The organism is Nocardioides sp. (assembly GCF_030150155.1).
Lineage (GTDB): Bacteria > Actinomycetota > Actinomycetes > Propionibacteriales > Nocardioidaceae > Nocardioides.
The window spans coordinates 57,672-104,016 of record NZ_JASLGR010000021.1 but is presented as its reverse complement, the minus strand read 5'-3'; the positions used below and the strand labels follow the sequence as shown (position 1 = coordinate 104,016).

Annotated in this window: 49 protein-coding genes, 3 tRNA genes and 1 other RNA gene (1 of these 53 running past the window's edge); 36 read left to right on the top strand and 17 right to left on the bottom strand. The window is 69.3% G+C overall.

Annotation, left to right across the window (positions count from 1 at the left end; genetic code table 11):
* The 12 genes from Q1V88_RS05920 to Q1V88_RS05865 form a co-directional block, all read left to right on the top strand.
* The coding region (locus tag Q1V88_RS05920; RefSeq protein ID WP_300679212.1) for an FHA domain-containing protein at positions 1–505 on the top strand (505 nt) is incomplete at its 5' end.
* Positions 506–507: 2 nt separating this feature from the next.
* Positions 508–1,677, top strand: coding sequence for an RDD family protein (locus Q1V88_RS05915; protein ID WP_300679209.1), 1,170 nt, complete (start codon positions 508–510; stop codon positions 1,675–1,677).
* Positions 1,674–6,164, top strand: coding sequence for an FtsK/SpoIIIE domain-containing protein (locus tag Q1V88_RS05910; protein ID WP_300679207.1), 4,491 nt, complete (start codon positions 1,674–1,676; stop codon positions 6,162–6,164). The genes Q1V88_RS05915 and Q1V88_RS05910 overlap by 4 nt, the downstream gene beginning before the upstream one ends.
* 137 nt (positions 6,165–6,301) lie before the next feature.
* Positions 6,302–6,589, top strand: coding sequence for a WXG100 family type VII secretion target (locus Q1V88_RS05905; RefSeq protein ID WP_300679204.1), 288 nt, complete (start codon positions 6,302–6,304; stop codon positions 6,587–6,589).
* 69 nt (positions 6,590–6,658) lie between these two features.
* Entirely contained in the window at positions 6,659–7,378 is a 720-nt protein-coding gene (locus tag Q1V88_RS05900; RefSeq protein ID WP_300679202.1) for a hypothetical protein, read from the top strand.
* A 3-nt stretch (positions 7,379–7,381) separates the two neighbouring features.
* On the top strand, positions 7,382–8,035 hold the full coding sequence (locus Q1V88_RS05895) for a hypothetical protein (RefSeq protein WP_300679200.1): 654 nt from the start codon (positions 7,382–7,384) through the stop codon (positions 8,033–8,035).
* 2 nt (positions 8,036–8,037) lie between these two features.
* Entirely contained in the window at positions 8,038–8,295 is a 258-nt protein-coding gene (locus tag Q1V88_RS05890; RefSeq protein WP_300679198.1) for a hypothetical protein, read from the top strand.
* An 8-nt stretch (positions 8,296–8,303) separates the two neighbouring features.
* Positions 8,304–8,606 carry a hypothetical protein gene (locus tag Q1V88_RS05885; protein WP_300679195.1) on the top strand — a complete coding sequence of 101 codons (303 nt, stop codon included), beginning with the start codon at positions 8,304–8,306 and terminating at the stop codon, positions 8,604–8,606.
* A 214-nt stretch (positions 8,607–8,820) separates the two neighbouring features.
* Entirely contained in the window at positions 8,821–9,075 is a 255-nt protein-coding gene (locus tag Q1V88_RS05880; RefSeq protein WP_300679192.1) for a hypothetical protein, read from the top strand.
* A gap of 41 nt (positions 9,076–9,116) precedes the next feature.
* Positions 9,117–10,802, top strand: coding sequence for an ABC transporter substrate-binding protein (locus tag Q1V88_RS05875; RefSeq protein ID WP_300679189.1), 1,686 nt, complete (start codon positions 9,117–9,119; stop codon positions 10,800–10,802).
* A gap of 55 nt (positions 10,803–10,857) precedes the next feature.
* On the top strand, positions 10,858–12,249 hold the full coding sequence (locus Q1V88_RS05870) for an NAD(P)H-quinone dehydrogenase (RefSeq protein WP_300679186.1): 1,392 nt from the start codon (positions 10,858–10,860) through the stop codon (positions 12,247–12,249).
* A gap of 229 nt (positions 12,250–12,478) precedes the next feature.
* Positions 12,479–13,729, top strand: coding sequence for a SpoIID/LytB domain-containing protein (locus Q1V88_RS05865; RefSeq protein WP_300679183.1), 1,251 nt, complete (start codon positions 12,479–12,481; stop codon positions 13,727–13,729).
* On the opposite strand, the gene Q1V88_RS05860 is transcribed toward Q1V88_RS05865, so the two are convergent.
* The 5 genes from Q1V88_RS05860 to Q1V88_RS05840 all read right to left on the bottom strand — a co-directional run bounded on the left by Q1V88_RS05860 (position 13,716) and on the right by Q1V88_RS05840 (position 17,493).
* Entirely contained in the window at positions 13,716–14,579 is an 864-nt protein-coding gene (locus Q1V88_RS05860) for an SDR family oxidoreductase (RefSeq protein WP_300679181.1), read from the bottom strand. The two genes, Q1V88_RS05865 and Q1V88_RS05860, sit on opposite strands and share 14 nt — an antisense overlap.
* A gap of 97 nt (positions 14,580–14,676) precedes the next feature.
* Complete coding sequence (locus Q1V88_RS05855; protein ID WP_300679178.1) at positions 14,677–16,461, bottom strand: biotin carboxylase N-terminal domain-containing protein; 1,785 nt, start codon at positions 16,459–16,461, stop codon at positions 14,677–14,679.
* 69 nt (positions 16,462–16,530) lie between these two features.
* A complete protein-coding gene (locus Q1V88_RS05850; RefSeq protein ID WP_300679175.1) occupies positions 16,531–17,142 on the bottom strand; it encodes a nucleoside triphosphate pyrophosphatase in 612 nt (203 codons plus the stop codon).
* A 1-nt stretch (position 17,143) separates the two neighbouring features.
* Positions 17,144–17,217 (bottom strand) — tRNA-Leu (locus Q1V88_RS05845).
* A 21-nt stretch (positions 17,218–17,238) separates the two neighbouring features.
* Positions 17,239–17,493, bottom strand: a complete 255-nt coding sequence (locus Q1V88_RS05840) for a DUF3618 domain-containing protein (protein WP_300679173.1) — start codon at positions 17,491–17,493, stop codon at positions 17,239–17,241.
* A 36-nt stretch (positions 17,494–17,529) separates the two neighbouring features.
* Here Q1V88_RS05840 and bcp point away from each other — a divergent pair, with 36 nt between their 5' ends.
* Entirely contained in the window at positions 17,530–18,015 is a 486-nt protein-coding gene (gene bcp, locus Q1V88_RS05835; protein ID WP_300679171.1) for a thioredoxin-dependent thiol peroxidase, read from the top strand.
* Positions 18,016–18,042: 27 nt separating this feature from the next.
* Here bcp and Q1V88_RS05830 read toward each other — a convergent pair whose 3' ends face one another.
* Together Q1V88_RS05830 and Q1V88_RS05825 are read right to left on the bottom strand one after the other, a co-directional pair.
* Positions 18,043–18,678 (bottom strand): class F sortase, encoded by a 636-nt coding sequence (locus tag Q1V88_RS05830; protein ID WP_300679169.1) that lies wholly within the window; start codon positions 18,676–18,678, stop codon positions 18,043–18,045.
* 19 nt (positions 18,679–18,697) lie between these two features.
* Positions 18,698–19,957 carry a hypothetical protein gene (locus tag Q1V88_RS05825; protein WP_300679166.1) on the bottom strand — a complete coding sequence of 420 codons (1,260 nt, stop codon included), beginning with the start codon at positions 19,955–19,957 and terminating at the stop codon, positions 18,698–18,700.
* A 282-nt stretch (positions 19,958–20,239) separates the two neighbouring features.
* Here Q1V88_RS05825 and Q1V88_RS05820 point away from each other — a divergent pair.
* Both Q1V88_RS05820 and Q1V88_RS05815 read left to right on the top strand, forming a co-directional pair.
* Positions 20,240–20,312 (top strand) — tRNA-Lys (locus Q1V88_RS05820).
* A 93-nt stretch (positions 20,313–20,405) separates the two neighbouring features.
* On the top strand, positions 20,406–21,185 hold the full coding sequence (locus tag Q1V88_RS05815) for a hypothetical protein (protein WP_300679163.1): 780 nt from the start codon (positions 20,406–20,408) through the stop codon (positions 21,183–21,185).
* 18 nt (positions 21,186–21,203) lie between these two features.
* On the opposite strand, the gene Q1V88_RS05810 is transcribed toward Q1V88_RS05815, so the two are convergent.
* Both Q1V88_RS05810 and orn read right to left on the bottom strand, forming a co-directional pair.
* A tRNA-His gene (locus tag Q1V88_RS05810) sits at positions 21,204–21,279 on the bottom strand.
* A 79-nt stretch (positions 21,280–21,358) separates the two neighbouring features.
* A complete protein-coding gene (gene orn, locus Q1V88_RS05805; protein WP_300679161.1) occupies positions 21,359–21,985 on the bottom strand; it encodes an oligoribonuclease in 627 nt (208 codons plus the stop codon).
* A gap of 64 nt (positions 21,986–22,049) precedes the next feature.
* Here orn and Q1V88_RS05800 point away from each other — a divergent pair, with 64 nt between their 5' ends.
* Genes Q1V88_RS05800 through Q1V88_RS05790 form a run of 3 tightly spaced genes read left to right on the top strand, consistent with a single transcriptional unit; the run spans position 22,050 to position 23,571 of the window.
* Entirely contained in the window at positions 22,050–22,562 is a 513-nt protein-coding gene (locus Q1V88_RS05800; RefSeq protein WP_300679158.1) for a MauE/DoxX family redox-associated membrane protein, read from the top strand.
* Positions 22,562–23,275, top strand: a complete 714-nt coding sequence (locus Q1V88_RS05795; RefSeq protein ID WP_300679155.1) for a thioredoxin domain-containing protein — start codon at positions 22,562–22,564, stop codon at positions 23,273–23,275. Before Q1V88_RS05800 ends, Q1V88_RS05795 begins: the two co-directional genes overlap by 1 nt.
* Before the next feature lie 20 nt (positions 23,276–23,295).
* Complete coding sequence (locus Q1V88_RS05790; RefSeq protein ID WP_300679153.1) at positions 23,296–23,571, top strand: transcriptional regulator; 276 nt, start codon at positions 23,296–23,298, stop codon at positions 23,569–23,571.
* Positions 23,572–23,601: 30 nt separating this feature from the next.
* On the opposite strand, the gene Q1V88_RS05785 is transcribed toward Q1V88_RS05790, so the two are convergent.
* The gene (locus Q1V88_RS05785) at positions 23,602–25,023 is read right to left on the bottom strand and encodes a DUF1906 domain-containing protein (RefSeq protein WP_300679151.1); all 1,422 of its coding nucleotides are present in this window, start codon (positions 25,021–25,023) and stop codon (positions 23,602–23,604) included.
* A 104-nt stretch (positions 25,024–25,127) separates the two neighbouring features.
* On the bottom strand, positions 25,128–25,706 hold the full coding sequence (locus Q1V88_RS05780; RefSeq protein ID WP_300679148.1) for a TetR family transcriptional regulator: 579 nt from the start codon (positions 25,704–25,706) through the stop codon (positions 25,128–25,130).
* Between the two features lie 151 nt (positions 25,707–25,857).
* On the opposite strand from Q1V88_RS05780, the gene Q1V88_RS05775 reads away from it, so the two are divergent.
* Entirely contained in the window at positions 25,858–26,652 is a 795-nt protein-coding gene (locus Q1V88_RS05775) for an SGNH/GDSL hydrolase family protein (protein WP_300679146.1), read from the top strand.
* A gap of 43 nt (positions 26,653–26,695) precedes the next feature.
* The gene (locus Q1V88_RS05770) at positions 26,696–26,914 is read left to right on the top strand and encodes a hypothetical protein (protein WP_300679143.1); all 219 of its coding nucleotides are present in this window, start codon (positions 26,696–26,698) and stop codon (positions 26,912–26,914) included.
* Between the two features lie 227 nt (positions 26,915–27,141).
* Here Q1V88_RS05770 and Q1V88_RS05765 read toward each other — a convergent pair whose 3' ends face one another.
* Entirely contained in the window at positions 27,142–28,083 is a 942-nt protein-coding gene (locus tag Q1V88_RS05765) for a hypothetical protein (protein WP_300679142.1), read from the bottom strand.
* A gap of 209 nt (positions 28,084–28,292) precedes the next feature.
* Positions 28,293–29,276: a C39 family peptidase gene (locus Q1V88_RS05760; RefSeq protein ID WP_300679139.1), complete on the bottom strand. Its 984-nt coding sequence runs from the start codon at positions 29,274–29,276 to the stop codon at positions 28,293–28,295.
* A gap of 282 nt (positions 29,277–29,558) precedes the next feature.
* Between Q1V88_RS05760 and Q1V88_RS05755 the strand changes: the two genes are divergently transcribed.
* Positions 29,559–30,167 carry a hypothetical protein gene (locus tag Q1V88_RS05755; protein ID WP_300679136.1) on the top strand — a complete coding sequence of 203 codons (609 nt, stop codon included), beginning with the start codon at positions 29,559–29,561 and terminating at the stop codon, positions 30,165–30,167.
* A gap of 13 nt (positions 30,168–30,180) precedes the next feature.
* Complete coding sequence (locus Q1V88_RS05750) at positions 30,181–31,194, top strand: hypothetical protein (RefSeq protein ID WP_300679134.1); 1,014 nt, start codon at positions 30,181–30,183, stop codon at positions 31,192–31,194.
* Positions 31,195–31,350: 156 nt separating this feature from the next.
* Here the strand turns inward: Q1V88_RS05750 and ssrA are convergent.
* Positions 31,351–31,723: a transfer-messenger RNA gene (gene ssrA, locus Q1V88_RS05745) on the bottom strand.
* A gap of 99 nt (positions 31,724–31,822) precedes the next feature.
* Here ssrA and Q1V88_RS05740 point away from each other — a divergent pair.
* The 3 genes from Q1V88_RS05740 (at position 31,823) to Q1V88_RS05730 (ending at position 36,602) form a co-directional block, all read left to right on the top strand.
* Positions 31,823–33,286 carry a M15 family metallopeptidase gene (locus Q1V88_RS05740; RefSeq protein WP_300679131.1) on the top strand — a complete coding sequence of 488 codons (1,464 nt, stop codon included), beginning with the start codon at positions 31,823–31,825 and terminating at the stop codon, positions 33,284–33,286.
* A 71-nt stretch (positions 33,287–33,357) separates the two neighbouring features.
* Positions 33,358–35,472 (top strand): NAD(P)/FAD-dependent oxidoreductase, encoded by a 2,115-nt coding sequence (locus Q1V88_RS05735; protein WP_300679130.1) that lies wholly within the window; start codon positions 33,358–33,360, stop codon positions 35,470–35,472.
* Positions 35,473–35,570: 98 nt separating this feature from the next.
* On the top strand, positions 35,571–36,602 hold the full coding sequence (locus Q1V88_RS05730; protein WP_300679128.1) for a DUF3048 domain-containing protein: 1,032 nt from the start codon (positions 35,571–35,573) through the stop codon (positions 36,600–36,602).
* A gap of 18 nt (positions 36,603–36,620) precedes the next feature.
* On the opposite strand, the gene Q1V88_RS05725 is transcribed toward Q1V88_RS05730, so the two are convergent.
* On the bottom strand, positions 36,621–37,265 hold the full coding sequence (locus Q1V88_RS05725; RefSeq protein ID WP_300679126.1) for a TetR/AcrR family transcriptional regulator: 645 nt from the start codon (positions 37,263–37,265) through the stop codon (positions 36,621–36,623).
* Between the two features lie 60 nt (positions 37,266–37,325).
* Between Q1V88_RS05725 and Q1V88_RS05720 the strand changes: the two genes are divergently transcribed.
* Together Q1V88_RS05720 and Q1V88_RS05715 are read left to right on the top strand one after the other, a co-directional pair.
* On the top strand, positions 37,326–37,604 hold the full coding sequence (locus Q1V88_RS05720) for a DUF3039 domain-containing protein (protein WP_300679125.1): 279 nt from the start codon (positions 37,326–37,328) through the stop codon (positions 37,602–37,604).
* Complete coding sequence (locus Q1V88_RS05715; RefSeq protein WP_300679122.1) at positions 37,601–39,406, top strand: DEAD/DEAH box helicase; 1,806 nt, start codon at positions 37,601–37,603, stop codon at positions 39,404–39,406. The genes Q1V88_RS05720 and Q1V88_RS05715 overlap by 4 nt, the downstream gene beginning before the upstream one ends.
* 66 nt (positions 39,407–39,472) lie before the next feature.
* Here the strand turns inward: Q1V88_RS05715 and Q1V88_RS05710 are convergent, their stop codons facing one another.
* A complete protein-coding gene (locus Q1V88_RS05710; RefSeq protein ID WP_300679119.1) occupies positions 39,473–40,678 on the bottom strand; it encodes an MFS transporter in 1,206 nt (401 codons plus the stop codon).
* Positions 40,679–41,101, bottom strand: a complete 423-nt coding sequence (locus Q1V88_RS05705) for a MarR family transcriptional regulator (RefSeq protein WP_300679116.1) — start codon at positions 41,099–41,101, stop codon at positions 40,679–40,681.
* Positions 41,102–41,162: 61 nt separating this feature from the next.
* On the opposite strand from Q1V88_RS05705, the gene Q1V88_RS05700 reads away from it, so the two are divergent.
* The 9 genes from Q1V88_RS05700 to Q1V88_RS05660 all read left to right on the top strand — a co-directional run.
* Positions 41,163–41,588 (top strand): MarR family winged helix-turn-helix transcriptional regulator, encoded by a 426-nt coding sequence (locus Q1V88_RS05700; protein ID WP_300679114.1) that lies wholly within the window; start codon positions 41,163–41,165, stop codon positions 41,586–41,588.
* Positions 41,585–41,878, top strand: a complete 294-nt coding sequence (clpS, locus tag Q1V88_RS05695) for an ATP-dependent Clp protease adapter ClpS (RefSeq protein ID WP_300679111.1) — start codon at positions 41,585–41,587, stop codon at positions 41,876–41,878. Before Q1V88_RS05700 ends, clpS begins: the two co-directional genes overlap by 4 nt.
* Positions 41,875–42,471 carry a DUF2017 domain-containing protein gene (locus Q1V88_RS05690; RefSeq protein ID WP_300679108.1) on the top strand — a complete coding sequence of 199 codons (597 nt, stop codon included), beginning with the start codon at positions 41,875–41,877 and terminating at the stop codon, positions 42,469–42,471. The genes clpS and Q1V88_RS05690 overlap by 4 nt, the downstream gene beginning before the upstream one ends.
* A gap of 44 nt (positions 42,472–42,515) precedes the next feature.
* The gene (locus tag Q1V88_RS05685; RefSeq protein WP_300679107.1) at positions 42,516–42,947 is read left to right on the top strand and encodes a M67 family metallopeptidase; all 432 of its coding nucleotides are present in this window, start codon (positions 42,516–42,518) and stop codon (positions 42,945–42,947) included.
* Positions 42,948–42,975: 28 nt separating this feature from the next.
* Positions 42,976–43,254 (top strand): MoaD/ThiS family protein, encoded by a 279-nt coding sequence (locus tag Q1V88_RS05680; RefSeq protein WP_300679105.1) that lies wholly within the window; start codon positions 42,976–42,978, stop codon positions 43,252–43,254.
* Between the two features lie 26 nt (positions 43,255–43,280).
* Positions 43,281–44,249 carry a pyridoxal-phosphate dependent enzyme gene (locus Q1V88_RS05675; protein ID WP_300679103.1) on the top strand — a complete coding sequence of 323 codons (969 nt, stop codon included), beginning with the start codon at positions 43,281–43,283 and terminating at the stop codon, positions 44,247–44,249.
* Positions 44,250–44,296: 47 nt separating this feature from the next.
* Positions 44,297–45,064: an MBL fold metallo-hydrolase gene (locus tag Q1V88_RS05670; protein WP_300679101.1), complete on the top strand. Its 768-nt coding sequence runs from the start codon at positions 44,297–44,299 to the stop codon at positions 45,062–45,064.
* 66 nt (positions 45,065–45,130) lie between these two features.
* Positions 45,131–46,033, top strand: coding sequence for an ATP-binding cassette domain-containing protein (locus Q1V88_RS05665; protein ID WP_300679099.1), 903 nt, complete (start codon positions 45,131–45,133; stop codon positions 46,031–46,033).
* Positions 46,030–46,345, top strand: the beginning of a protein-coding gene (locus Q1V88_RS05660; protein ID WP_300679098.1) for an ABC transporter permease subunit. The gene runs 500 nt beyond the window's last position; 316 of the gene's 816 nt are visible here — the first part of the coding sequence; its start codon is at positions 46,030–46,032; its stop codon lies off the right edge, out of view. The genes Q1V88_RS05665 and Q1V88_RS05660 overlap by 4 nt, the downstream gene beginning before the upstream one ends.

Below are 46,345 nucleotides of genomic sequence, written 5' to 3'. Positions count from 1 at the left end.
GCCCGCGCCGCCCGCGCCGCCTGCGCCGCCCGTGTCACCCCCGTCACCCGTCGCACCCCCGTCACCCGGGGTGCCGACCGCCGCCGCCCGCCCGGCGCCGACGATCCCTGCCCCCGCGGTCCCGGTCGACGAGCTCACTCGACGCTCCGACGTGGTGCCCACCCCTCCGCCCGCTCTCACCGGTGGCTGGGCGCTGCGCAGCACCACCGGGGTGCTGGTCGAGGTCGCGGGGGAGACCCTGCTCGGCCGCGACCCCGACCCGACACTGCGCCCCGGCGCGGCGATCGCGCCCCTGAGCGACCCGGAGTTCACCGTCTCCAAGACCCACGCCGCGGTGGGCCTGCACGGCTCCACGCTGTGGCTGGAGGACCTCGATTCGACGCACGGTGTCGTCGTACGCCGGCAGGGGGACGAGATGCGGATCGAACCGCGTTCCCAGACGCGGCTCCTGGTCGGCGACACGGTGGTGCTCGGGGCCTTCGCGCTGTCGGTGGAGGCACGCTGAGGATGGAGATCTGGGAGGTCGGCCAGGACGAGGCGGAGATCGAGGGACTGCTCCCCGACGGCACGCCCGACCCGGCGTACGCGAAGGCGATCGGGCTCGTCCAGGCGCCGTTGGAGCGCCGGGTGGCGGCGTCGCTGATCGACGTCGCGGGCTGGCTGGTGCTCCAGATCCCCTGCCTGATCCTGACCCTGCCGCTGGTGCTCAAGCTGGTGCGCGGGAAGATCAGCTGGTTCGGCTTCACCCACCATCCGCACTTCGTGCTGGCGATGGTGGTGCTCGGGGCGACGGCGGTGCTCTCGCTCGCGTACTGCGTCGCCAACGTGCTGCTCAATGGTGCCCGCGGCGTCACCCTGGGCAAGGGGATCGTCGGGCTGCGCAACGTCAACGTCCGCACCCTGGAGCGCCCCGGGATCGGCAGAGCGCTGCTGCGCGTGCTGGTGATCTGGGCGCCGGCCGTGGTCGTGGTCGGGCCGATCCTGGTGCTGATCACGCCGCTGTGGGACTCCACCGGCCGCAACCGGGGCTGGGCCGATCTCGCCGCCGGCACCTGGATGGTCGACATCCGCGCCGGCCTGCACCCGTACGACGTCAAGCGGATGCGCATCGCCCGCAAGACCCACACCGCCGAGCCCGTCGACCCCCGGGCGCCGCTGCCCTCGCTGACCTCGGCCGACGCCGGCCCGGTCTACCGTCCGGCCGGTCGGGTCAGCGCCGGTGTGCTCGGCTCGACGCCGGCCGGCGACCTGCGCGGCACCCCGGCACCGGCACGGGCGCGGACGCCGCTGATCCCGCCGAACTACGAGCCGCCGCGCCGGGTGGCGCCGCTGCCGCTGTGGCTGGTGCTCGACACCGGGGAGCGGATCGAGGTCGGCACGGCGCTGCTGCTCGGCCGGGGCCCGGTCTCCTCAGAGGCCACCGCCGGTGCCACCCCGGTCGCGGTCGCCGACACGACGTACTCGGTCTCCAAGACCCACCTGCTGGTGCGCCGCGGCACTGGCGCAGGTGAGGGCGTCGAGGTGGTCGACCAGGGTTCGACCAACGGCACCGCGATCATCCGCGACGGCGTCGAGCGCCTGCTGACGGCGGGCCAGCCCGCCCGTGCGGTGCTGGGCGACACGATCAGGTTCGGCGAGCGCACGCTGCAGGTGCTGCGTGCGGAGGAGAGCGCATGAAGGTCAAGTTGACCCTGCACCGTCACACCGGGGAGGCCACCGACGTGGTGGTCACCGCTGATTCGACCGCCACGGTGCACGACGTGGCTCGCCGGATCGCCGAGTCCGACCCGGTCGGCTCGCTCGCAGCCGGGCCGCGCGACGTGCTCACCCTGGCGGTGGCGCCGCCGACGGCCGAGCGGCTGGAGCCGCTGGTCTCGACGCTGCCGATCGGCGAGGCCCCGATCGGCTCGGGCTTCATGGCGGCGGTGATCAACCTCGGCCCGCAGGCGGCCGAATCCGGCGCCGGTGGCGAGGTGGTCGGCGCCCTGGTCGCGGTCGAGGGTCCGTTGCAGGGCCAGGAGTTCCCACTGCGACGCGGTCACTCGGTGATCGGGCGGACCAACGTCAACGACATCGTCCTGGCCGACCCGGTGGTCTCCAAGACCCACGCCCGGCTCGAGGTCGGCGCCACCGTGGAGCTGGTCGACCTCAACTCGGCCAACGGGATCAGCGTCGACGGCGTCCAGGTGCAGCGCTGGACCGTGGTGCCCGGCACCCCGTTCGTGCTCGGCAGCACCACGCTGGTGCTCCGCCTCACCGAGGATCTCCAGGCCAGCATCGAGGACCGGATCCTCGAGCGCGGCGGCGGCCTGCTGTTCAACCGCAGCCCGCGAGTCGACGCGCGCTACCCAGGCACCCTGTTCAAGGCGCCGAACCTGCCCAAGGAACGGCAGAAGAAGCTGTTCCCCTGGATCATGCTGGTCGCCCCGATCATGATGGCCGGCGCGATGTACCTGCTCAACGGCAACCCGCGCTCGCTGCTGATGATGGTGATGACGCCGATGATGGCGTTCGGCAACTTCATGAACCAGCGGATGGCCACCGGCGGCCAGGAGCAGCACCAGTTCACGCTCTTCGAGCGGCAGTTCGAGGAGCTGGAGGAGAAGTTCTACTACGCCAAGCCGGTCGAGGAGGAGGCCCGCAACCGCGAGGTCCCTCCGGTCGCCGACGTCTTCGACGAGGCGATGCGGCTGGGCCCGCTGCTGTGGACCCGACGTCCCGAGCACTGGAACTTCCTGGCGGTGCGGCTGGGGGCGTGTCGTGCGCCCTCGCGCAACGCCATCGAGGAGGGCTCCGAGGCACCCGACGGTCTGCCGGAGTACGTCGACCGGCTGGACAAGCTCCGTGAGCGGGTCCGGTACGTCGACGACGTACCGGTGCTGGAGACGTTCGCCAGTGCCGGCTCCCTCGGGGTCGCCGGACCGCGGGCGGCGGCGGCCGATGCGATGCGCGGTCTGGCGGTGCAGATCTTCGGGCTGCACGCCCCCAACGACGTGGTCACGGTGGCGTTCACCGGTGCGGACTGGATGCCCGAGCTGGAGTGGCTCAAGTGGCTGCCGCACACCACCAGCGAGACCAGCCCGTTCAAGGAGTTCGCCCTGGCCGACTCCGCCCCGGCGGCCTCGACGCTGCTCAACGCCCTGGAGGCGCACGTCTCGCGCTTCGCCACCGAGGCCGAGCCGCGCGGGCCGTACTCGGAGGCGTGGAGCCCGATGCTGTTCGGCACCGACGTGAAGCGGGCGGCGGAGGAGGACGAGGTCAGGCCGCCGGTCTCGGTGATCGTCTTCGTCACCGACGACGCTCCGGTGGACCGGGCCCGGCTGCGGGCGATGCTGGAGCGCGGCCCCGACGCGGGCATCCACGCGGTCTTCATCGGTCCCTCGGTCGAGGCGCTGCCGGCGTCGTGCCGCAGCTTCGTCGACGTCACCGACGGGCTGGAGAACGCCACCGTCGGCCTGGTCCGGGCCGGCGAGGAGTACCGCCCGGTGGTGCTCGAGGGCGTCTCGAACGACTACATGTTCATGCTGGCACGACACATGGCGCCGGTGGTCGACGCCAGCGTCGTGGTGCACGACGACTCCGACCTGCCCGCCTCGGTGCCGTTCCTGGCACTGGTCGGCTCCGAGATCGCCAGTGAGGCCTCGGCCGTGGTCGAGCGCTGGCGGCAGAACAACACCATCCTGGACCGCACCAGCGCGCCGCGGAAGCGGCTGAAGAAGGCCGGCAGCCTGCGCGCCATCATCGGTCAGGGCGCCAGCCACGCGATGACGCTGGACCTGCGCGCGGAGGGACCGCACGCCCTGGTCGGCGGCACCACCGGCGCGGGCAAGTCGGAGTTCCTGCAGGCCTGGGTGCTCGGGATGGCCACGGCGCACAGCCCCGACCGGGTGACCTTCCTCTTCGTCGACTACAAGGGCGGCTCGGCCTTCGCCGACTGTGTCGACCTGCCGCACTGCGTCGGTCTGGTGACCGACCTCAGCCCGCACCTGGTCCGGCGGGCGCTGACCAGCCTGCGCGCCGAGTTGCACCACCGTGAGCACCTCTTCAACCGCAAGAAGGTCAAGGACCTGCTGGAGCTGGAGAAGCGCCAGGACCCCGAGACCCCACCGGCCCTGGTGCTGGTGATCGACGAGTTCGCGGCCCTGGCTGGCGAGGTGCCCGAGTTCGTCGACGGCGTGGTCGACATCGCCCAGCGTGGGCGCTCCCTGGGGATCCATCTGATCATGGCCACCCAGCGTCCCGCGGGCGTGATCAAGGACAACCTGCGCGCCAACACCAACATGCGGGTCGCGCTGCGGATGGCCGACGAGAACGACTCCGTCGACGTGGTCGACGATCCGGTCGCGGCGAGCTTCCCGGCGTCCCTGCCCGGTCGCGCGATCGCGAAGACCGGACCTGGTCGGCTGGTCCCGTTCCAGTCGGCGTACGCCGGCGGCTGGACGACCGACGAGGAGGACGACCACACCGAGATCGCGGTCGCCGAGCTGCGCTTCGGTGCCACCGCGCCGTGGGAGCCCGACGGTGACGAGGAGTCCGACTTCCACGACGCCGACCTGGGACCGAACGATCAGAAGCGGATCGTGCAGAACCTGATCCAGGCCGCCGACGTGGCCGGGCTGCCGGCCCCGCGACGGCCGTGGCTCGACGACCTGCCCGAGCTGATCGACCTGGCCGCCCTGGCGCACGAGGGCGATGCCCGGATCCCGTACGCGATGGTCGACATGCCCGAGGGGCAGAGTCAGGACGTGGTCACCTTCGACGGCGACCGGGACGGCTCGATGGTCGTCTACGGCACCTCCGGGTCGGGCAAGACCACGCTGCTGCGCACTCTCGCGACGGCGGCCGGGATGCGCCCGGACCTCGGGCCGGTGAGCGTCTACTGCCTCGACTTCGCCTCCGGTGGCCTGGCGGTCCTGGAGCGGCTGCCGCACGTCGGGTCGATGGTCGACGGCGACGACACCGAGCGAATCCGCCGGCTGCTGCTCACCCTCGACGCCGAGATGGACCGCCGTTCGGCGACCTTCACCGCGGTCAACGCCGCCGACCTGTCGCAGTACCGCCAGCTCGCCGACCCCACGCTGCCGCGGATCCTGCTGCTGATCGACAACTTCGGTGAGTTCCGCAAGGACTGGGAGTACGCCGCCGCGCGTCAGCCCGCGTACCGCGCGTTCCTGCGGGTGCTGACCGAAGGCCGCCAGCTCGGCGTCCACACGGTGCTCACCGCCGACCGGTCCAACGCCATCCCGACCGGGGTGGCGGCCAACGTCGGGCGCCGGATCGTGCTGCGGCTGTCCGATGAGAACCAGTACATGATGATCGGGGCGCCCAAGGACATCCTCGACGACACCTCGGCTCCGGGCCGGGCGATCATCGACAAGCACGAGGCCCAGGTCGCTGTCCTGGGCGGCACCTCGAACACGGCCGACCTGGCGCGTGAGATCGACGCGCTGGCGACCCGGCTGCGCGAGGGCGGGGTGCGCGAGGTCCCCGAGATCGGGGCGCTGCCGACCAAGGCTCCGATCGCCGACCTGCCCGCCACCGTCGACGGGGAGCCGGTCCTCGGCCTGTCCGACGAGACCCTGGCCCCGTTCGGCTTCGACCCGATCGGCACGTTCGTGGTGACCGGTCCACCGGCGTCGGGCAAGACCACGATGATGAAGTCCCTGATCATCGCGATGGAGCGCTTCGACCCTGACGTCCGGATGTACCACTTCGGCGGGCGCCGGGCCGAGCTGCGCGACTACCGGCCGTGGGCGGGCAGCGCCAGCCGCGAGGACGACGCCAAGCAGCTGGCCACCGAGCTGACCGAGATGCTGCTCGACGACGCCCCGTCCGGTCGGATCCTGATCGTGATCGAGGACGTCCCGCACCTGGGCGACGGTGCGGCCGAGCGGGCCGTGCGGGCGATGTTCAAGGCGGTGCGCGACTCCGACCACATGCTGATCGGCGACGCTGACGTCAGCCGCGCCACCGCCGGTGTCGGCGTGATGGGGGACTGGAAGTCGATGCGGCAGGGGATCGCGCTCAAGCCCGACACGTACGACGGCGACGCCATCTTCAAGACCGCGTTCGGCAAGGTCAAGCGGGCCGACTTCCCGGTCGGGCGGGGCATCTTCGTCCAGGCCGGGCGGGCGACGACCGTGCAGACGCCCTGGGTGGAGTGAGCCCCGCCGGGGGCGGCACTGGGGAGGGGAGTTCTCCCCATTGCTGGACGGCGGGGCGGATGTGAGGGTCATAGAGGGGCCGGATCTCGGGATCGGCCCCACACACTCTTTCAATCGCTCACGTGAGGAGACAGCTGATGGCTGACCAGGAACTTACTTATGACGACATCGACGCGGCGGCCGACAAGCTCGACAGCGGCAAGGAGGACATCGCCTCGCTGCTCAGCGAGCTGCGCAGCCTGGTCTCGGAGCTGACCGAGTCGAGCTTCAGCACGAACTCCGCCTCGGTGGCGTTCCTGGACTCCTACGAGGAGGTCAGTGACGGCCTGGAGTCGGCGCTGGAGGCGATCCCGTCGATGGCGACGTCGCTGCGTCAGATGAAGACGGCGTTCGAGGACCTCGACTCCAGCCTCGCCTCGTCCTGATTCGTTGTGGTTCGGGGCCGGCGACGTGGACAGTCGCCGGCCCGCACCCATGAGTGAGGGAGTTGTCCCGTGGGAATGATGCTTCCCGACGAGCTGATCTGGATCATGGACAAGCTCGGCTTCGAGTGGCCCGACATGGACGAGGACGAGATCCATCGCGGCGCCACCCTGCTGCGCCAGTTCGCCTCCGACCTGTCGGACACGATCAACACCGTCGACCAGCGGATGAACATCGACGTGGCCCAGGCCTCGTCGTCGAAGGCCGCGCTGGCCTTCATCGACGGCTGGAACCAGACCCGTTCGCAGAACCTGCAGCAGATCGTCGACGTCGGAGAGCCGGCGGCCACCGGCGTGGACATCTTCGGTGACGCCGTACTGGCGCTGAAGATCAAGGTGATCGCCGACGTCACCATCACCGTCGCCCAGGTGGCCTCCGCGCTGGCGAGTGCGTTCGTCACCTTCGGGGCCGGTGCTGCGGTGGCGGCCGGACTGATCCTGGCCCGCAAGGCCGCTCTCAACGCGCTGGTCGACATCGCGGTGGAGGAGCTGATGGGGCAGGTGCTGCCCCTGGTGATCGAGCCGCTGAGCGAGCACATCCCCGGCGTGGTCAACGCACTGCTGGACTCGCCGATCGTGGCCGGTGCGGCCAGCGAGCTTGGCGAGTTCACCGCCGACCTCAACGCCCTGGAGGGCGTCTCCTCCGACCTCGCGCTGGCCTCGGCCGACCTGGACTCCCTGACCTCGAACTTCATCGCCAGCATCACCTCGCTCAACATCAGCGGGTCCTGATCGATGTCAGCACTGAAGAAGCACCTCGACGACGTCGTCGAGGCGATCGTCAGCGGGTTCCGCCATGCGGGTGACGGGATCTCGACGAAGGTCGGGCACATGCGCACCCACGCCTCCGACGTGGTCAGCCAGCTGAAGAAGCTCGACATCGAGCTGAGCAGCAAGGTGCACGGTCCGGGCGGGGTGCCGAAGTCGAAGGTCGACGGGATCGTCGAGATCCACAAGCCGCACCGACCCGACCCGCACACGTACATGACGGACGCCGAGATCGAGAAGCATCTCGCCCCGTTCCGTGACACCGGTGCGGTCCGCTTCACCACCCAGTCGTCCCTGGACAAGTACGGCTCGATCGGCCCCGAGGGCGGCACCTACGTGATGCCCAAGGGTGAGCTCGAGTCGCTGATGAACTCCGCAGGTGACGACCTGGGTAAGGTGGAGAACGCGCTCGGCCTCAACCCCGGCACGCTGAAGGACTCCGACACCGTGCTGGTCTACATTGCTCCTGAGGATCTCGACGGGCTCCGTGTGCCCGACGGGAACGAGCTGGGTGCCAACGAGCACTGGATCCCGCGGGGGAAGACCTCCGGCGGGATGCCGGAGGCCACGATCAACGCCCCGGGCTCGCTCCCGTACAGCCTGATTTCGATCGGAGATTGACGATGAAGTTCACCATCGGGCCCAAGATCACGCCGGCTGCCGACACCCGGGTCAACGACGAGAACCACCTCTACGGCACCGGCTGGGTCGCGGTGCGCACTCCCGAGGGCTGCACGCTGTCCTGGGACGGCGGCGAGCTGATGTCCCAGGACGTCACCGTGGCGATCTCCGAGGAGGAGTTCGAGCGGCTGCGGGCCGAGCCGGCGGCGTTCTACGACATCGCGGTGGAGCACGACCCGAACGCCGGTCCGCGGGACTGACGGCTGCCGTGATCCTCGACGAGGAGGCGAGTCGGGCCGTCGTGGCCTATCTGGGCAAGGGCACCTCCTCGTGGCCGCGCGCTGACGTCGGCGCGGCGATGGAGGCTGCGACCGTGACGGACCCCGGACGGCTCGCCAGTGCGACGGCGGCGCTGGTCGAGGAGTGTCTGGGCATCACGGTGGACTGGCTGTCGGTCTCGCTGAGTGAGGGCGGCGACCAGGTTCGGGAGGAGATGGCTCGGCGACATCCACAGCTGGGTCCGTCTGCTCTGGAGGCGCTGCGGTGGGCCTTCACCTACCACTGGCGCTGATCCTCACGCGGTCGTCGTGACCGAGGCCGGCCCCGTCGGGGAGAGCGGGAGGGGAGTTCTCCCCATTGCTCGGGGGTGGCGCGGTGTGTGAGGGTCATCGGGGGCCGGATCTCGGGAGCGGCTCCCACAAGCCTCTGCGGGGTCGGTACTCGGGTGACCGGCCCCGCAGATGCTGGCGCAGCACAAGGCAGGACTCAGCAGCGGGGTGAGTGGGATGGCGACGAGTTACTGGTACGACGTGGCCTCAGGTCAGGTGGTCTCCTCCGGCACCCGGGAGAGCGACGTCTGGCTCGGCCCGTTCTCCACGGTCGAGGAGGCCCAGGAGGCGCCCCAGACCTTCATCGCCCACGCCACCGCCTGGCTCACCAGCGAGGACGGGCAGCGCTACCTCGCGCTGGCCCAGGAGGAGCACGGCGAGGTCGAGGGGCTGGACCTCGACGCGCTGCGTGACCTCGGCGGCCGGTCCTGACCGGCCGGAGCTGAACGGTGGCGGTGCGCGGGCGCACGCGGATGCGGACGACCGGCCCGGTGGCCGTCGCCGCTGCGGTGGTGCTCGGTCTGGTGACGGCCTGCGGTCCGGCGATGCCGACCTCGGTCGCCGGCGGCAGCGAGGTCACCGTGGGGTGGGCCGGCGGTGTCACGACCACCAACGCCGCCACCGCCAAGGCCGGCAGCAGTGACCTCGAGCTCGCCTCGCTGACCCGCGCCCAGTTCGGCCAGATCGTCGGCGGCACCGTCGAGGCCGACCGCACCTTCGGCACCGCCTCGATCGTGCGCAGCGCGCCGTTCACGGTGCGCTACGACCTGGCCTCGCCGGAGTGGTCCGACGGCATCCCGATCGACGCCTCCGACCTGCTGCTGGCCTGGGCCGCCGGGTCGGGCGGCGAGCACGGCTTCACCCCACGCGAGGACGACCTCGCCCACAGCGACCGGCTGGTCCGGTTCGACGAGTCCCATCGGGCGATCGAGGTCTCCTTCGCCACCCCGGAGCCGGAGTGGGCCACCGCCCTCCAGGTCGCCGTCCCGGCCCATGTGGTGGGCCGGCTCGCCTTCGGCATCGGCGACCCGATGGAGGCCAAGAAGAAGGTCGCCGACGCGATCCGTGACGGCGACACCGCCGCGCTGGCGAAGATCGCCGCGGCCTGGAACACCGGGTTCGCGCTCACCGCAACCGACACCCCCAGCCGGCTGCTGCTCTCCAGCGGCCCCTACCGGATCAGCAGCGTCAGCGGCACCGGCGCGGACCAGCAGGTGACGCTGGTGCCGAACCGGCACTACCGGGGCCCGCAGGCGCCGACGTACGCGCGCATCGTGCTCCGTGGCCAGCCCGAGGCCGACCGGCTCGCTGCGCTCGGTCACGGCGACGACGTCGTGGCGCTGACCCCGACGCGCGCCCTCAGCGGGCCCGTGACAGCACTGGAGCGCCGCGACTACCACGTCACCACGGCCGGCGACGGCACGCTCTGGACCGTCGTGCTGCGCGGTGACGGCGGGCTGTTCGACGGACCGAAGGCCAGCACCGCATTCCTCAGCTCCCTGCCGCGCGGCGCGATGATCGACGCCGGGGGAGCGGGCTGGGCCAAGGCGTACGCCGCCTCGGACTCGTTCCTCTTCGCCCCCGGCTCCAAGGCCTACGAGCTGGCCGTCCAGGACAATGGGTACACAGCCCGGCTCGGCAAGGCCGGCAGTGGCACCGAGGCGATCACGGCGGCCGGGCTCCAGCCGGGAACCCGGGTCTGCGTGGGCTACGACACCGGCAGCGAGTTCGCCCGGGCCGCGGTCGCCGCGATGCGCACCGGGATGGCCGAGGCGGGCTGGACGATCACCGACTGCGGCAAGGCCGGCCTGACCCGCCTGAGCGACAACCCGCGCGCCGACGCCGTGCTGATCCGGGTCCCGATCCCCGACGACCCGACCCAGGTCGCGGCGCTGTGGGGCGGGGACCACGCCCTGCCCGGGCTGAGCAGCAACAAGCGGGACGCACTGCTGGCCAAGCTCGCCGTCGAGACCGATCCGTACGACGCCCGCGACCTGCGCATCGCGATCGAGCGGACCCTGGTCGAGGAGGCCCTGGCGGCCCCGATCGCGACGAACCCGCGCCTGGCCGTCACCCTGCCCACCGTGGACGGGGTGAAGCTCCGCCCCGGCGCGGGGGCCCTGCTCGGAGGCGCTGCGGAGTGGAGCCCGCAGAAGTGAGCATCCCCGGGCGCCCCGACTGGGTGCTGAGCCCACTGACTGAGACAATGGGGTCATGACTTCCGTAGTGATCATTGGTGGCGGGCCGGGCGGTTACGAAGCGGCGCTGGTCGGTCGCCAGCTCGGCGCCGAGGTCACTCTGGTCGACTCCGACGGGATCGGCGGCAGCGCCGTCATCACCGACTGCGTGCCGAGCAAGACCCTGATCGCCGCCGCCGACCTGATGTCGGAGGTGGCTCGGGCCAACGATCTCGGGGTGGTGCTGCGCAACGGCGAGCACCCGGTCGGCAAGATCACCAGCGACCTGACCGCGATCAACCACCGGGTCAAGGCGCTCGCCCTGGAGCAGTCGGCCGACATCGAGGAGCGCCTGGTCGCCCACGGTGTGCGGGTGATCAAGGGCCGCGGTCGCCTCGACGGCCCCGGCGCGGTGATCGCGACCGCCCCCGACGGCACCGAGGAGCGGATCGAGGCCGACTCCGTCCTGGTCGCCACCGGCGCCCACCCGCGCACCCTCCCGACCGCCGTCCCCGACGGCGAGCGGATCCTGACCTGGGAGCAGGTCTACGACCTGACCGAGACCCCCGAGCACGTGATCGTGGTCGGCTCCGGCGTCACCGGTCTGGAGTTCGCCAACGCCTACCTCTCCCTGGGCATCCCGGTCACCCTGGTCTCCAGCCGCGACCGGGTGCTGCCCGGCGAGGACGCCGACGCTGCCGCGGTCCTGCAGGACGTCGTCACCCGCCAGGGCATGACGGTGCTGGGGGAGTCCCGGATGGAGTCCGTCGTCCGCGACGGCGACACCGTCACCGTGACCCTCCAGGGCGGCCGTCAGGTCACCGGCAGCCACGTCATTCTGGCGCTGGGCTCGATCCCGAACACGGCCGGGATCGGTCTGGAGGAGGCCGGCGTCGAGCTCGACAAGGGCGGCTTCATCTGCGTCGACCGGGTCTCGCGCACCAACGTCCGCGGGGTCTACTCCGCCGGCGACTGCACCGGTGTCTTCATGCTCGCCTCGGTCGCCGCGATGCAGGGCCGGATCGCGATGTGGCACCTGCTCGGTGACGCGGTCAGCCCGCTGGACGTGTGGAAGGTCTCCTCGAACGTCTTCACCTCGCCCGAGATCGCCACGGTCGGCACCACCCAGAAGCAGGTCGACGAGGGCAAGTACGCCGCCGACTCGGTGCTGCTGCCGCTCTCGACGAACCCGCGCGCCAAGATGAAGGGCCTCGAGGACGGCTTCGTGAAGCTCTTCGTCAGCCGCGGCGACGGTCGTGTCGTCGGCGGCGTCGTGGTCGGCCCGAACGCCTCGGAGCTGATCCACCCGATCTCGGTCGCGATCAAGGGCCGGATGTCGGCCGACGACCTCGCCGGTGCGTTCACCGTCTACCCGTCGCTGAGCGGGTCGGTGGCCGAGGCGGCGCGCCGCCTGCACCACGTCGACTGAGACCGGTCCCAGACACCCGGCGCAGACACCCGGCGCGGCCACCCTGGCGCTGCGTTCCCGACGCCCCTGCGCCGCCCTCCGAGGGCGGCGTGGGGGCGTTCTGCGTGTCCGGGGGAGCGGGGCAGAACTACATCTGTGTAATTCGCTGGCTTATACCTCTGCGGCTGGACAGCCCTCGGTAGACACGCCGTAGAATCCCAGGAGTTTTCAACTTTCTCAGGAGTCACAGATGTCCCGCCTGTTCCGAGTCACCCCGGTCAGCCACGTGATCGCGGTGCTCCTGCTGCTGCTCGCCACCGTGCTCGTCCTCGGCCCCGCCGGTGCCGGCACGAAGTCCTCGGCCGGCGCCAAGCTGGCGGTCCCCCACGACGCCGTGCTCAGCCTGTCGGGGCGTGGCTACGGCCACGGCCGCGGCCTGTCCCAGTACGGCGCCGAGGGCGCGGCCCGCCAGGGCCTCAGCGCCGCCCAGATCCTGTCGTTCTACTACCCGGGCACCACGCTCGGCACCCAGACCGGCTCGATCTCGGTGCTGATCGGCGCCGACACCAGCCCCGACACCCGGGTGAAGGCACGCTCGGGTCTGATCGTGCGCACCAGCAACGGCAAGACCACCTGGAACCTCGCCGCGCTGCGCCCGACCGCCACCCAGTGGCGGCTCAACCCGCTGAGCGCGACCCGCACTGCGATCGCCTCCAAGACCGCCACGTCGGGCTGGAAGCGGCTCACCGTGTCCACCTCGACCCTGGAGTTCTGGGCCGGCAACGCGCCCATCACGCTGGTGATGCCGTCCAAGAGCACCGCCTACCGCGGAGCGCTGCGCAACGCGCCGTACTCCGGCCGTGACCACGACACCGTCAACGTGGTGTCCCTGGAGGACTACCTCAAGGGTGTGGTCGCCAGCGAGATGCCGGCCAGCTGGAAGCCCGCCGCCGTCCAGGCCCAAGCCGTCGCGGCCCGCACGTACGCCGTCTACAGCCGCGCGCACACCTCCAAGAGCCGCCAGTTCCAGATCTGCGACTCGACCGCCTGCCAGGTCTACAAGGGCGTTGCGGGCGAGGTCGCGGCGGCGACGGCCGCGATCAAGGCGACCGCCGGCAAGACCCTGATGTACGGCGGCAAGCCGGCGTTCACCCAGTTCAGCTCCTCCAGCGGCGGCTGGACGGTGGCCGGCACGGTCGCCTACCAGAAGGCGATGGCCGACCCGTATGACAACTGGACCGGCAACAGCCAGCACTCCTGGACCGTGACGATCAACCCCGCCACCGTCGCCCGCGCCTGGCCCAAGATCGGCAGGCTCACCGCTGTGCAGGTGCTCTCCCGCGACGGCAACGGTGACTGGGGCGGCCGCGTGCTCAGCCTCCGGCTCACCGGCTCGACCGGCACCACCACCGTCGACGGCAGCACCTTCCGCAGCGTGCTCGGCCTGAAGTCGACCTACTTCACCGTCGGCGTCACCGAGCCGACCGTCAGGAAGAAGTAGCGCCCAGCAGCCGGGCCAGCGACGTCGCGGGGCGGCCGGTGAGATCGGGGATCGTCGAGCTGACGGTCGCCAGCTCACCGGCCGCGATCGCGGTGTACGTCGACACCCACGCCTCCACCTGCCACGCCGGTGCCCCAGAGGCCGCCCGCGAGGCGAACGCCTCCTCGACGGTCTCGTCGTGGAACGTGATCGGGCGCCCGGTGACCTCGCTCAGCACCGCCGCCACCTCGGCCAGGGTGAGCGCCTCGGGGCCGGTCAGGTCGTAGCTGCGATCGCGGTGCGCCTCGGGGGAGACCAGCACCGTCGCGGCCACCCGGGCGATGTCGTCCTGGGCCACGGCCGCCACCCGACCGGTGCCGGCCGGGCCGCGCAGCACGTCGTCGGCGCCCACCATCCCCGGCAGGAAGTCGGCGTAGAGGCTGTCGCGCAGGAACGTGAACCCCAGCCCCGAGTCCCGGATCGCCTGCTCGGTGGTCCAGTGGTCCCGCGCCAGGGTGAAGGTCGCCTCCGGAGAGGCACCCAGGAACGAGATGTAGACCAGATGCCGTACGCCGGCCTCGGCCGCCGCCGCGATGAACGTGCGGTGATCGGCGACCCGGTCCGGGGCCTCGGCCGCCGAGACCATCAGCACCGTGTCCAGGCCGCTCAGCGCCGCCCCGACGGCCCCGTGGTCGCCGTACGAGGCCTGCACGACGCTCGCCAGCGGGAGCGTCGGCGCACGCTCGGGGGAGCGGGCCAGCAGACGCTGGGGCACGCCCTGGTCGGCCAGCAGGCGGGCGATCCGGCCGCCGAGGTGGCCGGTGGCTCCGGTGACGCCGATCGGTGTCGGTGCGGGAACGGTGGACTCCATCGCTCCACCCTAGATCGCCGCCGTGAACGCACGGGTTCGAAAACGACGGGGCCGGGACGGGGAGGCCCCGTCCCGGCCCACGCCGGATGACTGTGGATCAGTCCTTGATCTCCGCAATGACCTGCCCGTTGGTGACCGTCGCACCGACCTCGGCCGCCAGGCCGGTGATCGTGCCGGCCTTGTGCGCCTTGAGCGGCTGCTCCATCTTCATCGCCTCGACGACGACCACGACGTCGCCCTCGGCGACGACCTGACCCTCCTCGACGGCGATCTTGACGATGGTGCCCTGCATCGGGGCGGCGACGGCGTCACCGGAGACGGCGGCGCCGTGCTTCTTGCCACCGGCACGCTTCGGCTTCTTCGCGGCGCCCGCAGCGGCACCGGTCCCGATCCCGCCCAGTCCGGCCGGGAGGACGACCTCGATGCGCTTGCCACCGACCTCGACGACGACCTTCTGCTTCTCGCCGGCCTCGTCAGCCTCGCCCGCCTCGCCGGCGTACGGCTCGATGGTGTTGTTGAAGTCGGTCTCGATCCACGTCGTGTAGACGTCGAAGGAGCCCTCGCCGGTCGGGTTGGACGAGGCCACCCAGGCCGGGTCGTTGACGATGACCTCGTCGAACGTCAGCGCGGTGGGCATGCCGTCGACCTGGAACTCGGCGATCGCGCGACGCGAGCGCTCGATGGCCTGGGTGCGGTCGCGACCGGTGACGATCAGCTTGGCGATCAGGGAGTCGAACGAGCCGGGGATGGTCTCGCCGACCTCGTAGCCGCCGTCGACACGGATGCCGGGGCCCTGCGGCGGGTTCCAGACGGTCAGGGTGCCGGGCGCCGGCATGAAGTTGTTGCCGCCGTCCTCGGCGTTGATCCGGAACTCGATCGAGTGCCCACGGATCTCGGGGTCGTCGTAGCCGAGCTCCTCGCCCGCCGCGATGCGGAACATCTCGCGGACCAGGTCGATCCCGGTGACCTCCTCGGAGACGCAGTGCTCCACCTGGAGACGGGTGTTGACCTCGAGGAAGGAGATCGTGCCGTCGGCGGCGACCAGGAACTCACACGTCCCGGCGCCGACGTAGCCGGCCTCCTTGAGGATCGCCTTGGAGGAGGAGTACAGGCGCTCGACCTGCTCGTCGGTCAGGAACGGCGCGGGCGCCTCCTCGACCAGCTTCTGGTGGCGACGCTGCAGCGAGCAGTCGCGGGTGGAGACGACGACGACGTTGCCGTGCGCGTCGGCCAGGCACTGGGTCTCGACGTGACGCGGCTTGTCCAGGAACTTCTCCACCAGGCACTCGCCACGACCGAAGGCGCTGATCGCCTCACGGGTCGCGGACTCGAACAGCTCGGGGATCTCCTCGATCGTGCGGGCGACCTTGAGGCCACGACCGCCACCACCGAAGACGGCCTTGATCGCGACCGGCAGACCGTGCTCGGTGGCGAAGGCGACGATCTCGTCGGCACCCTTGACGGCGTCCTTGAGGCCCGGGGCCAGCGGGGCGCCGGCAGCCAGCGCGATCTGCTTGGCCTTGGCCTTGTCGCCCAGCGCGTCGATCGCGGCGGGGGACGGGCCGATCCAGATCAGGCCGGCGTCGAGGACGGCCTGGGCGAAGAGGGCGTTCTCGGCCAGGAAGCCGTAGCCCGGGTGCACCGAGTCGGCGCCGGAGCGCTTCGCGACGTCGATGATCTTCTCGATCGACAGGTAGGAGTCGGCCGGGGTGGCGCCTCCCAGGGAGTAGGCCTCGTCGGCCAGTCGCACGAAGAGTGCGTTCGCGTCGGGTTCGGCGTAGACCGCCACGGACGCGATTCCGGCGTCCTTCGCAGCGCGGATGACCCGGACTGCGATCTCGCCTCGGTTGGCGATCAGGACCTTCGACAGCGGCTTGCTCAACGTGACTCCTCTAGTTCTCGGAACCCGCCGAGTCTAGAGGGAATAGGGCCCGGGCGGGTGTGGCCGCTATCACATTTCCGACGAGCGGGACCACAGAGACGGCCAGCGGTACCCCAACGCTACGGTCAGCTCGCGGACCAGTGGCAGGCTGACCCCGACGACATTGTGGAAGTCGCCCTCGATGCCGGTGATGAAGGCCCCGCCCAGACCGTCGACGGTGAAGGCGCCGGCCACCTCCAGGGGCTCGCCGGTGGCGACGTACGCCGCGATCTCGGCGTCACTGATGTCGGCGAAGTGCACCGTGGTGCGCGCGAACGCCCGCTCGGTGCGCCCGTCGGTGGCGTCGATCAGGGTGTGCCCGCTGACCAGGTCGGCACTGCGACCGCGCATCGCCCGCCAGCGTTCGACGGCGATCTCAGGGGTGTGCGGCTTGCCCAGCGCCTCGCCGTCGAGCTCCAGGACGGAGTCGCAGCCGAGCACCAAAGATTCCTTCGGCAGCTCCCGGTGAGCGAGAACCGCGCGGGCCTTGAGGGTCGACAGCTCCAGGGCCAGCGCCGCCGGCTCGAGGCCGGAGAGCTGGTCCTCGTCGACCCCGCTGACGATCACGGTGGGCTCGATCCCCGCCCGCCGCAGTGTCGCGAGACGGGCAGGGGACTGCGAGGCGAGGACCAGCGATGTCATGTGCGCTCGGAGAGACTCGAACTCTCACTGGCCAGGACCTAAACCTGGTGCCTCTGCCAATTGGGCTACGAGCGCGGCACAGCGGAGTCTAGGGCGTCAGCGCCGAGCGATCTTGCGCAGGAGGGTGAACCCGACCAGGACACCGACCACGATGCCGGCGGTCTTCACGATCACGTCGGTCTTCGGCTCGCCGGTGACGGGGTCGACGAACTTCGCCTTCACCGTGGCGACCTGGCGCGAGGTGATCGTCTTCGGGTTCGACCGATAGAGCAGCTCGTCGATGGTGCCTGCCAGCCGCTCGCGGATCTCTTCGATCTCACGTTCCAGGCTGGCGTTGCTGTCCTTGGTCATAGGTCTCAACCTATCAATCCCCGCTAGGTTGGGGCCATGACTTCGGAGACGACGCGCCTTGCCGTGGGCGATGTGGCCCCTGCCTTCACCCTGACGTCCGACACCGGTGAGCAGGTCAGCCTCGCCGACCTGCTCGGCGGCGGCGCCTCGAAGGTGATCGTCTACTTCTACCCGGCCGCGATGACGCCCGGCTGCACCAAGCAGGCCTGCGACTTCACCGACTCCCTCGACGCGCTCCAGGCGCAGGGGTACGCCGTCGTCGGGATCTCCCCGGACAAGCCGGAGAAGCTCGCCAGGTTCCGTGAGCGCGACGGGCTGACCATCACGCTGCTCTCCGACCCGTCCAAGGAGACCCTGGTCGCGTGGGGTGCCTTCGGGGAGAAGAAGCTCTACGGCAAGGTCGTCGAGGGCGTGATCCGTTCGACCTTCGTGGTCGACGCCGACGGCACCATCGCGTATGCGGCCTACAACGTGAAGGCGACCGGGCACGTCGCGAAGCTGCGCCGCGACCTCAAGCTCTGAGGCCTTCGCCGGCCCGAAGGTGCGGGATCACGCCTTCGGGCGGGCGAAGACGACCGTGTTCGTCTCGTAGTACGAGCCGTTCCAGTCGCTGCACGTGATCAGGACGAGCCGGCCGTGGCCGTGGTCCTGGCCGAAGAGCTCCGCGGACCGGCGGGAGAGCTGCTCCTTGCTCAGCACGGTCGTCGCGGTGACGACGTACGGCAGGGTGCCGCGTTTGGTGACGACGTCGACGCGGTCCCGCTTGGCGAGCCGGCCGAGGTTGTTCATGCTCGCCCCGCCGGTGTGCAGGGTGTGCCCGGTGATGACGATCTGACCTTGCTCGGCGCCCGGCTTGGCACTGGCGTTCCACCAGCCCACCTCGAGGTAGTCCCGCGGCGGATCCAGGGCGTTGTCCACCATCGCGATCGGGACCACCGGAGCACTGACCTTGAGGGAGGGCATCTCCAGACGCATCGGCGCGCCTGCGCTGACCGCCTCCTGGATCGCCGTCGGTGACGCGGCGGCGGGCTCGCTGCCGCCGGGGACCAGGAACGCGCCGATCACCGACCCGCCCGCCAGGACGGCGATCAGGAGCTGGAGTCCGGTGACGCCCGCGGCCAGATAGCGCCCGAGCCGGGCGAACCGCGAAGGGTTCGCCCGGCTCGGGGTGGGTGCTGCGTTCATGCGGTGTGGTTCGCCTCGATCAGCGGCGCAGGCTGCGGCGGAAGCCGACCACGCCGGCACTGGCGCCGGCCAGGGTGAGCCCGGCGAGGGCGGCCAGGGCGAGGGCCGAGGGCCCGTCCTCCAGGGAGCCGATGCCCGACTTCACGTCGCTGGGGGTGGTGACAGCGGTCGTCACCGTGGTGGGCGTCGTGGTCTTCGTCGTCGTGGTGGTGGTCAGGCGGCTGTTCGGGCCACAGCTGACCTGGCCGATCTTGAGGCCGACCAGAGGGCTGCCGATGAAGGACGAGGCGGCGTCGAGGACCTTGAGGTTGAGGGCGGTGACGCTGACCTGGTTGCTCGCCGTGTGGGTCTGCTGGTTCAGCCCGATCGAGAGGATCTGGTTGAGTGGAGCGAGCTGCTCACCGAGCTGGTTGAGGTACGGCTTCAGGATGCCGAGCTGGTCGACCAGGGTGGCCGCCGGGCCGAGCGCGCCGCCCAAGGCGGTCTGGAGCTCGGTCTTGAGGGCGTCCAGGATGGTCTGCACGACGTTGCCGAGCTGGGTGACGACATCGGTGTTGACGCCCGGGTTGGCCGGCAGGTTGAGCAGCGTCACCTTCCCGATCGGCGCAGGCAGGGTGAGGTAGGCCTGGGCGTTGGCGATGTTGGCCGTGCCGCTGGCCGAGGTCGGCGTGGAGTGGCAGCTCGCCTGGACCGCGCCGAGCCCGATGTGGAGGCCCGGGTTGCCCAGCCCCTTGACCACAGTGGTCAGGGTCTGGGAGAGCGCCGTCAGCACCGGGGTGAGGACGGGCTGGAGCAGGTTCTGCAGCGGGGTGGTCAGCTGGGCCAGTACGCCGGTGTTGGACAGCTTCAGACCGGTCAGGTCCAGGGTGCCGGCGTCGAGGTCGATCACGTTGCCGCCCGACAGGCAGGTGCCGGAGTTGCCCACCTCGACCAGGCCGGCGCCGGGGCCCGCCAGGCCGGCGCAGGAGTCGGTGACCCCGTCCTTGCCGATCATCCGGGTGTTGACGTCCTGGGCGGCGACGGCGGTGTTGGGGATCAGGGTCGTGCCGGACAGCGCCGAGACGAGCTGGTTCTTGGTGCCGCTCGTGGTCTCGGTGGTGCCGTCGTTGGACGCGGCGTAGGTGCCGGTGCCGGTGTTGTTGCCGGCGAGGGCGATCTCGAGGGCGGTGGCGCTGCCCTGCGCCACGGGAGTCGCGGCGAAGGCAGGCCCGGTCGCCAACGTAGCGAGGGCAGCAGCTGCCAGTGTGGCGCTGGCTCGGACGAAGAGACGGTGGGTCAACGGAGCACTCCTGTGACAAGCAATGGGACGCCACACACCCCCCGAGGCGTGGCAGTGGACATCTCTCCAACGGGCGAACGCCCTCGGGGTTATGCCCGATCCACTCGTTCTCCACAGAACGGCAACAGCGGATCCTCGTCGCCGGGGGCCGGATGGCCCCGCTGAGCGTGAAGGAGGGTCCTGGGGCCCCGAGGTGTCGCCCCGATTTGAGTGCCCGGTGGGGCGCATGTAATGTTCTCTATGTCGAAAGGCGCGGCCGAGAGGCCAAAGCCGAGAGACAGAGCGCCATTAGCTCAATTGGCAGAGCAGCTGACTCTTAATCAGCGGGTTCGCGGTTCGAGTCCGTGATGGCGTACAGGCAAGGGCCTGACCAGCAGAGATGCGGGTCAGGCCCTTTCTGTCTCCCTGGCTACGCTGCAGTGTGCTTCCGTTCTGGCCCTCCGATGCCGTGCTGATCTCCGTGCAGGCCGCGCTGGTCGTCGGCCTGCGTCCGATCCTCCCGGCGGCGCTGCGAGGGCTGCGCAGCAGTGCCTGGGCCTGGGCGCTCCTCCCGGTCTCCCTCGGCGGCACGATCGCGATCCTGGCCGCCGTACCGTCGCTGGCGCAGGTCTATGCCTGGGTGGCGGCGATCGGGGTGCCGATCCTGGCCGCGGTGGCCCTGGGGGCGGCGTTGCGGCCGCGTGGCAGGGCCGTGTCGCTCGTCGTCGGGCTGGCGGCTGCGGCAGGCCTGCTCGCGGTGGCCTGGGCGGGGGAGGGGCTCGCCGCGCAGGGGGCGGCTGTGGCGCTGACCGCGCTGAGTGCCTCGACGCTGGCGTCGTACCTGGCTCAGCTCGCCCCGTCGGTGGTGCTGCGGGTGGCGCTGGTCGCGATGGCCGTGCTGGACGCCATCCTCGTCTTCGGCCACCTGCTGGAGGGGCCCAACCAGACCCTCAACGCCGCCGGAGCCGGTGCCAGCCTGCCGCACTTCCAGGTGGCCGTCTTTGGCCATGCGCTGATCGGGTACGGCGATCTCTTCGTCGCCGCGGTGCTCGGCTGCGTGCTGGCCGAGGCGACCCGCCCGGCCTGGCCCGCCCGCTGGGTCGGCGCCGTGGTCGTGCTGGCTCTGTCGGCCCTGTTCGACCTGCTCTTCCTGGTGGTCGACTCGCTGCCGGCCACCGTCCCGGTCGCGGTGGCGCTGCTGATCTTCGAGGCCGACCGGGTCAGGAAACGCAGAAGGCGCAGATCCTGAGGATCTGCGCCTTCGCAGTGGGGTGGATGACGGGACTTGAACCCGCGACAACCGGCACCACAAGCCGGGGCTCTACCAACTGAGCTACACCCACCATGAGTCCCGAACGTGTCGTTCAGGACCGAGAAGGAGCATAGGGGAAACCCGTGCTCGAGCTCTAATCGGTGTCGATCTCAGGCGATTCCGGTGATCGATCCGCCGTGCTGCTTGGCGATCTTCTTGGCCGCGTCCGAGCTCGGGCCGGGCTGCGGGACGAAGACGGCGTCGCGGTAGTAGCGCAGCTCCTCGATCGACTCCTGGATGTCGGCCAGGGCGCGGTGGTTGCCCTTCTTGGTCGGCGAGGCGAAGTACGCCCGCGGGTACCAGCGGCGGGAGAGCTCCTTGATCGAGGAGACGTCGATGATCCGGTAGTGCAGGAACGACTCCAGGTCGGGCAGGTCCCGGGCGATGAAGTTGCGGTCGGTGCCGACCGTGTTGCCGGCCAGCGGGGGACGGCTGTCGGTGTCGCAGTGCTCGCGCAGGTAGGCCAGCACGGTCTCCTGGGCCTCGGCGAGGGTGACCCCGGCGTCGAGCTCGGTGAGCAGGCCCGACTTGGTGTGCATGTCGCGGACGAAGTCGTCCATCTGCTCCAGCGCCTCGGCCGGGGGCTTGATGATGACGTCCACCCCCTCACCCAAGACGTTGAGTTCGGAATCGGTCACGAGAGCGGCGATCTCGACCAGCGCATCGGCGGTCAGAGAGAGTCCGGTCATCTCGCAGTCGATCCACACAAGCCTGTCGGTGCGGTCGTTCGAGGTCACACGTGGCACCATACCGTTGGTCGGTTCTCAGGCGTTCCCCAGAAGCACACCCTAGGCTGACGCTGTGAACGAGGCAGCCGTTGTCGCGCAGGAGCGCACGATCCTGGGCTGGCTCGCCGTCGTGGCCCGTCTGATCACCGGTGGGGTGTGGATCTGGGCGGGGATGGACAAGATCTCCAACCCGTACGCCGCTGTGCTGGCCGTGCGTGCCTACGAGATCCTTCCGTCGGGCGCGGCCACCGTGGTCGGCCACACCCTGCCGATCCTGGAGATCGTCGTCGGCGTCGCTCTGGTGCTCGGCCTCCTCACCCGCCTGACCGGCGCGATCAGCCTGCTGCTCTTCATCGCCTTCATCATCGGGATCTCCTCGGTGTGGGCGCGCGGGATCCTGATCGACTGCGGCTGCTTCGGCGGCGGTGGGGTGGACCCGAACGCGGCGAGCAAGTACCCCTGGGAGATCGCCCGTGACGTGGCGCTGGGGCTGCTTTCGATCTTCATCATCTTCTTCGGGAACCGGAGGTGGTCACTGGACCGACTCCTCTTCCGAAGCAGCATCAACATCGACGAGGAGTTGTGATGGCCAAAGAGAGCCCCCAGGAGCGTTCAGCCCGGCTGAAGGCGGAGCGCGCGCAACAGCAGCGCGCCGAACGCAAGCGGAACACCCTGATGGTGGCCGCGGTGGTCCTGGTGATGCTGGCCATCGTCGGCGGCGGGTTCGCGATCAGCAAGATGACCAGCTCCTCGCCGAAGGACTCCGCTGCAGCGGCCTCGGTGGGCAGTGTCACGATCGGCCCTGACTCCGCCGCGCACAAGGTGATCATCTACGAGGACTTCCTCTGCCCGTACTGCGGTGAGCTGGAGAAGGTCAGCCGGGACAAGCTCACAGCACTGGCCGACGCCGGCAAGGTCCAGGTGACCTACCGGCCGTTCAAGCTGCTCCCGTATGACTACTCCCAGCAGTCGCTCGAGGTCTTCCAGGCGCTCGCCCACGACAGCACCGCGGCGGTCGCCAAGAAGTTCCACGACCTCGCCTACGAGAACCAGCCCGCGGAGAGTGGCCCGTACCTGAGCCAGTCCGAGCTGGTCGACCTGGCCGTCCAGGCCGGCGGCAGCAAGGCCGACATCGAGGCCGCGCTCAGCAGCAGCGCGACCAAGTGGGCCAACGAGGCCACCGCGGCTGCCGACAAGGCCGGAGTGCAGTCGACCCCGACGGTGCTGCTGGACGGCTCCGAGCTCACCGGCCGGACCGTCGACGACCTGGTGAACAGCCTGATCAAGGCCATCGGCTGAGCCAGCCCTAGGCTGCTCGCGTGCATATCGAGCAGGTTCGCAAGTACGTTCTCGCGTCGCTGGTCTGCTCGGTGGTGATGGGCCATTCGCTGGCCGTGGCCGTGCTGGGGGTCGCCTCGAAGAATCAGGGCGGCTCCCGGCAGGGCCTGTTCGTGCTCTCGATCCTCTTCGGACTGCTGGGGATCGGTGCGGCCCGCCTGATCAACCGGGCATCGCTGCTGACGCCGTGGCTGCTGTGTGCGGTGATCGTGCCGACGGCGACGTACGTCGTCTATTTCCAGGTGATCAAGGGCTGACCCGCGCCTGACCCGGGGGCACTCGCAGGCTCAGGGGAGCGCGATGTAGCGCACGACCGTGAGCTTGCCGCGGCCCGTCTGACGGATCGCGAGGCGCCCGCTGGTGCTCCTAGGCAGCGTCACGGTGTGGGTGCCGCCGCGGGTGAAGGTGCCGACCACGTGGCCGCCCAGCAGGATCTGGCCGCTGACGTGGCCGCGGGTCAGGACGGCGATCGTCCGGCCGCTGACCTTCGGGCCGGTGGCGAGGCCCTTCTTCTTCGACACGAGCGACGTGCCGGAGCGCTTCCAGCCCTTGCCGTGGAAGGTCTTGCCGTAGCCCCAGCGGTAGACGCAGGTGGTGAGCCAGGCCGAGGTGTTGCCGACCTTGTCGGTGCCGCGGACGCGGGCGCACGACGTCGCCCCTGCGGGCACCGGGACCCGGTAGCGGGTCTTCGTGGTCCGCTTGAGTGCGCCCGGCGAGGTCCAGCGCTTCCCGGTGCGGATCTGGACCTGGTAGCGGGCGATCCCCGACGGGTCGCGCATCGTCCAGATCAGGGTCGCCTTCGAGCGTGTGGTCGAGCGTGCGGCCGGGACCGCCAGCGTCGGTGCGGTGATGTCCGGCTTGGGCAGGGTGAAGACGCTGGGCTGGACGGCGCTGGCGTCGATGTTGAGTGTCACGTTGCCGTAGGTCTCGGACCCGCCGCCGAGGAACTGGTGCATCCGTCGCCCGGCCCAGGAGCCGGCCGGCAGGGCGGTGGCGAGGGTGGTGTCGGCCTGGCCGTCCCACTTCGCCACCCAGACGGCGTCGGGCTTGGCGTAGGCGTCGACCTGCGAGGCGGCCACGATGTGGGTGATCGTGGAGCTGACCGACCCGTAGATGCCGGAGTTGCGGCCGAGCTGGTGCAGCCGTCGGGTCCAGCCGTCCTGCATCGCCTGGACCGCGTTGCGGCAGGTGGCATTGTCGGTGGGGTACGCCTCGAGGTCGTAGGTGATCGGCGCCCCGACCGGCAGCCCCAGGCTGAAGGCGGCGTTGGCGGCATCGGAGGCCATCGCCGCACCCTGGGCACGGGCGGTGGCGACGGCCCCGGAGAACGTCGTGGAGTACTTCGAGCACGGTGCCTGCATGCCGACGTAGATCGGCAGCACCTGCCAGCCGCCCGCACGGACCTGGCGGACCCAGTCGGCGGTGAGCTCGCTCTGCACCTTGTCGTAGCGCACGTCGTACGCCGGTGCGACCGGGATGTAGACGGCGATCGCCTTGTACGGCGAGGACTGCTGCCAGGCCTGGATCTTCGTCAGCGACGGGGTGCTGGCGGTGTCCAGCATCAGCACGTTGCCGGCAGCGGGCGGGGTCGCGGTCCGGGCTGCAGCCCGAGGGGTGGGCGCACCGATGGTGTCGGCGGCGTGCGCCGCCGGGGTGGCGGCGGCCAGGCCGAGAGCGAGTCCGAGGGCAAGCGTCAGGTTCCGAAGCACCCGGGGCACTTTACGTTCGATGGGGGTCGAGGCCAAGGCCCACGACTCCGGCCGCGGGCGCGGTGACGGTCGTGCGCGAGGGTCGGACGTGGGTCGGGCGCGGGTCAGAACAGGGTGAGGGTGGACAGCGCCTCGCGTACGACGACGGAGGGATGCTCCTGTGCGCTGGAGGTCGCCCAGTGCAGGTAGCCGCTGAAGGAGGCCAGGGTCAGGGCGGAGCCGGCGACCCTGGCCTGGAGCGCCTCCAGGCCCCGGTCGAGGAGGTAGGTCCGCAGGATGGTGGCCTGGCGCTGCAGGCGCGGGGAACCGTAGGAGAAGAGGTCGTCGTGGGCGGCGATGATGATCAGCCGGGTCCGGGTCTGGCTGACCACGACGGTCTGGTCCGCGACCACGCCGAGCGCCTCCGTCGCTGCGGCCAGCGGCTCGCCGGCTGCGGTGGTCAGCGCCTCCTCGAGCACGGCGAGGCTCTCGTCGAACCGGTCCCAGACCAGGTCCGCCTTGGTGGGGTAGTAGCGGAAGAGGCTGCGGCGGCTCACCCCGGCGGTCGCGGCGATCTCGGCGGCGCTGACGTTGTCGAAGCCGCGGGCCTCGAACAGGCGCAGCGCCACCATCGCGAGATGCTCGCGATTGATCTCGACGGGACGTCCGCGAACGCGCGTCGGGCCGGACAGGGGTGTGCTCATGGCGGCATCATGACACCCGGTCGCGGCTGGCAGCGCCCGTCGGTGGTACGTTGCTCGATCCCGTCAGCGATTTAGCATGCGGGTGCGCAATTCCGGTGCGACCTCGGCTGACTCGTGCGACGTGGACCGTCGAACGAGAGGGATCAGTGTCATGATGCAGCCATTTACCTCCTACGTCGCGCTCGGTGACTCGTGGACCGAGGGCGTCGGCGATCCTGATCCGCGCTGCCCGAACGGGGTCCGAGGCTGGGCCGATCGGGTCGCCGAGGTGCTGGCGACCCGGACCGAGGGATTCCAGTACGCGAACCTGGCGATCCGTGGACGTCGTACCCCCGAGATCATTGCCGAGCAGGTAGAACCGGCACTGGCCATGAAGCCCGACCTGGTCACCTTCCAGAGCGGCGGCAACGACGTCTTCAGGCCGACCGTCGACATCGATGCGATCGTCACCGGGATCGACGAGACCGTGGCCCGGTTCCGGGCCGAGGGCGCGACCGTCGTGCTCTTCACCCACGGCAACGGCGGCACGTCCGGGGTGATCGGCCGGCTGCGCGGCCGGCTGGCGATCTTCAACGAGCTGCTGCGCGAGGTCGTCGACCGGCACGGTGCGGTGCTGGTGGACAACTGGCGGGTGCCCGAGTCGATGGACCCGCGATTCTGGGACTCCGACCGGATCCACCTCTCCCCTGCGGGCCATCAGCGGGCGGCGATGTACGTGCTCGACGCTCTCGGCGTCCCGCACGACCTGACCTCGCCCGACCTGGAGCCGCTGACCGCGCTCTCGCGACGCGAGCAGCGCCGTGCCGACGCCCAGTGGGCACGCGAGCACCTGGCGCCGTGGATCTCGCGGCGGGTCCGTGGACGCTCCCTCGGTGACGGGATCGAGCCGAAGTACCCCGTCCTGACGCCGTTCGCGCCGCTGACGGGGGAGACCAACCCGGTCTGAACCAGGGCTGTCGGCCGACGCCGATCGGGGTGATCATGGGTCCATGAGGACTCGTGCCGAGCGCGAGGGACAGGCCCTCGACATCGCCGCAGCGGTACTGGTCGCCGCCCTGCTCTGGCTGGCGGTGGTCGTGATCGCCGCCGCCGTGACGGCCCTGGTCGGATCGGTCGGCGCCAGCTTCCGCTACGTCCTGTTCGCGGCGCTGGCAGGGTACGTCGTCACCGTGGTGGCCTGGCTGGCCTCCTCCCTCCACCGTCGCTGACACAGCGTTGTGGGGGAGTGGACGCCGCCCCTCGTTCCAGATGACCCTACGCCCTGTGCCTGGGGCGCAGGGCCATCTCTCGGCAAAGCGATGCGTGCCTAATTCCGGTGACTCCTCAGTCGGAGGATCGCGGTCCCCATCACGTCGTGGGCTAGGCATTATCGCGTCACACCAACGGGCGAACCTTTTGTTTGAATCTGACGCTGGTCCCGCGGAAAATGCTATGGCTATGGCGTCCTTCGGAATCTGGCGAGGACGGCGACGGGGCCGGCAGATGTATCCTCCTGCCAAGAAATTAGTTCGCCGCCTGCGAAGATCCCATATAGGCCGGAAGAATTTCCAACCGAATAGACCCGCCCATCGATGCTGACGTAACCACCGACCTCATCCGCGGAGAAGCCGCTAGACTCGGCCCAGGCCGTGAATCGCGAGCCAGCAACTGGGTAGCCAAACATGCCGCTTTCTTCTTCTAAAATGTCTTGACCGGATTCGCCCAAGCGGCTTGACCAGACCCGCGCTCCGCCGGATCTTCTGACCAAAGCAACGGTATAGCCGTCAGAATTTGCGGCGAAGCCATTGAGTCCTTCCCCTTCTGCTAAGTCGACCACTCCAACCGTCTGCACCTGGGCATCGGATCCGATCCCGGACTTCCTGACCTCGTATCTAGAAGTGGCTACCTGCTTGAGGAATAGGACGGCATCTCCCGTGCTTTTCGGATAGGCCGAATTTCGTGCAACTAATGCGACGGTATCTTTGCATCTTGAGATTTGACAACGGTAGAGATTGGAATTGACCTTCCCGACTCTCCCGACGACCTCTGGCCAAAATACAGAATCACCGGCAATGACCTGACCGCTGAAACCGGGAACGCCGGGTGGATCCTCGTTGTCGGACAACGGAGGGGCGCTTGCTAGGACAGAGGTCGATTTCGTATCTCGATTGTAAGCGAACATCGTCCATCTGCGAACCGAGGCATCTGTGTCCATCAACTCTGTCCAGATCATCCACTTTTGGGTGAGCGTGGCGTCGCCGAACCAACGTGTCTTGCTGCCTTTTGGATGCGTGACGACGGTGCCGTGCGATCGTCCGGATTGCCAAATAGTCAGTTCGGGTAGGTTCGCTTTCTGGGTAAAGGTCGCATAAGATTCGTCGGTTCCAATGGCTGCCATGATTCCCGCAGATGCTGGGATGCGGCGCACAAGGGAATACATTCTTTCCGGCAACTTTAACGGTCGACGTGGGTCGGCCAGGTTTGGGCTACCGGATTTAGAAGGGCCACTGGCCGGCGAGTGACTGACGTCGCTCGCCGGCGCAGTGGTGGAGCATCCAGCGAAGCAGAGTATGCCAGCTGCGATGGTTACGCTCCGAGCTGACAACTTCACCAGGTGATTCCGTTGTTCTGCAGATACCGGTTGGTGAATGTAGTGGTGTTCGCGGAGAAACTCGCGGAGGCCGCGGACCAGACAGACGTCGATGGGTCCATGAACTTGGTCGTGTCGCCGTTGTTGTCGTAACCGTTCGCGATGATCCAGTGTCCGATGGTCTGATTCGCCGGGTGGTTGTTGTAGTGATTTCCGCCAGCGATTTCGACGGTGTCGGCGCCCATGGGGTGGCCATTGTCGATGTCGTAGGTGACAAAACTCTTGACCTGAGCCGCGGTGGGCGTCGCCTGATCGACGTACCAGCCGGTGGAGGTTCCCTTCAGCCAGCGGTTGAGGCCGATCCGGAACCTTCCGGAAGCCCAGGAGGTGACTCCATTGGTTTCAGTCTTCATATGGTTGTCATTGGCGATGTTCGTTTGAACCTGCTTCGAGCCATCGTAGGCACTGTTTCCTGCAGCTAGCCAACTAAGAATCATCCGACCGCTTGCCGGGCCGCACCAGTAATTCTTGCTCTGTGGCGAATGTGTCACCAAAAGAGTCCTGGCTGTGGTTGCGGACGCCGTCACGGCTAGGCTTTCAGTGGATGCGACGACGGCCGATCGACTGTTGATGGCACCGATATCGTCGAGGCGCTCCTCGACGGCGCCAGCCAGGTCGGTCTGTGATGCGATATCGACTGCGCTCGGGTACGTCTCTTCGTAAACGCGGCTGGCTTCGACCGCGTCTTCGATCGTTCCGAGCCCGTTCTTGGCGTTCCAGTACGCTGCGGCCGCCTGTTCCTTGAGATTCGATTGCGCTTGGATGGCTTCGGGGACGGGAATTCCGGCGAGATTGATGTCGCCGCCAGTAACGTTTCCGATGCTCGTGTCCCCGCCGTCCGTCGGCTCGGTCTCGGCCGAGTTGGCAGGGGAAAGCAGGGTCCCGGTGACAGCCAGCGTCGCAAGGGCGCCGACGGTCAGCCTTCGGGTGTGCGGTTTCATGGGTGAACCTCGTTGAGTAGATGTGATTGGCAAACTGAGGCTAGGGGAAACGAAGTGTCGGTGGGGCGGGAATGCGAAAATTGGATCCCAAGTCGGGGTGGGCTAGTCCGGGTATTTACTTGCTGTGTGGCAGGTGTCATGGAAGCGTGTTCTGACTAGGTCATTTCAGCTCGCGTGATCGCAATGCCGTACGGCGTACCTACGGACTACGCTGCTCAGAGTCGTCCGTGATCGATAGGCTGCGAATGAATTTCTCGCTACGAACTGAGGAAGGAAAAGAACTTGAGCCGGAAGTATCTGACCGTGTCCACGGTCACCGCTGGCGTCGTCGTAGGAATCGGATCAGCGTTCCTCTTCGGGCCGACGAGCTTCGGTGCCGAGGAGCAGGCCGACGGCACTGCGCCGAAGGTCGGCAACTGCAAGGACTTGGCTGCGATCGCACCTGATACCCAGGTCGAGTGGACTGAGACCCTCTACAACCCTGACACCGGTGTGGTTGAGGGCGACAGCTCCGAGGGGCGGTTCTCCGTGGACAGCACCTCGCGTGAGTGCCAGGACGTCTCGCCCGTGGTCGACGCCCTGGTGGTGTCGGCACTCAAGAGCCACCTGTGGGGTCTGAGTACGCGGTGCCCTGACGCGATCGCGCAGCTCAACCCGAAGTCGGCGCTCCTCGGCGACCTTGCCAAGGAAGGTCACCAGGGCGGCGACATCGTGCTGAAGCTGAGCGCGACGGTCCAGAAGGAGCTCGGCGTCGACCCGCAGGCTTCGGCCGGTAACTCCGAGGCCGTCGAGGCGGCGTTGAAGGAGCTTCGGGTGGGGGAGAAGCACGTCGGTGTGGACGGGCTTCTGCGGGACCCCTACGTCGACTGGGTCGACCAGGAATGCGTCTAAACGGGTAGGTGCAATGAAGCGCGCAATTATTCCTTGCCTGATGGCATCGGTAGTGCTCGCTGGTTGTGGAGGGGCGGGCTCTGATGATGAGTCCGCCCCGTCCCAGCCCAGTGAGCCGACCACGTCGGCAACAGCACCCACCCTTCCGTCCGGTGTCACGCCGATCGTCTCTGGGCTTTCAGGGTCCGACATCTGCGCGGTCGTTCCGGCCACGCCGTCGGGCTACTGGGTCCTGGGCTGCTCCGGGACCGTCACCGAGGTCACCCAGGCAGGCGAGAAGGCACCTCACGCCCGCCTGGACGACAGCCCTGCTGTCGTTGGAGCCCTGCAGCTCCTCGGCGGTAAGGCCGTCTTGCCGATCCAGCACGGGGTCGAAGGCGAGCACCTCACCTATGCCGTGGGGCTCTTCGACACCGCCACCGGCACCGTCAGCGGGCAGGCCGAGCTCGGCGACTCCGCGATCAAGTCCGTCGACGTGATCGACGACGTGGCCTACGTCGCGACGTTCGACGGCGACATCGTGGCGTACCAACCGACTGATCCCAACGTGGTTGCAGTCACGAAGTTCCCCAAGCCCCTGAATGCTGCGTCGGCAGGCGCTGGGGCTGTATGGGGCGTGAGCGGGGACGGTGTTGTGTCACGGTTCGTCGTTGCCGACAAGACCACCGGATCTTTCACGGACAAGGCTCTACGTAAGGCGAGCCTGTCGGCGGTCGTCCAGGACGACCTCTGGGTCGCGTCGGTCTCCAAGGAGACCCTGGCCAAGGTCGGGAAGGCAGGCACCGTCACGGCCCTGGATGTGCCCGGCTCGACCATCTCGATGGCTACCTGTGGTGACTCCGTCTGGCTGGCCCAGTCGCACCTGCGGGGCAAGTACGGATCGACGCCAGGCTTGAAGCAACTCAGCCTCGACGGCTCGGTCAAGGCCACGTACGAAGTCAAGGTCGGCATCGGGAGCCTTGCTTGTGCTTCTGATGGCAGTGTCGTTGGCGTGGCTGGCGACGGAACCCTCGTTGGGGCGACGTAGCGCACAGGTGCACCTCTGGGTCGGTCTATCTCCTCCGTCCACACCGGGCTCTTCAAGGTGCGTGCCATGTTGACACGGCGTTGACAGTGCAATCGCCTCAGAAGACAGATGGCCCTGCATCCCACTCGTGGGGCGCAGGGCCATCTCTCAACAGGGCTGTGGAGCTGCGGGGAATCGAACCCCGGTCCTCGAGCATCGATCCAGGTCTTCTCCGGGTGCAGTCTGTGGGTGTCGTTTTCTCGGCCCCGGTGCTCGACGCAGACACGTCACCGACAGGCTCAGCTAGCTAGATGTCCCCAGCAGCTCCACTAGCGAGAGCAGGCAGGTAAGTCTCCTGGATGACGTTCAGGTCCGGGACGGAGACGGATGCCCGGTTGAACGCTTCGATCACCGCGTCAGGCGGCGAGAGCGAAGGAACTGCGCTTAGCGTTGGCAGTTATTGGTTTCCAGCGATCGTTTACGAGATGACGCTGGCTCCTCGACCCGCTTCCCCTGGAACTAATGTCCCAAGTCGAAACCGATCAGCCCCTCTTGAGTTGTCAACCATTCCAACACTACCGGTCGCCGGGCGATTCCCCGAACCGATTCCCGCTCGATCGGGTAGGCATAGGGGGTGAGGCCCCGCTCCGTGATCCGTCAGTCGCCCGTCGCCACCGTCCTTGTCGGCGTCCTGGCCCTCATCGGGACCCTCCTCCCGACGGCGTACGCCGATGACGGCACCGCTCCGACCGAGCCGGTCACCCTCCTGGTCGCCCCACCGGCCCCCGCGTACGCCGGGCAGCCGGTCGTCGTACGGGTGAGTGTGCTCGACGCCCTCGGGCAGCCGGTGGGGGCGGAGCCGGTCCTGGTCGAGCGCAGCGACGGCACGTCCTGGACTCCGCTGCCTCCCCCCGCAACCGGAATCCCGAGCACCCCCAGCACCCCCAGCCCCACCGGCACCACAGCCCCCGACGGCACCCTGCCGATCAGCCTCAGCCTCGCCCGCACAGCGGCCCAGAACCGACTGCGCGTCTCCCTGCCCGGCCGCCCCGACGTCGCTCCGGTCGAGGTGGCGCCCGGCCTGCTGCGCCGGGCCAGCCGTCTCGTCCTGGGCGGCCCGCGCAGCGTCGTCGACGAGCGGTCGGTGACGTTCACCGCTTCCTGGACGGCGACCTCGGGGGAGCCGGTCGCCGGACGGGTGCTGCTCCAGCGCCGGATCGGCAGGGGAGCGTGGACCCAGGTCGCCACGCTCACCACGGCGTCCAGTGGCAGGGCGAGCCTCACCCTGACGCCCCGCGAGGACAGCCAGTGGCGGCTGGTCGCCGCGGCCCAGGAGTGGGTGAACGGTGCCACCAGCGCCACCCACCTGCTCGACAACCGACCGCCGGGACGGCCGGTCGTGCTGCCGCGCTCGGCCCCCAAGCCCCGGGTGCGGATGCCCGTCCAGCCGCGCGCCGAGGGCGCCGGCGCCCACCCGGTGATCAGCACGATCCCGAACCGGATCTGGAACCGGATGGTCGGACGGACCTGGCACAGCGGCTGCCCGGTCGGACGCGAGTCGCTGCGACTGATCGAGGTCAACTACTGGGACTACACCGGCTACCGGCGGCGTGGCGAGCTCGTCGTCAACGCCGACGTCGCCGACCAGATCGCTGCGGCGATGGCCGACCTCTACCGGCACCGGATCCCGCTGCGCAGTGTGGCGCGCGAGGACCGCTTCGGCTGGTCGGAGCGGGTCCGCGGCGCCAACGACTACCGCTCGATGGCGGCCGGCAACTCCAGCGCGTTCAACTGCCGCGACGTGGTCGGACGCCTCGGCGTGCGCTCGCCGCACGCCTGGGGGCGCTCGATCGACCTCAACACCTGGGAGAACCCCTACCGCTCCGCGAAGGGCATCGTGCCCAACACCTGGTGGCAGCGGCACAGCAACAAGCGCTACGCCTGGCGCAGCTCGCGCCACATCGTCGTACGGATCATGCGACGCCACGGCATCCGGTGGACCTACGGGCTGGGGGACACCCAGCACTTCGACGCGATCCCGACGGCCGCCGGTGGCCGCGCGATCGCCGATCCGACCCCGGAGATCGTCTGCGGCATGGCCGTCTGTGACTAGCGGCTCGCCGAGTCCCGCTCAGCGGCTACCGCTGCCGTGCCGCCGTGGTGGCGCGGAGTAGCGTCACGCGGGTGACCAAGCACGCGTTCCCGTTGTTGATGTCGCCCGGCCGGATCGGCCCGATGAAGCTGGAGAACCGCATCGTTCTCCCAGCCATGGATATGAACGTCTCCGAGCACGGCGAGATCGAGCAGCCGGAGATCGACCACTACGTGGCGCGTGCCGCCGGTGGTGCCGGCCTGGTCATCACCGGAGCCTGCGCGATCGCGTTCCCCTTCGGTGCCGCCTCGCTCAAGGAGCCGGGCCTGTCCGAGGACCGGTTCATCCCCGGTCTCGCAGCGCTGGCCGACGCCATCCACGCCGTCGGCGGGAAGCTGTGCATCCAGTCGACCCACCACGGCAAGGTCGCTCGGGTCGACACCGCCAACGACCGTGAGCTGATCACGCCGAGCCTGCCCGACTACACGTACTCGATGAACGCGCTGGCCGACTGCACGCCCGAGGAGCTGGGCAAGATGGCGGCGGCCACGGCGGGCAAGAAGCAGCTGTTCAAGGAGATGACGCAGGACGACATCGACACCCTGGTGCGCGACTGGGCCGACGCCGCCGAGCGGGTCGCCAAGTCCGGCGCCGACGCGATCGAGATCCACGTCGCCCACGGCTACATCCTCGGCGTCTTCCTCAACCAGCGTGACAACCGCCGCACCGACGCGTACGGCGGCTCGCTGGCCAACCGGGCACGGCTGGCGTGCGAGGTCATCGCCGCGGTCAAGGAGCGGGTCGCCGACCGGATCGCGATCCTGGTCCGCGTCTCCGGCGAGGAGTACGGCCAGGAGGGCGGCCTGACGCTGCCCGAGTCCTGCGAGGCGGCCACGCTCTTCGAGGCCGCCGGCGCCGACGCCATCCACGTCACCGGCTGGGGTCGCAACCCGTTCGACAACTTCACCGACGGTCCGCTGCCCGACCGGGTCGGCTCGTACGTCGACAACGCCGCCGAGATCAAGAAGCACGTGTCGATCCCGGTCATCGTCGTGGGCCGGATGCTGCCCGAGGTCGCCGAGAAGGCGCTGGAGAAGGGCGAGATCGACTTCGCCGCGATGGGCCGCCAGCTGCTGGCCGACCCCGAGCTGCCGAACAAGATCAAGGCCGGCAAGTTCGAGCAGGTCCGCCCCTGCATCAACTGCTACCTGTGCGTCAACGAGAACTTCTTCGACGACACCCCGTTCTGCGCGGTCAACCCGGCGCTGGGCAACGAGAAGATCCTCCCGCTCACCCCGGTCACCGCGAAGAAGCACGTCGTCGTGATCGGCGCCGGCCCGTCGGGCCTGGAGACCGCCCGCGTGCTGACCGAGCGTGGCCACCGCGTCACCGTGGTCGACAAGTCCGACCGCCTCGGCGGCACGCTGTGGTTCTCCACCCTCACCACGCCGGACAACGAGCGTCTGCTCAACTGGCTCAAGGAGGAGGTCGACCGGCTCGGCATCTCCGTCCAGCTCGGCACCGAGGCCACCGTGGAGTCGATCCGCGCGCTGCGCCCCGACCACGTCGTCGTCGCCACCGGTGCCAAGCGGCCCAAACCCGCCGTCCCCGGCGGCGACCTGCCGCTGGTGCAGACCGGTGACACGCTCCGGGCGCTGATGCTCGGCACCGCGGAGAAGGGCGACGCCGGCCTGGTGCTGCGTGCGCTCGGCAAGATGGGCCGCCTCTCGGGCATCACCAAGAGCCCCGCCGCCGTCCGCGAGATGACCAAGAAGTTCCTGCCGATGGGTCACGACGTCGTTGTGATCGGTGGCTCCCTGGTCGGCCTGGAGCTGGCCGAGTTCCTCTCCGACCGTGGTCGCAAGGTCACCCTGCTGCACGAGGAGCAGCAGCTCGGTCTGCCGATGGCGATGCCGCGGCGCTGGACCGCGGTCAAGCACGCCACCCAGGGCGGCGTCGACATCCACCGCCGCGTCACGCTGACCCGGATCACCGAGAGCTCGGTGGAGTGGACCGAGGGCGAGGGTGAGGCGCACAGCGCCAAGGCCGACATGGTGATCTACGCCGAGGGCACCCACTCCGACACCTCCCTGGCCGACGCCCTGGGCGCCGCCGGACTGAGTGTCGAGGTCGTCGGTGACGCCGGCGCGGTCAACTACATCCACGGCGCGATCCACTCCGCCTGGGACGTCGCCACCGTCCTGTGAGGACGATGACCTGACAACAACCTGACGAGTCTGGGCTCGAGGGGCCGCTACGGCGTGGCGCTCGGAGGCAGCACAGGGAAGAGCGTCACACTGGCCATGTGTCGACGACGTCCTCTTCCCGGTCCACCTCCACCGTGCTGCGCCTGGCGGCCCCTCTGTTCGCTGCCGGCCTGGTGCTGAGCGCCTGCGGCGGCGGAGGCAGCACCACGAAGGCCGATGCGTCGAGTACGCCGGCCACCACCGCCCCCGCGACGCCGGAGACGTGGCCGCTGACCGGGGTCCAGGCCCCGCTCGGCACGACCACCAAGCTGGGCCGGTCCCCGTTGGTGGTGAAGATGGACAACACCGCCGCGAGCGCCCCGCAGCGCGGCCTGGACAAGGCCGACATGGTGGTCGAGGAGCTCGTCGAGGGCGGCCTGACCCGGCTCGCGGCGTTCTACTACCAGCAGCTGCCGACCCTGGTCGGTCCGGTCCGCTCGATGCGCGCCAGTGACATCGGCATCGTCTCCCCGGTCAAGGCCGACGTGGTCACCTCCGGGGCCGCGAACGTCACCATCAACCGGATCAAGAAGTCCGGCATCACGTTCTTCAGCGAGGGCTCGAAGGGGATCTTCCGCGACACCTCGCGTCCTCGCCCGTACAACGTCTTCAGTCATCTCAAGGAGACCGCCACCCTGGCGAAGCGCTCGCCTGAGACGGTGGCGAACTACCTGCCGTGGGGGACCGAGGCCGACTTCACCGGCACCCAGGCGGTCACCTCGATCGACGTGCCGTTCTCGAACAGCCACACCACCCGGTGGACCTACGAGGGCTCGAAGTACGTCAACACCAACACCAACGCCGCCAAGGACGAGCAGTTCCCGGCCGACTCGGTCCTGGTGCTGCGGGTCAAGATCGGTGACGCCGGCTACCTCGACCCGGCCAACAACCCGGTCCCCGAGACCAAGCTCACCGGCTCGGGCAAGGCACTGCTCTTCCACGGCGGCAAGCTGGAGCGCGGCACCTGGACGAAGAGCTCGCTCGACGGCAGCATCCAGCTCAGCACCGCGACCGGTGCGATGAAGGTCCCCGCCGGGCACACCTTCATCGAGCTGGTGCCGAACACGACCGCCGCGGTGGGGATGAAGTAGGCCCCACCGGCTGCGGGCTCAGGGCCGCAGCTCACCCCGGTCGGCCAGCAGCTGCAGGCCGCCCAGGATCATCCCGACGACGGCCTCGACCCGGCTGGCAGCAGCCTCCGGGTCCGAGGCCGTCGCGACCTCCTCGCCGGCGGACTGGAGTCCGCCGAAGAAGACCCGGGCGAAGGTGGTGACCACCTCGTGTTGGGCGCCGACGCCGACACTGGCGAGCACGTCGGCCACGATCGACTCCACCACCGCGTAGGAGGAGTGCTCCTCGTGCTCGCGGAACCGCTCGTAGCCGAGCACCGCCGGACCCTCCTGGATCACGATGCGTCGGTACGCCGGCGTGCGGACCGCCTCGATGAAGGTGCGCAGTCCGATCTGGGACTTCACCCACGGGTCGGGCTCGTCCTTCATCGCCTCGGTGATGGTGCGCATCGCGTCGGCCTCGACAGCGGTGAAGACCGCCTCGAAGAGCGCCTGCTTGCCGGTGAAGTGGTGGTAGAGCGCACCCTTGGTCACCGTCGCACCGGCGACCACCGCATCGAGGGACGTGGCGGCGTAGCCCTGCTCGACGAAGAGGTCGTGAGCGACCTCGAGCAGGGCCCTCCGGGTGGAGGCGGAGAACTGCTGACGCCGGGTCGCGCCCGAAGGGCTGTCGGTCTTCACCACGCCGCGAGTCTAGGGCGGTAGCGGTCCGAGGGGGCTGGGCGATGGCCTATTCTTGGGGTCATGGGCATCCTCGGTTTCGGCAGCAAGGGCGGCACAGCACTCGAGGAGCGCACCGACCTCACCGAGGAGACCGTCCCCACTGAGGAGGGCGACCACGATCGCTTCTCGCACTACGTCGAGAAGGAGAAGCTGACCGAGGCGATGGTGATGGGCACGCCCGTCGTCGCCCTGTGCGGCAAGGTCTGGGTGCCGAGCCGTGACGGCACGAAGTTCCCGGTGTGCCCTGACTGCAAAGAGGTCTGGGAAGGCCTCGGCGACGGTGACGGCGACAAGTTGTGACGGCGCCGGAGTCCCCGGCGTCCTCCCCAGCGCTTCCTCCGGCATGGCCGAAGAAGGCAGCGTGGGGTACCGCCACGAAGCTTCGTGCCTGGCAGGCCGAGGCGATGACGAAGTATTTCGACGACCTGCCCCGCGACTTCCTCGCGGTGGCCACTCCCGGCGCCGGTAAGACCACCTTCGCGCTCACCGTCGCCGCCGAGCTGCTCGGCCGGCGGATGATCGACCGGGTGATCGTCGTCGCCCCGACCGAGCACCTCAAGGTGCAGTGGGCGGCGGCGGCCGAGCGGGCCGGGATCCCGATCGACCCGACGTACTCGGCGGGCCAGGGCAAGACCTCGGCGGAGTACCTCGGTATCGCCGTGACGTACGCCGGTGTGGCGGTCAACCCGCTGGCGCTGCGGATCCGCACCGAGCGGTCCAAGACCTTGGTCATCCTCGACGAGATCCACCACGCCGGTGATGCGCTGTCGTGGGGTGACGGGGTCCGCGAGGCGTTCGAGCCCGCGGCGCGCCGGCTCGCCCTGACCGGTACCCCGTTCCGGTCCGACATCAACCCGATCCCGTTCGTCACCTACGAGCCCGGTCCCGACGGGGTTCCGCGCTCGGCGGCGGACTACACCTACGGCTACGCCGAGGCACTGCGCGACCACGTCGTGCGTCCGGTGCTGTTCATGGCCTACTCGGGCCAGATGTCGTGGCGCACCAGCGCCGGCGACGAGCTCACCGCCCAGCTGGGGGAGCCGCTCACCAAGGACATGCACGCTCAGGCGCTGCGCACCGCGCTGGACCCGAAGGGGTCCTGGATCCCGGCGGTCCTGGCCGCGGCGGACAAGCGGCTGAGCGAGATGCGACGCAACATCCCTGATGCCGGCGGTCTGGTGATCGCCACCGACCAGGAGTCGGCGCGGGCCTACGCCAAGGCACTCAAGGCGATCACGGGGGAGTCCCCGACGGTGGTCCTGTCCGACGAGAAGGCGGCCTCGAAGAAGATCGCGGCCTTCTCGGCCGAGACCTCGCGTTGGCTGGTCGCTGTCCGAATGGTCTCCGAGGGCGTCGACGTCCCGCGGCTGACCGTCGGCGTCTACGCCACCACGATCTCCACTCCGCTGTTCTTCACCCAGGCTGTGGGTCGCTTCGTGCGGTCGCGCTCGCGCGGTGAGACCGCGAGCGTCTTCCTGCCCTCGGTGCCGCACCTGCTCACCTTCGCCAACGAGATGGAGGTCGCCCGCGACCACGTCCTGGGCAAGAAGGAGAGCTCCGACGGCGACATGTTCGCCCCCGAGGACGCCCTGGTCGCTCAGGCCAACGCCTCGGAGTCGGGCTCCTCGGAGCTGCTCGGCTCGTTCGAGTCGCTCGGCTCGGAGGCCCGCTTCGACCGGGTGCTCTTCGACGGTGGTGAGTTCGGCCACGCCGGTGAGGTCGAGGTCGGCTCTGAGGAGGAGATGGACTTCCTCGGCATCCCGGGGCTGCTCGACGCCGACCAGATGAAGACGGTGCTGCGTCAGGCGCAGTCCTCACGGGCCAAGAAGCAGAAGGCCGCCACCGTCGATCAGGCCGAGCGGGCGGCGCAGGCCGCCGACGCACTGACCGACATGGCGATCCATGAGCAGTTGGCGGTGCTTCGTCGCGAGCTCAACGGCCTGGTCGCCGCCTGGTACCACCGCACCGGCCAGCCGCACGGCGTGACGCACACGGCGCTGCGCAAGGAGTGCGGTGGACCGGCGGCCGCAGTGGCCAACACCGAGCAGCTCCGGGCGCGGATCAACGCGCTGCGGGACTGGGCCACGCGCAAGACCTCCTGAACGACGCAGACCCCCTGCCCCTCGACGAGGGGCAGGGGGTCTGAGCAGTTCTGAGGTTCGTCGGCGTCAGTCGGCGTCGGCGAGCTCGAGCACCTCGGCCTCCTTCTCCGACCCGTGACTGGGCACGGAGGTGGAGGGCACGTAGCGGCGCAGGCTGAGCAGCAGCACCACGGCCAGTGCGGTGGCACCGGCGCCCATCCAGAACGGCGCGTGCACGTTGTGCTCCAGCAGCTTGCCGGCCAGGTAGGGCCCGATCGAGCCGCCGGCGAACCTGACGAACGAGTACGCCGCCGAGGCGACCGGTCGCGGGACCGGAGCCGATCCCATCACCAGGGTCGTGATCACGGTGTTGTTGATCCCGAGGAAGGCACCGGCGAGGATCACGCAGACCACGATCACGGCCTTGTGGTCGGTCCAGATCGCCATGATCGCGAGCAGTGCGGCGAAGCCCACCAGGGCACACGCGATGGCGGCGACGGTGCCGATCTTGGCCTCCACCCAGGGGGCGCCCCAGACCGACATCACGGCGAGCAGCAGGCCCCAGCCGAAGAAGACCCAGCCGACGTTCGAGGCGCTGGTGGCCAGCGGGAACGGGGCGGCCAGCATCAGGGTGAAGAAGCCGAAGTTGTAGAGCAGCGAGGTCAGTGCGACCACCAGCAGGCCGGGGTAGCGCAGCGCCTTGATCGGGTCGGCGATCGACGTCGTGGCCCCGGTCGGGGGAGTGGCGGGCAGGAAGACGGCGGTGGCGATCAGGGCGATGAACATCAGCACCGCGACGCCGTAGAACGGGGCGCGCCAGGAGATCTCGCCGAGCTGGCCGCCGACGATCGGGCCGAGCCCGATGCCGATGCCGAGCGCTGCCTCGTAGAGCAGCACCGCCTGCTTGAGCGAGCCGGCGGCGAGGGTGACGATCGTGGCCAGGGAGGTGGCGATGAAGAGCGCGTTGCCCAGGCCCCAGAAGGCGCGGGCGATGACGATCCCGCCCACGCTGTTCATCGCTCCGGCCACGGCGGAGAAGATCACGATCAGGATCAGGCCCGCGATCAGGGTCTTCTTGGCGCCGATCCGGCTGGAGATGAAGCCCGTGACCAGCATCGCCACGCCCGTCACGGCCATGTAGGACGTGAAGAGCAAGGAGACCTGGCCGGCGGAGGCGTGCAGCTCGGCGGCGATGGAGGTGAGGATCGGGTCGACGAGGCCCAGTCCCATGAACGAGATCACGGCGGCGAACGCCACCGCGAGGACGGCCCGAGGTTGCTTCAGTAGCTTCATTCAGTCCTTCTTCTCTGTCAGATGGGTCAGGAGTGCGGCCGCGGCGCGGAGGTCCTCGACGGTGTAGGGGGCCAGTCGAGCGGCGACGGCGTTGCCGTTGGCCTGCCGGGTGCGGGTGATCTGGGCGTGACCGGCCTCGGTCAGCTCGATCAGGTTCGCTCGGGCGTCGTGCGGGTGCGGGCTCCGGGTCGCCCAGCCCCGCTCCAGCAGTCCCTTCACCGCGATCGTGGTGGTCGGCTGGGAGGTCATGTCGGCCTCGGCCAGCGCGGTCACGGTGCTGGGGCCGAGCTCGTCGAGGATGGAGAGCAGTCGGATCAGGGCGGCGGTGTTGGCCAGCCCCGCCGAGCGCCGGATCCGGCGGACGAGACGGGCGGCCTGGATCACCAGGTCGTTGGCTGCTTGGATCTCTTCTTCGGTGGCCACCCTGCGATGGTTACATAGGATTCCTATGTAACGCAAGGGGGTGATCGGTAGAATCCGCGCCATGACTCCGGTCCACCAACTCCAGTACTCGCTGGCGCTGAGCGCGGACCTCGCGATCTACTCGGCTCGCCTGGTCCGTTCACTGCGTCGCAGGGTCGACACCCCTGCCGGGACTCGGGTGCTCTCGCTGTTGGAGGAGCACGGCCCGCTCGGGGTCACCGAGCTCGCCCGGATCGACGGATGCTCGCAGCCGACCATGTCGACGGCGGTCTCGGCCCTCGTCGAGGCCGGCCACGCGACCAAGTCGCCGCACCCGACCGACGCCCGCGGATCGGTGGTCAGCCTGACCGAGGCCGGTCGCACCGAGCTGGTCACCTTCCGTGAGTCCTACGCCGAGCGGATCATGGAACGACTCCGGGTCTCGGGTCGCTCGGAGGAGGAGCTCGCCACCGCGGTCTCCGTCCTTCGTGACATCCTTGAGGAGTGAGTGCGCCCAGCCCCGTCGAGCTCGATGAACCGCTCGGCGACCTCCTGACCGTTCCCGCGACGCCGTGGGTGACGATCGTGTGGAACGACCCGGTCAACCTGATGTCGTACGTCAGCTTCGTCTTCTGCACCTACTTCGGCTACACCAAGAAGAAGGCCGAGAAGCTGATGATGGAAGTGCACAACGACGGCAAGTCGGCCGTCTCCGCGGGCACCCGCGAGGAGATGGAGCGCGACGTCCAGGCGATGCACGAGTACGGCCTGTGGGCCACGCTCGAGAAGCAGGAGTGAGTGCCGCGACCATGAGTGGCTTCTCCCGACACAAGCGCTCCGGCGCCATCTTCGCCACCTTCAGCATCTTCGAGGCCGACCTGCTCCGCTCGCTGGCCGCCCAGCTCGTCGAGCTGCTGCGCAGCGATGACGCAGCCCAGGTGGAGGTCGACCCGTTCGAGGCGCTGCTCGACTTCAGCGGCCCGACCCGGCCGCCCGAGGACCCCGTCCTGGCCCGGCTGCTGCCGACGGCCTACAGCGACGACGAGGACGCGGCCGCCGACTTCCGGCGCTTCACCGAGAAGAGCCTGCGGCACAGCAAGGCCGCCGGTGCGACCACCATCATCGAGACACTCGAGGAGGCGGGCCTGCCCGCCGAGCCGACCGACGACGCGCTGATGATCGACGTCGAGATGGACCGGCCGGTCGCGATGGCCTGGCTGCGCTCCTTCACCGACATCCGGCTCGCCCTGGCCACCCGGCTGGGGATCGAGGACGGCGACGACGAGTTCTGGGCGGGGCTGCCCGAGGACGACCCGATGGCGCAGGCGCACGACATCTACGACTGGGTCGGCTACCTCCAGGAGACCCTCGTCGGTGCGCTCGGGGGCTGAGACCGCGTCCGAGCGGTGAGACCCGACCCCCTAGGCTTATGCCCATGCTGACCCTCGACACCGCGACGTACGACCGCATCGTCGCGCACGCCAAGCGGGACCACCCCGACGAGGCCTGCGGGATGGTCGTCGGCCCCGAGGGCAGCGACCGCCCCACCCGCGTGGTGGAGATGATCAACGCCGCCGGCTCGCCGACGTTCTACGAGTACGACTCCACCGAGCTCCTCGAGCTCTACAAGGAGATGTGGGACAAGGACGAGGAGCCGGTGATCATCTATCACTCGCACACCGCGACCGAGGCGTACCCGAGCGTCACCGACATCAACCTCGCCAGCGAGCCCGGCGCGCACTACGTGCTGGTCAGCACGCGCGAGCACGGGAATAACGACGGCGCTGTGGAGTTTCGTTCCTATCGAATCGTCGACGGTGCGGTGACCGAAGAAGAGGTCACCGTCGTCCCGAGCTTCGACGCCTGAGTCGACGCACAACCAACTGAGGAGAATCATGTCCATCGAGGTCCGTATCCCGACCATCCTGCGCACCTACACCGGCGGCGAGAAGGCCGTGTCCGGCGAGGGTGCCACCCTGGCTGCGCTGATCGACGACCTCGAGGCCAACCACCCCGGCCTCAAGGACCGCCTCCTCGCCGACGGCGAGCTGCGTCGCTTCGTCAACGTCTACATCAACGACGAGGACGTCCGCTTCCTCGGTGCCCTCGAGGCCCCGCTCAAGGACGGCGACAACGTCGTCGTGCTGCCGGCTGTCGCCGGTGGCGCTGCCTGAGCACGAATCGTAGGTAGCTTCGCACCATGACGCGCTTCGACAGCCTCATCGCTTCGGTGGGGAACACCCCGCTGGTGGGGCTTCCGCGGTTGGCCCAGCCGTTCAACGTGCCGGGCCAACCGCCGGTGCGGCTGTGGGCGAAGCTGGAGGACCGCAACCCGACCGGCTCGATCAAGGACCGCCCGGCCCTGAAGATGATCGAGACCGCCGAGGCTGACGGCACGCTGCGTCCGGGCTGCACGATCCTGGAGCCCACCAGCGGCAACACCGGCATCTCGCTCGCGATGGCGGCCAAGCTCAAGGGCTACCGGATCGTCTGCGTGATGCCGGAGAACACGTCGGAGGAGCGCCGCCAGCTGCTCCGGATGTGGGGCGCCGAGATCGTCTCCTCCCCGGCCGCCGGCGGCTCCAACGAGGCCGTCCGGGTGGCCAAGCGGCTCGCCGCCGAGCACCCCGACTGGGTGATGCTCTACCAGTACGGCAACCCGGCCAACGCCCTCGCCCACGAGGAGGGCACCGGCCCCGAGCTGCTGGCCGACCTGCCCGAGATCACCCACTTCGTCGCGGGTCTGGGCACCACCGGCACCCTGATGGGTGTCTCCCGGTTCTTCCGCACTGCCAAGCCCGAGACCCGGATCGTTGCCGCCGAGCCGCGCTACGGCGAGCTGGTCTACGGCCTGCGCAACCTCGACGAGGGGTTCGTCCCCGAGCTGTACGACGCCACCCTGATCGACAGCCGGTTCTCGGTCGGTCCGCGCGACGCGGTCCGGCGGGTCCGGGAGCTGCTCGAGCTCGAGGGCATCTTCGCCGGCATCTCCACTGGGGCGATCCTGCACGCTGCGCTCGGTCAGGCGGCCAAGGCGTTCGCCGCCCAGGAGGGCGCCGACATCGCGTTCGTCGTCGCCGACGGTGGCTGGAAGTACCTCTCCACCGGTGCCTACGAGGGCACGATCGACGACGCCGAGGAGTCGTTGGAAGGACAGCTCTGGGCCTGAGCCCCCTAAGATCGCTGCGGAACTAGTTGGGGGAGAGGTGTGAGGCGATGACGACGTTGACCGTCGTGGGCTGTTCGGGCTCCTACCCCGGCCCCGAGTCGCCGGCCAGCAGCTATCTGCTGGAGGCCGACGACGCCGAAGGCCGCACCTGGCGGATCCTGCTCGACCTTGGCAACGGGTCGCTCGGTGCCCTGCACCGGTACGCCGACCCGCTGGCGATCGACGGCATCTTCCTGACCCACCTGCACGCCGACCACTGCCTGGACATGACGTCGTACTACGTCCTGCGCAAGTACCACCCGACCGGCCAGCAGCCCCGGATCCCGGTCTGGGGACCGAAGGGCACGGCCCGTCGTCTGGCCCACGCCTACGACCTCCCGCACGCCCCGGGGATGCGCGAGGAGTTCAAGTTCCAGCGCCACCGGCACGGCGAGGCGGTCGAGCTCGGGCCGTTCGTGGTGCGGCCCTACGAGGTCGATCACCCCGTGCCGGCGTACGCGCTCCGGGTCGAGGTCGGTGGCGCCGTGATCACCTACTCCGGCGACACCGGACCGACGCCAGCACTGATCGAGGCCGCTCGCGGCGCCGACCTGTTCCTGGCCGAGGCCAGCTTCCGGGAGTGCGACGTCAACCCGCCCTCGTTGCACCTGACCGGCAAGGAGGCCGCCGAGGCGGCCGTCGAGGCCGAGGTCAAGCACCTGGTGCTGACCCACATCCCGCCGTGGCACGACGCCACCGAGATCCTCACCGAGGCCGTCGACGTCTTCACCGGCCCGCTCGAGCTGGCCAGCGCCGGGGCCGTCTACCGCTTCTGAGGGATCGGGGGCGTGTCGGGGCTTTCCCTGATGACGTCTGTGGGCTTCACCTGTCAGGGTGGAGGCATGATCGACGTTCACGGTCTCACCAGGAAGTACGGCGGGTTCACCGCCGTCGACGATGTGACGTTCCGCTGCGAGCCTGGCCGGGTCACCGGCTTCCTCGGGCCCAACGGTGCCGGAAAGTCCACCACGATGCGGATCATGGTCGGCCTGACCGCGCCGACCTCGGGGACGGTGACGATCGACGGTCGCCCGTTCCACGAGATCCCCAACCCCGCCCGCACGGTCGGGGTCCTGCTGGACGCCTCGGCCCAGCACGGCGGTCGCAGCGGTCGCGAGGTGCTCGCTCTGGGCGCCCGGACGATGGGGCTGCCGTTGTCCCGCGTCGACGAGATGCTCGAGCTGGTCTCGCTGACCCCATCGGAGGCCAAGCGCCGGGTGAAGAACTACTCCCTGGGCATGAAGCAGCGGCTCGGGATTGCCCACGCCCTGCTCGGCGACCCGCACGTGCTGATCCTGGACGAGCCCGCCAACGGCCTCGACCCGGCCGGCATCCGTTGGATGCGTGGCCTGCTCAAGGACTACGCCGACCGCGGCGGCACCGTGCTGCTCTCCTCGCACCTGCTGCACGAGGTCGAGATGATCGCCGACGAGATGATCCTGATCGGGCGCGGGAAGATCGTCGCGCAGGGTGACCGGGCGACGCTGCTGGCGCAGGCCGGCCCCAGCCAGACGCTGGTCACCAGCCTGGACAACGCCGCCCTGGCCGCCGCCCTGGACGCCACCGGCGTCGTCACCGAGCAGGCCGGACAGGGCCTGCGGGTGCAGGCCTCGACCGAGACCGTCGGCCGTGCCGCCCTCAGCGCCGGCGTCGTCCTCACCGACCTGCGCACCGGCGGTGCCGGCCTGGAGGACCTCTTCCTCGAGCTCACCGCCGACACCCAGCGCGAAGGGAACGCAGCATGAGTGCCACCACCGCCGTCAAGCGTCCGTCGGCCCTGCCCGACTCGGGTCAGCCGATCCCGTTCTCCCGCCTCGTCTCCGTCGAGTTCCGCAAGTCGTGGGACACCCGGGCGGGGTTCTGGCTGCTGGCCGTGATCGGCCTGCTGGTCGCGGCCGCCGAGATCATCTGTCTGATCGTCTTCATCACCCAGGACACCCAGGACATCACCTGGGGCGTCTTCACCACGGTGGCGGCGATCATCACGTCGCTGCTGCTCCCGGTGCTCGGCATCATGCTGGTCACCAGCGAGTGGACCCAGCGCACCGCGATGGTCA

Excerpts from the sequence above, each read along its gene's own strand:
- bcp (WP_300679171.1), top strand. The coding sequence starts at position 17,530 with ATGACTTCGGAGACGACGCGCCTTGCCGTGGGCGATGTGGCCCCTGCC.
- Q1V88_RS05720 (WP_300679125.1), top strand. The coding sequence starts at position 37,326 with ATGGGCATCCTCGGTTTCGGCAGCAAGGGCGGCACAGCACTCGAGGAG.
- Q1V88_RS05895 (WP_300679200.1), top strand. The coding sequence starts at position 7,382 with ATGTCAGCACTGAAGAAGCACCTCGACGACGTCGTCGAGGCGATCGTC.
- Q1V88_RS05685 (WP_300679107.1), top strand. The coding sequence starts at position 42,516 with ATGCTGACCCTCGACACCGCGACGTACGACCGCATCGTCGCGCACGCC.
- Q1V88_RS05830 (WP_300679169.1), bottom strand. The coding sequence starts at position 18,678 with ATGAACGCAGCACCCACCCCGAGCCGGGCGAACCCTTCGCGGTTCGCC.
- Q1V88_RS05700 (WP_300679114.1), top strand. The coding sequence starts at position 41,163 with ATGACTCCGGTCCACCAACTCCAGTACTCGCTGGCGCTGAGCGCGGAC.
- Q1V88_RS05770 (WP_300679143.1), top strand. The coding sequence starts at position 26,696 with ATGAGGACTCGTGCCGAGCGCGAGGGACAGGCCCTCGACATCGCCGCA.
- Q1V88_RS05880 (WP_300679192.1), top strand. The coding sequence starts at position 8,821 with ATGGCGACGAGTTACTGGTACGACGTGGCCTCAGGTCAGGTGGTCTCC.
- Q1V88_RS05910 (WP_300679207.1), top strand. The coding sequence starts at position 1,674 with ATGAAGGTCAAGTTGACCCTGCACCGTCACACCGGGGAGGCCACCGAC.
- Q1V88_RS05680 (WP_300679105.1), top strand. The coding sequence starts at position 42,976 with ATGTCCATCGAGGTCCGTATCCCGACCATCCTGCGCACCTACACCGGC.
- Q1V88_RS05905 (WP_300679204.1), top strand. The coding sequence starts at position 6,302 with ATGGCTGACCAGGAACTTACTTATGACGACATCGACGCGGCGGCCGAC.
- Q1V88_RS05750 (WP_300679134.1), top strand. The coding sequence starts at position 30,181 with ATGAAGCGCGCAATTATTCCTTGCCTGATGGCATCGGTAGTGCTCGCT.
- Q1V88_RS05780 (WP_300679148.1), bottom strand. The coding sequence starts at position 25,706 with ATGAGCACACCCCTGTCCGGCCCGACGCGCGTTCGCGGACGTCCCGTC.
- Q1V88_RS05665 (WP_300679099.1), top strand. The coding sequence starts at position 45,131 with ATGATCGACGTTCACGGTCTCACCAGGAAGTACGGCGGGTTCACCGCC.
- Q1V88_RS05795 (WP_300679155.1), top strand. The coding sequence starts at position 22,562 with ATGGCCAAAGAGAGCCCCCAGGAGCGTTCAGCCCGGCTGAAGGCGGAG.
- Q1V88_RS05840 (WP_300679173.1), bottom strand. The coding sequence starts at position 17,493 with ATGACCAAGGACAGCAACGCCAGCCTGGAACGTGAGATCGAAGAGATC.
- Q1V88_RS05675 (WP_300679103.1), top strand. The coding sequence starts at position 43,281 with ATGACGCGCTTCGACAGCCTCATCGCTTCGGTGGGGAACACCCCGCTG.
- Q1V88_RS05710 (WP_300679119.1), bottom strand. The coding sequence starts at position 40,678 with ATGAAGCTACTGAAGCAACCTCGGGCCGTCCTCGCGGTGGCGTTCGCC.
- Q1V88_RS05875 (WP_300679189.1), top strand. The coding sequence starts at position 9,117 with ATGCGGACGACCGGCCCGGTGGCCGTCGCCGCTGCGGTGGTGCTCGGT.
- Q1V88_RS05865 (WP_300679183.1), top strand. The coding sequence starts at position 12,479 with ATGTCCCGCCTGTTCCGAGTCACCCCGGTCAGCCACGTGATCGCGGTG.
- Q1V88_RS05760 (WP_300679139.1), bottom strand. The coding sequence starts at position 29,276 with ATGAAACCGCACACCCGAAGGCTGACCGTCGGCGCCCTTGCGACGCTG.
- Q1V88_RS05850 (WP_300679175.1), bottom strand. The coding sequence starts at position 17,142 with ATGACATCGCTGGTCCTCGCCTCGCAGTCCCCTGCCCGTCTCGCGACA.
- Q1V88_RS05860 (WP_300679181.1), bottom strand. The coding sequence starts at position 14,579 with ATGGAGTCCACCGTTCCCGCACCGACACCGATCGGCGTCACCGGAGCC.
- Q1V88_RS05870 (WP_300679186.1), top strand. The coding sequence starts at position 10,858 with ATGACTTCCGTAGTGATCATTGGTGGCGGGCCGGGCGGTTACGAAGCG.
- Q1V88_RS05915 (WP_300679209.1), top strand. The coding sequence starts at position 508 with ATGGAGATCTGGGAGGTCGGCCAGGACGAGGCGGAGATCGAGGGACTG.
- Q1V88_RS05670 (WP_300679101.1), top strand. The coding sequence starts at position 44,297 with ATGACGACGTTGACCGTCGTGGGCTGTTCGGGCTCCTACCCCGGCCCC.
- Q1V88_RS05765 (WP_300679142.1), bottom strand. The coding sequence starts at position 28,083 with ATGGCAGCCATTGGAACCGACGAATCTTATGCGACCTTTACCCAGAAA.
- Q1V88_RS05775 (WP_300679146.1), top strand. The coding sequence starts at position 25,858 with ATGATGCAGCCATTTACCTCCTACGTCGCGCTCGGTGACTCGTGGACC.
- Q1V88_RS05890 (WP_300679198.1), top strand. The coding sequence starts at position 8,038 with ATGAAGTTCACCATCGGGCCCAAGATCACGCCGGCTGCCGACACCCGG.